The following is a 45,072-nucleotide window of genomic DNA, read 5'->3' on the forward strand; positions in this document are numbered from 1 at the left end:
AGCCTTAATAATATCGTCATTTAACATTATTTAGACTATTAAAAGCCTATGTTTTACTAATTTTGATGCTGATGAAGAAAATTTTTGTCCTTTTACTGATTCTTGTTCAATTGGTGTTTGTGAATATTGAAATATTGTATGCGCAAGAAAGCTCAGTTCGTGGACTAGTGATGGATAAGACGGGTATGTCAAAGATCCCAAATGTGTATATTCTGAATAAGAAAACGCGACAAGTTACGGAGGGGGATGCCTATGGTCTCTTTAGAATTACTGCATCAAAGGGCGATACTCTTATTTTTTCGAAATTGGGATTTACTGATTTAGTTCTTGTTTTACCTAATCTTTCTGATTTAGTTTTAAGGATGCAGCCAGTAATTAAGCTTGCAGAAATAAAAGTAGTGGGTGAGACAAAGAAGCAAGAATTGGATGAAATTAAGAAGCAATATCGTAAAAATGGCTCTTATTTCGCAGGTAAGCCACCCTTTTTAGCTTTTATCTTTCAACCTCTTACAGCCATTTATGAACTTGTAGGTAAAACGCCTGCCCAAGCTCGACGGTTTAATGCTTATTATATTACTGAGCTTCAACAATCTGAGGTTGATCGTAGGTTTAATGCCACCGCCATTCAAAATATTACAGGATTGGATAGTCTTGATCTTAAAAATTTTATGGTTATGTATCGTCCCGATTACAGTTCACTATCTACTTGGGATGAGTACGCATTCATTAATTATGTAAAAAGATCACTTCAAACATTTAATCAGGCTGGTAGGCCCAAGGGATTAAGAAGTTTGCCACCTTTGCCTAAAGCTAAAGATTTAACCGAGAGGAATTTGAAATACTAGTTGCTTTCGATTAATAGTTCCATGCGCTTTCTAACCTTAGCTTTTAAATCTTCAAGATCTTCAGCTTCTAAGCCCATAACTTGTACTGGTTCATCAAAAACACAAGTTGTAAGCCCTGCTTTAACATGAAGTGGATTAGCTCTAGGCAATAAATTTCGGGCATTTAAAATCACCATAGGGGCGATATCGGTTTGTGTTTCGATGGCTAATCTAAATGCACCATCGTAGAAATCGGCTAGATTCGATTCGGTTTTATTCATGGTTCCTTCAGGGAAGATTAAGATGGATTGCCCCCTAGCTAAGTCGGTTTTAAGTTCTTCAACACTTCGTGCGCGACTTTCCTTATCTTTGCGGTCGATTAAAACCACTACTCTTTTGTAAATCATGCCAAAAAGAGGAGTTTTAACCATTTCTATCTTTCCTAGGGGCTTTACAGATCCAGAGATGCTCAAAACCACTGCAATAGCATCTAAATAGGAGTTATGATTACTTACATAGATGTATGCTTTATCAGGATTATGGAGCTTATACCCCCGACTTCTAATTGGAAAAAAACAGAGAACAGAAAATATTCCAGCCCAAACTTTCAGAAAAATGAAGATGATATCTTGAGCTTGCTTATGTTTAAATAGTAGAGAAATAATCAAAATAAAGGGCATTACTATGAGCATAGCCAAAATAAATATGCTTAGGCTATAGCCTATAAAAAGGACTGCGATTATTTTTTTAAGCATTGTTAAGATGTTATATTTTAATTAAATATAAGGTTATTTCAATAGACACAAATATTCATCATTGTTTGATCATTGTTTGTCTGAATAAGCTTATTTTGAATTAGTTGGAGGGTGTATATGGAATACTGATTGGAATTAAATCAGTATTTTCTAGTTAATTTTGATGAGACAGTGTTAATCTTAGATATTTAAAAAATCACAAGCTTTTTCTGCAGCCAGTTTTTCTGCATTTTTCTTGTTATAATCTCTTCCAATCGCACAATTTTCGCCATCTACATTTACTTGTATGGTAAACAGTTTTGAATTTTCGCCTTCTTCGTTCGGAATAATTTCAAAAGTAATGTCTTTTCCATGGCGTTGGCACCATTCTATGAGTTTACTCTTGAAATTTGTTTCAGTTTGTTCAAGCGTATGAATATCAACGTGCGGTTTTATTATGCGGTTAAGAAGGAAATTTCTTGTGAAATTATAGTCCTTATCCATGTAAATAGCGCCAATCATAGCCTCAAAGGTATCACCCAATAAAGATCCTTGTTTATTATTATGACCTATTGCTCTGTTATCAAATTCGATATGTTCATCTAGGCCAAGGCGTTTAGCAAGTTGATTTAAATTTGCCCTACTCACTATTTTGGAGCGCATTTCGGTTAAAAAGCCTTCATCTTTATAGGGATACATCTTAAAAAGTAGCTCTGCAACTACTGCTCCTAAAATGGCATCTCCCAAGAATTCGAGTCGTTCATTACTATTTTTAGCCCCATTTTTTATTTCAACTGCAACAGAGCGATGCCTGAATGCCATTCGGTAAAGTCGCACATTCCCGGGAACAAAACCTAAAAGATTTCGTAAAGAACGGATGTACTTACGATTTGGCGAAAAATAGAGCTTATAGATTTTTGAAAATGGCATTAATGACCGTTAATCAATTGATAAGGACTAATAAACAAGTTTAAATAGATTAGCTTAAAATATTTAATGAATTCTGTTTAGGCTTTGTATTTTTTGAAAATAACAGAAGCATTGTGACCACCAAAACCAAAAGTATTACTTAAAGCAGCATTAACTGTACGTTTTTGAGCCTTGTTGAAGGTAAAATTCAATCGTGGATCAAAGCTTGGGTCATCGGTAAAGTGATTTATTGTTGGTGGAACAATATCATTTTTTACAGACAGAATTGATGCAATAGCCTCAATAGCTCCAGCAGCACCTAGTAAATGGCCTGTCATTGATTTTGTAGAGCTAATATTTAGCTTGAATGCATTTTCACCGAACATTGCAAGAATTGCTTTCACTTCACTAATATCTCCTAGTGGAGTAGAAGTTCCATGAACGTTGATGTAATCAATGTCAGCCGGACTCATACGAGCATCTCTCAAGGCATTGGTCATTACTAATTTAGCACCTAATCCTTCTGGATGTGGAGCAGTAATATGATTTGCATCTGCACTCATACCACCACCTACCAATTCGGCATAAATTTTAGCACCTCGAGCAAGCGCATGTTCTAAATTTTCTAGAACGATACCTCCAGCACCTTCACCTGCAACAAAACCATCACGATCTTTATCAAATGGGCGGGAAGCTGTTTTTGGATCATCATTTCTAGTTGAAAGTGCATGCATTGCATTGAATCCACCCATTCCTGCTTCATAAATAATAGCTTCTGAACCACCTGAAATGATAACATCAGCCATATCCAATCGGATATAATTAAAAGCATCAATCAGCGCATTGGTTGATGAGGCACAAGCAGAAACGGTAGAGAAATTCGGACCGCGCAAGCCATGTCTAATAGAAATGTGGCCTGGTGCGATATCCAGAATCATTTTAGGAATGAAAAAGGGATTGAATCGTGGAGATCCATCTCCGTTTGCGAAGTTGGTAACTTCATCGGTAAAGGTTTTTAAACCACCTATACCAGAACCCCAGATTACACCAATTCGATTAGTATCGAGATTTGGAAAATCTAAACCAGCATCTTTAATAGCCTCATCCGATGCAGCAATTGCATAGTGCACAAAAGGGTCTAATTTACGAGCCTCTTTTTTCTCCAAAAAATCTTCCGGATTGAAGTTTTTTACTTCACAAGCGAATTTTGTGCGAAATTTTTCGGGATCGTAATGAGTTATAGGACCGGCACCGCTTACGCCATTGATCAGGCCATCCCAGAATTCTGGGACAGTATTACCAATTGGAGTAAGCGCGCCTAATCCTGTAACAACAACTCTTTTTAGCTCCATCTATATGAGGATATCGTAAATTACTTTACGTTTTTTTCTAAATAAGCTATAGCTTGACCAACAGTGCCGATAGTTTCAGCTTGATCATCAGGGATAGCTACATTAAATTCCTTCTCAAACTCCATGATTAATTCCACGGTGTCTAGTGAATCGGCACCAAGATCATTGGTGAAAGATGCCTCTGGTGTAACTTCACTTTCGTCAACACCTAATTTTTCAACGATAATTGCTTTAACTCTTGAAGCGATATCAGACATGGTTTTATAATTTAATTGTTAAATAATTCAGTGCAAAGAAAAATAAATTCTATCAATTTTCAAACCTTTTTGTTTTTACCATTTTAAAATGCCCTATAAATTAAGGTTTAAGCTTATTACATTTGCTTTTTAACGCGCAAAAAACTTTGAATAAAACTACATTAAAATTTGAACTTGACCTAGACTTTAAATTGCTTGCTATAAGTACGCAGCTTAAAGACTATATTTTTTGTTTCAAAATCAATAAACAATTGAGTACCGACTTCTGCAAGATTAGTGATTTAGAGCTTCCCTTCAATGCAGGAAATGAAAATAATTATTTTAGTAGATATTTTTATTTGATGCCAGAAGCTGATACAGAGTTATATATCATTGCTAATAAGGGCTTTGAAGGTTTTTTGGTGCCTGAAATGAAAAAAGCAGATTTTTTTATTTTAATTAGAAATTATATCGATTTGGAAGATCTTAAGCAACTAATAAGCCAGTTAAATAAGATTCCAGAAATATTAGTTGCAATAGAAGTTGACCCTAAAAAATTGAAATCCAAAGAAAATCTCATATTTTAGCACTTTATTGTATCGTGTATTTAGTACACTTTGTTCAAAAAAATAATTCAATTAAATAAATAGCTGATGAAAACGGTTCATAACAGAACTAAAATTGTAGCCACATTAGGCCCTGCTTCTTCTTCTAAAGAAGTATTGTTAAACATGATAAAGGCAGGAGTTGATGTTTGTAGATTAAATTTTTCGCATGGAAGTCAAGAAGATCATCAAAAGGTGATTGATGTTATTCGTGAGATAAATGAGAAATATAAAACCAATGTTGGAATATTAGCCGACTTACAGGGACCTAAAATCCGTATTGGATTGGTGAAAGAAGGCGGTGTTAATCTTGCCAGTGGTCATAAGATTGAAATTACTACCAAAGAGCTGCTTGGCGATGAAAAGCAGATTTATATTACATATCAGAGTTTCCCAAGTGATGTACGTTCTGGAGAAATTATCCTTCTTGATGATGGAAAAATCCAAATGCGCGTTTTAAGCACTAACAATAAAGATACTGTTCAATGCGAAGTAGTTTATGGCGGTGTATTAACTTCTCGTAAGGGTGTAAATTTACCGAATACAAAGGTTTCTATACCTAGCTTAACTGAGGAAGATTTAGATAATCTGGAGTTTGCATTGAAAAATGACGTGGAGTGGATTGGTTTATCATTTGTTCGTTCTGCTGAAGATATTATTGAGCTTAAGAGAATTATTGCCAGAAGTGGAAATGCAGCCCGTGTAATTGCTAAAATTGAAAAGCCGGAAGCCATAGATAATATCGATGAGATTATTGAAGTAACTGATGGTGTAATGGTTGCTCGTGGCGATTTAGGTGTTGAGATGCCTATGGAGCAGGTGCCTTTATTGCAGAAAATGATAGCAAGAAAGTGTCGTGCAGCTTCAAAACCAGTTATTGTAGCAACTCAAATGCTTGAAAGTATGATTACCTCTCCGCGTCCAACGCGAGCAGAAGTAAATGATGTTGCTAACTCAGTTCTTGATGGTGCTGATGCGGTAATGCTTAGTGGTGAGACATCTGTTGGTGAATATCCACTAATTGTTATCGAAACCATGCAGAAAATTGTTAGAAATGTGGAGGAGAATGATTATCCGTACAGCACTGCAAAAGTTTTGAATAAAAATTCTCCAACTTATATGGGCGATGCTGTTTGCGGATCTGCTGTATTTCTTGCCGAAAGTACTAATGCAGTTGGTATTATTTCTATGACATCGTCGGGTTATACTGCTTTTGAAATATCTAGCTACCGACCTAAAGCAGCTACATTTATTTTCACAAGTAATGTTAAACTACTTAACACTTTGAGTTTATTGTGGGGTGTTAGGGGTTTCTTTTATGATCGTTTTGAAAGTACGGATAAAACTTTCCGCGATGTTAACCAAATTTTAAAGTCGGAGAATTTAGTAGAGCCTGGAAATGTAGTTATAAACACTGCCGCTATTCCGATTGAGAAAAAGGGTAAAACTAATATGATAAAGGTTTCTGTTATCGATTAAAATTCGCTTAATTCTAATCATTTTTTGAGCTACAACAAGCCATATACAAAAGCCAGATTTTTCTGGCTTTTTTTGTTTAAATTTAAGTGTACCAACAATTAGCTAAAAAGGCACTTTTGTCGAGTTTTCCACATAGTTAATTGCCTGCTAAACAGTCTTTTGCTCACCATTAGACTGTTACGGTGTATATACACTTTGAATCTGTGGAAAACTCTGATTGTATATAAATGCAATCATCTAATAAATTTGATGAAAAACCCCCTAACATTTTTGTTAGGGTTAACTAGTTCAATCACAATAACATTCATTTTTAATATGGCTAAAGCATCTACCAAAAAAGCTACGAATGGAACCGGAAAGGGTCTCGGATTCCAAAGATATTTCACCAAAGAGGGTGTAAATGTTTACGATCTTTTTAAATACGAAAAGCGTTCCTCGGTAATTCGTAATCCGGCAGGTGATGCAGTATTTGAAATGAACAATGTTGAAGTACCTGAGACTTGGAGTCAGGTGGCAACCGATATTTTAGCTCAGAAGTATTTCCGTAAAGCAGGAGTGCCTCAGCCTGATGGAACCACTTCATCAGAAAACAGCATCAAGCAAGTGGCACATCGTATGGCTCATTGCTGGCAATCTTGGGGTGAGCGTTACAATTATTTCGCGACAAAAAAAGATGCTTCTATTTTTTATGATGAATTAGTTTACACCATTGTAGGGCAGTTAGCTGCGCCAAATTCACCACAATGGTTCAATACAGGTTTACACAGCTCTTATGGCATCACAGGAAAGCCACAAGGACATTATTTTGTAAATCCTGATTCAGATCAATTAGAAAAGTCAACTTCGGCCTACGAGCGCCCCCAGCCTCATGCATGTTTCATCCTTTCTGTAAGTGATGATTTGGTGAATGATGGTGGTATCATGGATCTTTGGGTTAGAGAAGCAAGAATATTTAAATACGGTTCAGGAGTTGGGACTAACTTCTCATCTATTCGTGGTGAGAGCGAAAAGCTTTCTGGTGGTGGTTATTCATCTGGATTGATGTCTTTCCTCAAAATTGGTGATCGTGCTGCTGGAGCAATCAAATCGGGTGGAACAACTCGTCGTGCAGCCAAAATGGTGTGTTTAGATCTTGATCACCCTGAAATTGAAGGTTTTGTAAACTGGAAAGTTGAAGAAGAGAAAAAAGTGGCGGCTTTAATTGCTGCTGGTTACTCATCCGACTATGAAGGTGAAGCTTATCGTACAGTTTCTGGACAGAACTCAAATAACTCAGTTCGTGTACCAAACTCTTTCTTCAAAGCACTTGAAGAAGGTGGAAATTGGGATTTAATTGGCCGTACTAACGGAAAACCTGTTAAGTCTATTTCAGCTGAAAAATTATGGAATGATATTTCTTTTGCCGCTTGGGCTTGTGCAGATCCAGGAATGCAATATGATACAACAATTAACGAATGGCATACTTGTCCAGAAGGTGGTCGTATCAATGCATCTAATCCTTGTTCAGAATACATGTTCTTGGATAATACTGCATGTAACTTAGCTTCAATCAACTTAGCACATTTCTTTGATCCTCAGACATTAATTTTTGATGTGAAAGGTTTTGAGCATGCTTGTCGTATCTGGACTGTTGTTCTTGAAATTTCTGTGTTGATGGCGCAATTCCCTTCAAAAGAAGTTGCTCAATTATCATACGATTACCGTACACTAGGTTTAGGATATGCAAACTTAGGTTCTATGTTAATGGTTGCAGGTATTCCTTATGACAGTGATAAAGCTCGTGCAATTGGTGGCTCAATAACTGCTATCATGACGGGTACAGCTTATTCAACTTCGGCAGAAATGGCCAGAGAACTTGGAACATTCAAGAAATACGAAGAGAACAAAAAACACATGCTACGTGTGATGCGTAATCATCGCTATGCAGCTTACAATAACGATTCTTATGAAGGATTAGAAATTGCGCCTCCAGGAATTGATCCTAAGTTCTGCCCTGATTATTTATTATCTGCAGCATGTAATGCTTGGGATAAAGCAGTTGAACTAGGAGAGAAGCATGGATACCGTAACGCTCAAACTACTGTAATCGCTCCGACTGGAACTATTGGTTTGGTTATGGATTGCGATACAACTGGTATTGAGCCTGATTTTGCATTGGTTAAGTTTAAAAAGCTTTCAGGTGGTGGTTATTTCAAAATCATTAATCAAGGTGTACCTGCAGCTCTACGTAATCAAGGTTATAAGGAGCATGAAATTGAGGCAATAGTTAATTATGCTAAAGGTGCTGCAACATTAAATGGTGCTCCACATATCAATTTCGATAGTCTTGCTGCTAAAGGATTTACTCAAGATGAATTAGAAAAAATTGATAAGTCACTTCTTGCTGCCTTTGAAATCGGTTTCGTATTCAATCAGTGGAGCCTTGGTGAAGAGTGTTTAAATCGCTTAGGTTTTAAAGCTGAGCAATATTCTTCTCCTGATTTTAATTTATTACGTGCAATCGGATTTAACCGTCAGCAAATTGCTGAAGCTAATGAATACATCTGCGGAACAATGACTGTAGAAGGTGCTCCTTATTTAAAAGAAGAGCATTATGAGATTTTTGATTGTGCTAATAAATGCGGACAAAAAGGTGAGCGCTATATTCATGCTCACGGTCACATCAAAATGATGGCCGCTGCACAACCTTTCTTATCAGGTGCGATTTCAAAAACTGTTAATTTACCAAATGAAGCCACAGTTGAAGAAATTAAGGATTGTTATGAATTGTCATGGAAGCTTGCTCTAAAAGCAAATGCTCTTTATCGTGATGGTTGTAAATTATCTCAACCATTATCAACTAAATCATCTGATAGTAAGGAAGATAAATTAGATACTGTTGACGAAGTTTTAGGTGAAGCAGCAAATGTTAAACTAAGCGATCTTACTGCAGATCAAGTATTAGAAGCAGCTAGAGCTATTTTGGAACGTTCTACTGATACTAAGTTCAAGCGTCAATTGTCTTCTGTTGTTGAACGTAAAAACTTGCCTAGTAAGCGTGGTGGATTTACTCAAAAGGCGGCTGTGGGCGGACAAACAGTTTTCGTGCGCACAGGACAATATGAAGATGGTACTTTAGGTGAGATCTTTGTGGATATGCACAAAGAAGGTGCAACATTCCGTTCATTAATGAACTGTTTCTCTATTGCAGTGTCTGTGGGACTTCAATATGGTGTGCCACTAGAAGAGTTTGTTGATAAATTTACCTTCACTCGCTTCGAGCCATCTGGAATGGTTAATGGTCATGATAACATTAAGAGTGCAACATCAATTGTTGATTATATCTTCAGAATGTTAGGTTATGAGTACTTAAACCGCACTGATTTAGTACATGTTCTTACCGAACAGAAAGTTGTTTTAGGCAATCCTCAAATGGCAGATGAAGATGTGAATACCGATACAAGTAATTCATTTGCAGAAAACCCGGTAGCTGCATCTAAACCATCAGCAGGAGCTAAATTAAAGCCTGTATTAGATATTTCAGGTGGTGGACAATCGGATGCTCCAGCTTGTACTAATTGCGGTCACATAACCGTAAGATCTGGTACTTGCTATAAGTGTCTAAACTGCGGTACGCAAGGCGGATGTAGCTAATTAACACATACTCTAATTTAGTGAAACCCCTCCAGAAATGTTGGGGTTTTGCTTTTTCGGTTATTAAGCTCATTGTTTATTACCTCATTGTCAGCTAATTGTTTTTTTAATTCTTTATTGCTAACTTATGGGAGATTCAGTTTTTAAACTTTAACTTTATGATATGAAAACACTATTGGTAATTCTAAGCATATTTATGAGCAGCCCCCCTTCAATTTTTACCTTCAAGGTGCAAGATATTGATGGTAAGAATCTTGATCTAAGTAAATATAAAGGCAAAAAGATTCTCATCGTAAACACAGCTTCTAAATGTGGCTACACCAAACAATATGCAGAACTTCAAAAGCTTGCTGACACCTACAAAGGAAAACTGGTAGTAATTGGCTTTCCAGCAAACAATTTTGGCGGACAAGAGCCTGGAGAGAATTTGAACATTAAAGAGTTTTGTCAGAAGAACTTTGGCGTTACCTTCCCACTTGCTGAAAAGAGTAGCGTTAAGGGAGCTGATATTTCTCCCTTGTTTAAGCATTTAACAAGTGCAGAAAATCCTGATTTTACAGGCGATATTAAATGGAATTTTGAGAAATTTTTAATTGATGAGAACGGCCAATTAATACATAGATTCCGTTCTGCAGTTACTCCTATGTCGCAAGAAATAACTAAACATTTATAATTCTTTAATTTTATGAAAAAGCTCCTGTTAATATTTTTCCTTGCTTTTACTGTTTCGCATGTAAATAGCACTCCCTTGCGTCCAGTTAATGAAGATCAACTTACTACTTTAATTGATAGTTTTTCTGTAGCGCTTGTAAAAAAGGATAAAGTTTGGATGCAAGCTAACTTAAATGATGGCTGTAAAATGTATGATCCAACTGGAAGCACATTAAACAAGTCAAGCATTATTATGGCTTTTACACAGGGTATTTACTCAATTAGCAAGTCGGAAGCCTTAAATAGATCCATTAAAATTAATGGTACTCAAGCAGATGCTTCTGCAGATTTGAAAGTTGAAGGTTTTGGAAACATAAATGGTAATGAGATGGATATTACCGGAACCTATAGATTTAACCTGAAGTTTGTTCTTGTAGAAAGTAATTGGCAAATCTCTGAGATTACAATTAATCAATAATTAACATCTTTAAATGAATTAGAAACCTCCGTAAAGCGGAGGTTTTTTGTTTAAAAAGGCTGCCTTTTAATAATATTGTAATATTTAGTCTGCATGTTATGAAATTATTCCCATTCTGATTCAAAATATGAATGCTATTCTAATCACCCTCAATTAAAATTTAATGTTAATTTTAGAGCATTAAAATTTTGAATTATTATCACATGAATAAAAAAGTTAAACATATTGTTTTCTTATGGGCATTTTTATGCCCCCTAGCTCTTATTGCTCAAACTCCAAAATCATTTATTGAAGGCATTAATGAGCCAAATGCTTGGGTTGATTCGGTATTTAAAAAATTGAGTAAACGTGATCGAATAGCACAAATGTTTATGGTTAGAGCCCATACCGATAAGGGGAAAGCTTTTGAAGATTCGATTGCCAAAGTCATTAAAAAAGAACGTATAGGAGGTTTAGTTTTCTTTCAGGGTGGTCCGGTGAGGCAAGCTCTTTTAACCAATCGTTATCAATCAATTAGCAAGGTGCCTTTGATGCTTGCTATGGATGCTGAATGGGGATTGGGAATGCGTTTAGATAGCACCATATCATTCCCATATCAATTAACAATGGGCGCTATTCAAGACAACAAGCTTATTTATGAAATGGGAAGACAAGTAGCTTTAGATTTTAAGCGGATGGGTATGCATGTTAATTTTGCACCTGTTGCTGATATAAATAATAACCCGAAAAATCCGGTTATTGGAGTACGTTCTTTTGGAGATAATAAATTTAAGGTGGCAGAAAAGGTTACGGCCTATATGAAGGGATTGCAAGACAATCAAGTGATAGTAAGTGTAAAACATTTTCCTGGGCATGGAGATACAGATGTAGATTCGCATTATGATCTGCCACAATTACCCTTTAGCAAAGCACGCCTCGATTCATTGGAGATATATCCATTTAAAGAATTAATTAAAGAAGGCGCGTCTGGAATGATGGTTGCCCACATGAATATACCATCGCTAGATAATACTCCCAATCTGCCTTCAACACTTTCAAAGCCTATTGTTACCAACTTATTGAAAGAGGAATTAGGTTTTAAGGGATTAATTTTTTCTGATGCTATGGAAATGAAGGGTGTAGCTAAATTTTTTCCTAATGGAGAAGGGGATGTACTTGGAATTATTGCAGGAATGGATGTAATTGAGCTTTCTGGGAATTCAAAAAGAGCAGTAAAATTAGTAAGGAAGGCCATAAAGAAAAGGAATTTGACTTGGGACCAAGTAAATGCGAGTGTTAAAAAGATTCTTTACAGCAAGTATTGGGCAGGACTTCATACCAGTAAATATGTTCAAGTTAATAATCTAATTGCCTATTTAAATCGCCCAGAGGCAGCTTTACTTAACCAAAAGCTTGCCGATGCAGCAGTAACTGTATTAAACAGTGATGTTCAACTAAAAAACTTTGATAGGACTAAGAAAACTGCGATTTTGAGCATAGGGACAAATGAATTAAGTGCATTTCAAAATAGCTTCAGACCTGTTTTATCGAACTCGATGAATTATATTTTACCTAAAAATATTACTGATCAAGAAATTGATAATGTTCGTAATGAACTAAAGGCTTATGATCAAATCATTGTTGGAATCCACGATATGCGTAAGCGTCCGGCACCAGTTTTGGATTATAATAAAAGTCTTAAATCTTTTGTTGCTGAGCTTGCAGGTATGAATAGCCTCTTTGCTGTTTTTGCTAATCCTTATAGCCTTGCTGGATTGCCGGGCATTGAATCAGCTAAAACAATCCTGATAAATTATCAAAATACGAAGGAGGCTCAAAATGCAAGTTTCCGAGTAATAAATGGCGGTTTAAAAGCTAGTGGAAAGTTACCGGTAACAATAAACTCTAGCTTTATAAATGGAGATGGATTAATCAAATAATCTTAAAATTATATTCAATAAAAGGGTGGCAAAGCATAGGTTTTGCCCTCTTTTTTTGTCCAAATTTTTGAGGCAGTTAAGCTTTTATTTGCAAAATTCATTTTTTTTTGCTATATTATTGTTAATTAGCCTATTTCAAACCAATTCAAAATTCTAGAATGCCTCAACAAAAAGCATTAAAATTAGTCCGAGCATCTGCTGGTTCTGGTAAAACTTTTGCCCTGACAGCTCATTATCTTATTCTACTTTTTAGTGGGAAGGGTAAGTTTCGTGAAATCTTAGCCGTTACCTTCACCAATAAGGCGACAGCCGAAATGAAGGAGCGGATTTTAGGTGCATTAGAAGATTTGGCAAGCCATGGCTTTGAGAAGTCAAATTTTGCAGGAATTTTAAGAGAAAGCTTTCCAACCTTGAGTGATCAAGATATAAGAACTAAAGCAAGTCAAATCTATAGTTCAATTCTCCACGACTATAGCCGTTTTTCAGTAAGCACTATTGATGGTTTTGTACAGCAATTAATTAGAAGTTTTGCCTTTGAGCTAAACCTTGATAGTGGCTATAAACTGGAACTTAAAATTGATAAGGTAAAAACGGAGCTCGTTGAGGCCCTAAATTCACGCCTAGAACAAGACGCCGACTTACTACAATGGGTAAGTAATTTAGCTATTGAGCGTATTAATGATAATAAAGATTGGGATTATCGTAAATCCTTGAAAGACTTAGCTAGCGAGATTTTTAAAGAACGCTATTATCCCTTTCAAGAGGCTATGCAAGAGATGGGCGACAATCAGGCTAATGAGTTCAATGCATTAAGGTCGCACATAAATCAAGGCATAAAGAGTTTTAAGGAAGTAATTATCCAACAAACCATAAGAATTAAGGAAATATTTGATGCTGCAGGTATCGTCAAAGAGATGCTAAATCAGCAAAGTTCAAATCCTTTGTTCAAACTTGGCAAAATACTTGATGAAGACTTTTCTCCTATTAGTAACCTTGAAAAATACTTCAATGACTATGCTTCCTGGCCCCACAAATCGTTAAAAAACACAGCGATCATAGAATCATTGTACAATGAAATTAATCCTCTGTTAGGAACATTAATCTCAACCTATAAGGAAGGTTCACCCATTTATGAAACTTACACCGCCATCGCAAAAAACACTGATTATTTACGTTTAATGCAAGGCATGGCTGATTTATTAAAGAACTATCGTTCTGATAATAAAGCGCTTTTAATTTCTGATGCCCAACAATTGCTCAAAGGTATAACCGGATCTGATGTAGATAACCCATCCTTTATTTGGGAAAAGACCGGAAATAAATTCAAGCATTTTCTGTTTGATGAGTTTCAAGATACCAGCTCTTTTCAATGGATGAATTTTTTGCCATTGGTAAAAAATGCGATTTCAGAGGGGGCTTCTGGTGGTCATGCTTCCCATTTAGTTGTGGGAGATGTTAAGCAATCAATTTATCGTTGGCGTAACGGTGATTGGCGAATTCTTCATAGTGAGATCAAAAACAATCTTTTAGAAGAAAATGTGAATGAAGAGGAGCTCGCTTTTAATCGTAGGAGTTCTGAAAATGTAATTAAGTTCAACAATTTCCTCTACCAAAAACTTCCTAAGGTTTTGCAGACTCAGTTAAATGGTATTTTCGCTGAATCAGGCCATTCCCACCTTCAAGAATATTGGGATAACAATAATGCAAACTTAATTGAAACCGCTTACGAAGGTAGTAGCCAATTAATAACGGATAAAACCACCTCTGCAGGCAAGATAGAAGTTAAGTTTTTTTATAAAGATGAAGAGCCAAATGCGGATGATGACCTTGATCCTTTGGCTGAAAGTTATACTATAGATCGTCTCGTTTATCTTTTAGAGCAAGGTTTTTCTATGCGAGACATTGGTATTTTAGTCCGTAAAAACGATGAAGCCGAAAGAATTATCAAGTGTATTTTTGATAAGGATAACTATGCCAATCTAAGCCGTGCAGCGGGGCAGAATTTCCAAGTTATTTCAGGTGAGGCTTTAAAAATCAAGAATGATCCCGCCGTTAAATTATTGCTGAGCACCTTCAAGTTATTAATTGTACGTGAGGCAGAGAGTGGAGTTTTCAAGGCTGAATGTGCTCGATTATGGCATCAGATTCATTATCCAGATCAAGAACAACTAGGTATTGATAGTCAAGATTGGCTTAAATTTGCCTTAAAGCCAATGTCCGAATTGACACATGTTCTACCTGCCAAATTATGTGAAAACTATTTATCATACCGTCACTTACCAATTAGTGAATTAACAGAAAAGTTGATCAAAATTTATGGCTTAGGCGATTCACAATCACAGAGTTATATTCCATATATTCTTGCTTTTCGTGATCAAATGGCTGTATTTGCATCCTCAGGAGATCAAGGCATTGCAGCATTTATTGAATGGTGGGAAAATGAAGGTTCAGATAAAGCACTGCCATCCTCCGAAAATCAAGATGCAGTACAGGTAATGACTGTCCATAAATCAAAAGGACTCGAATTTGGAGCAGTTATTATTCCATTTATGAATTGGAAATTAAATACCTCCTCTACTGGAGCCAAACTTAAATTACTGTGGGTGGATGCCGAGGCAGCAGGCTTTCCTAATTTTAAATCTTTACCAGTTGATTTCACCAATAGTTTATCGTCTACAGTTTTTGCATCTGATTATTTCGAAGAAGTACTCCTTAATTATATGGATGAGCTAAACACACTTTATGTGGCTAGTACAAGAGCTAAAGATTATTTATGCATTATTTGCCCTAAAACGCCAAATCCTAAGGCTAAAAAACCAAAAACAGAACTAACAGAGAAGATAAGTCCTATTAATGATTTACAATTAGTCCTTGCTCAATTATTAAAAATTGGTGATAATGCTGGATTAGAATTCACATTTGAGGATAATCTTTACAGTTTTGGTGACATTCCTATTCAAAAAGTTCGAGATGATGATAGTAAAGCGCACAATTTTTTAATGCTTAACTCTTATCCGGTTAACGAACAGATAACGGAGCGTTTTAAGCGAAATAGCATGAACGAAGAAACCTGGTTTAATGCAAAACAAAGAATAGGTATTGCGCTTCATAAAATTCTTGAAAACCTCAGTGGGATAGATAATATAGATAAATTGATTGCTGAAAAGGTGCAGGAAGGACTCATTCGGGACTCTGAACGTGAAGAAATTAAAGCAGCTGTTGTAGCTATTTTGATGCAAGATGAAATTAAGCAATGGTTTGATACAGCACAGTCAATAATTAGTGAGAAGGATATGATTATTGAATCAGGGGTGGTAAAAAGGCCTGATAAATTATTTGTTTTTAACGATCATGCCATTTTACTTGACTTTAAATTTGGTGAAGAAAAAAAGAAATACATCACAGATATCAGTTTGTATCGTGATAATTTATTAAAAATGGGGGAGTTCAAGCAGGTTGATGCTTATTTATGGTACGCACAAGACAGTAAACTTCAAAAGGTATAGTTATGAATAGCAAGTCAACAGATAAATTTTTACAGCGCTTAGCCTCTGATCTTTTAGATCGATTTGGCAACGATTTGCAGCATGTAGCGATTGTTTTTAACAATAAAAGACCTCAATTATTTTTAAAAAAATATTTAGCAGAAATCAGTGGTAAACCCATTTGGAGTCCACATTTTTTAACCATACAGCAGTTTTTTGCTGAGTCAACGTCAAAAGTTTGTGCTTCTCAGCTCAAGCAATTTTTTGTGCTTTTATCGGAATACAATCAGCTATTGGCTAAAGAAGGCAAAGAGCAAGTTAGTGCAGATGTTTTTTATCCTCTGGCAGAGATAATTGTTTCTGATTTTTCTCAAATTGATTATTACATGGCCAATCCCGATAAGGTTTTTAGCCTGATTGGGAGTATAGCCGAGTTGGAGCAGCAGTTTCCAAATTTTGATAAGGAGCAGCTCGAGTTTATGGAGAGTTTTTGGGCTTCTTTTTCACAAGAAAGACAAAGTAAAATTCAGGAAAAATTTATTGAAATGTGGCATCGAATGCCTCATCTTTACATAAATTTTCATAAGAAACTGGCAGAGCAAAATCTTGTTACCAGTGCCAGGATGTACCGAAATTTAGCTGAGGGAATAGACTCTGAATCTAACTTCCTTAAGAAATTCAAACATGTAGTTTTCGCTGGATTTAATGCACTCTCAAAAGCAGAGGAAATACTATTTAAGAGCTGGCAAGATCAGGGATTATGTTCTTTCTATTTTGATGCTGATGAGCATTATTTCTCAGACTCTATACAAGAGGCGGGGCATTTTATCCGTAGGAATATCAATACCATTGGATTGCAGAATCAGTTTAAAATTGAGGAAAACCGCATTAATCAGCCTGAAAAGGAATTTACAATTGTCCAGGCAATGGGCCAAGTGGCACAGGGAAAAATTTTAAAACAAGTTCTCGCTGCTGATGAAAGTAAGGATAATGCGGGCTCAAAAGCCATTATTCTTGCCGATGAAGGTTTGTTATTACCGGTACTTCAAACTCTTGATGATGAAAATTTAAACATCACCATGGGTTATCCTTTTGAGCAATCGGCAGTTTTTGGAATATGCGACCTTTGGCTTAAGATTCAAGATGAAATTGCTAGTAGTGGCAAGAATATCATAAGCTACCCTCATGTTTTAAGCTTTATTCTTAATCCTTTAATTGGAGTTTCTGTCGAGAATCGCAGCAGAATTCACAAGGAAATTATTAGTGATAAAAAAGCATGGTTTAATCTTGAGGAGTTAAAAAAGCTAGATAAAACAGCTGAAATGGTCTTTAGTCGCTATGAAAACCCTGCCCAGTCTATTCGGAACCTTGGAAGTTTTCTTCTATTTATTTCTAAAGAAATCGTTGAATTACGAAAATTAGAAAGTCTACTTATCGCCGAAGCGGTTAAAAATTTAAATATTCTGTCGGATAGCTTTGAAGACTTGGTGAATAACCCAACAGGACCAGAGCTGAAGGCTTCATTTGTGTTTAAATTAATAAGGCGTGCACTTTCGGGACTTTCAGTTCCTTTTGACGGCGAGCCTTTGGTTGGTTTACAAGTGATGGGGCTTTTGGAAAGTAGATGTCTCGATTTTGATGAACTTGTTGTTCTAGGCATGAATGAGGGTGTTTTACCTAAGGTGAGCATCACCCCTTCATTTATTCCAGATAATGTGAGGCGCGCTTTTGGTTTACCAGTACTTGAAAATCAAAACTCTATTTTTGCCTATTTCTTTTACCGTTTGCTACATTGTGGTAAAAAAATTACCTTGATTTACAATGGCGTTGCCGGTGATACCGCTCCAAGTGAAGCCAGTAGATTTATTAAACAATTGGAGTTTGAAACTTCCTGTAAATTTAATTATGTATTGCAGCAAAATCAGCCGATAGAAAATGCCCTCAAACAGGAAATAATCGTAGAGAAGGATGGATTAGTTCTTGAAAAACTAAGAAAATATCTCCAAAGAAACCCCGACGCAAAGTATGAGAATAAAATATCTGCCTCTGGCTTTAATGATTATTTACTATGTCCCCTAAAGTTTTTCTATGCTAAAGTGGCCAAATTGAAAAAGCCTGAAGAGCTTCCAGATCATATTGGCGCCAATACAGTGGGTAACATGCTTCACTCCGTTATGGATCATTTTTATCAAGATTCAATAGGTATGGAAGTAAGTGCTGAGTATATTGAGCTGCGAAAGAGGCTTTTGCCGAAGATGTGCCAAGATTCTATGTCTGAGGAATTAAATCTTAATCCTAATCTAGACAAATTGGAGCTAAGTGCCTTACAACAAATTATTTTGAAGGTAATTGAGCAATATGCACTTAAAATTTTAGAGCATGATGCCTCGATTGCACCCTTCGTAATTAAGGAGCTTGAACATAAAGATAAATATGCGCCTTTGTTTAGCTTTGAACTTGATGGAAAAGAGGAACAGGTGAGGTTAATGGGTATTATTGATCGAGTTGATACAATAAATGGTAAAACCAGAATTGTTGACTATAAAACGGGTAAGGATAGTTTAGCTTTTAAAGATTTTGAGGGCTTATTTTCGGATGATGATAAAAGTCAAAATAAGGCTTTACTGCAAACGCTATTCTATACCCTTGTTTATGAAAAATGTAATAATGTTCAAGGTGTTGAACCACATTTGTACACGGTTAAAGATTTTTCTAAAGGGACTATTTTTAATAAAAAATCTAAGTCCGAACACATTGAGTTGATTGATGAGAATTTAATAGAATTTAAGTCGAAGTTAGAACTTAAAATGAAGGAGAAATTTACTGAGCTTTTTAATCCGGAGGTACCTTTCCGCCAGACAGATAATTTGAATGCATGTACATACTGCGATTTTAAGGGAATTTGTCAGCGCTAGTATTTTGAATGACTTGATAGATAGGTTTTTGCATTAGTACAAGCAAATTTACCTTGTAAGTTTCACATTGCATTTTGGCTAAGGCTAATTTAAGTTTGATAAGGGTAAAATTTATCACAAAATTGGCTCAGTGGCTTAGATTATGGTATAATTTTCAAAATTAAACCTATATTTGCTTTCCAAAAATTGAATTTACACATGAGAGAAATACAGTTCAGAGAGGCACTTCGTGAAGCATTAAATGAAGAAATGCGTAAAAACGAGAAGGTCTTTTTAATGGGTGAAGAGGTTGCTGAGTACAATGGAGCCTACAAAGTAAGTCAGGGTATGCTTGACGAATTTGGTGAAAAAAGAGTTATTGATACTCCAATTGCCGAATTAGGATTTGCTGGAATAGGTGTTGGTGCAGCAATGAACGGATTAAATCCGATTATTGAGTTCATGACCTTTAACTTCTCTCTTGTTGCGATAGATCAGGTAATTAATGCAGCTGCAAAGGTGAATAGCATGAGTGGCGGTCAATTTACTTGTCCGATAGTTTTTAGAGGCCCTACAGGTAATGCAGGCCAATTAGGCGCACAACATTCACAGAATTTTGAGAATTGGTATGCGAACTGTCCTGGTTTAAAAGTAGTAGTTCCATCTACACCTTATGAGGCAAAAGGTTTATTAAAGCAATCTATTATTGATCCAGATCCAGTTATTTTCATGGAGTCTGAGGTAATGTATGGCGATAAAGGAGAAGTTCCTGAAGAAGAATATTACATTCCATTAGGCAAAGCAAATATTGTAAAAGAAGGTACAGATGTAACGATTGTAACATTCGGTAAAATGCTTACAAGAGTAGTAATGCCTGCTGTTGAACAATTAAGTAAAGATGGAATTAATGCTGAAGTAATTGATCTTCGTACTGTTCGTCCGATTGATTATGAAACAGTAATAAAATCAGTTAAAAAGACTAATCGTATGGTTTTTGTTGAAGAAGCATGGCCACTAGGATCAATTGCAACTGAAGTGGCTTTCAAAGTACAGAAAGATGCCTTTGATTTCTTAGATGCTCCAGTATTACGTGTTGCATGTGCGGATGTTCCTCTACCTTACGCTCCAACTTTGATTGCGGAAGCACTTCCAAATGCAGATAAAGTAGTTAAAGCTGTAAAGAGTGTCTTATACAAGGAGGCATAAGAGAATATAAATCTTATTAAAGCACCCTAAATTATTTTAGGGTGCTTTTTTATGAATAATTAAAGCGTAATCTGTCTTTTAATGCTTTCCTCAAGCGAGATCAAGGTTTCTGTCCGCTGAATACCCTTTACCCCTTGAATGTCTTCATTTAGTACTTGCCTTAAATGATTAGTATCTCTACAAATGATTTTGGCAAACATGCTATATGAACCTGTGGTATAGTGAAGTTCAACTACTTCCTTTATTTTTTTAAGACTTTCTACTGCATCTTTATACTGAGAACCTTTTTCCAGATAAATTCCCAAGAAAGCACAAATGTCATATCCAATACGTTGAGGATCAATAATTAAGTGAGAACCCTTAATAATGCCCATATCCTGCATTTTTTTCATCCTGACATGTATAGTTCCTCCAGATACAATCAGTTTTTTAGCAATTTCTGTGTATGGAATAGTAGCATCTTCCATGAGTATAGATAAAATCTGTGTATCTAGATTGTCAAGTTCGAAATTTTGGTTGCGATTTTCCATTTTAAATTAATGAATTATTAATAATTGTGCAATATAATTATTGTTTACGTAAAAATTAAAATAGTTTGTTTAAATATTTGCAATAAATAGCCTATTCGTTTACATTTGATTAAGCAATTATCAAAAAAGATTGTTTACACACTGTAGGGTGGTGAAATTGGCAGACACACCTCCTCGTCTCGGTGGCGAAGATTTGGGAAATATCTTAACAGAGAAAAAACTGCTTCGTGAAGGTTCGAATCCTTCCCCTACAGCAAACCTTATTCAATAGGTTTATAATTGGTTAGTTTAGATAAGCTCCTGCCCATCAGGAGCTTATTTATTTTGGTGGGATTTGGAATTTAACTAAATCAGTTTATACTCACTTTTGATTGATTCAGTTGTTCTAGGATTTAGTAGTAATTCTTTAATTTGATTATTATAATTTATTATAATAATCAAATACCTTCGCCAAATCTATATTATTTTTAAAATCAATTTTCTCTTTCTTTAAAAAAGCATCGATTTCTGAACTTTTATCCTGAAAAAGAATTAAAAAATCTTTTTTGCTAGGCTTAAAACGACTCATTTTCCCATCTTTTAAAAGATAGTAGGATACGTTATTCTCATATCTCTTCTCAGTAGTGGCTGAGTTATATGGTTTGATTTCAAAAATTGTTTTGTAGTTTTTATATAAGAGCTTTATTTTCCCATCAGCTAATAAACCATAAAAACTTTTGCTGGTAAATTTATCTATATCAGGCAAGCCACTAATATATGTTGTGCCAGATAGTTCAAACTCTTTCACTGGGACTACAAAACTTAGCAAAGAACTGTCTTTAGGGTTTTTGAAGTATAACTCATCATTTAAAGAATTATATTTCAAGGGAATGTTTTCATATTTTTTTCCGTTTGTTAACGTAACTTTTCCTTCAATAAAAGCAGTATTAAAAAATGGGGATCCAACAATGTTTGACTCATTTTTTTCCATGATAGTTTTTCCATCTATATCTTGAAGATATACCTGAGCACTCGCGCTGAAACTAATTAGCAATGTTAGTAAGAAAATAATACTTAATTTTTTCATGCTTTAATTTTTAAAAATGATTCTGATTGTTGAACAAATAAATCTACTAGTTATTTTTTAAAAAATAATTCATTTGCTGAGAGATATCCAAATATCTAGACACCCAGTTTATAAATTTATTTTTAACGTAATAAGCACCAATTTATTATTCTTAATCAGTTAATATAAAAAATCTCCTTTATTATATCAAAATGTATTAATCAAATTATCAATTTCTAAATTTTCGATTTAATTTTTTATTCAAATTATCAAAATAATAACAAAATCATTAAAATATTAAAATACTTATAAAAATAAAAATCATTGATTAAAATATTTGTAATAAATAAGTCTTTTACTTACATTTGTATTAAGCAATCAGAAAATAATATTGCTTACACACTGTAGGGTGGTGAAATTTGGCAGACACACCTCCTCGTCTCGGTGGCGAAGATTTGGGAAATACCGTAATAGGGAAATAACTGCTTCGTGAAGGTTCGAATCCTTCCCCTACAGCAAACCACATTCAATAGGTTTATAATTGGTTTGTTTTAAATAAGCTCCTGCCAATCAGGAGCTTATTTATTTTATGGATTTTCTGTTTTTGATGAACTATTTTAGTTCATATTTTTCGGAATATCTTTTGTACAATTGCTTGTGTAGGTTATCTAAATTTATGGTACGCCCCAAAATAAATGCCGCCTCAACTTTATTCCCTAACATATCAAGTGCATCACCATCTGAAATGAATAGTGTCGCATCTTTCCCTTTTTCTAAACTTCCACTTGTTTTATCTATCCCTAAAATTTTAGCTGGGTTTAGACTAATCATAGACAAGGCTTGCTCTTTTGTTAAACCATAAGCAACTGCCGTTCCTGCTTCGAATGGTAAATTACGCTGGCGCCAGTAGCCAGTACCAGTTAGGGCGTATAAAACTCCTCCATCTTGAAGTAGTTTCGGTAGTTTATAAGGCAAATAAACATCATCTTCGGTTCTATCTGGAAGAGTTTGTGTTTCTATTATAACAACAGGTACTTGCTGATTGCGAAGAAAATCTGTAACTAAATAGGATTCTGTACCACCAACAATTACAGGACTCATACCGAATTTTTTCGCTAATTGTACCGCCATGATGATGTCCTTTGAACCATTTACATGCACAAATAACTTTTTGCTCCCATTAAAGAGTCCTTTCATTGCATCAAAGCGTGAATTAAATTCAGCCGGTTTAGCCAATTCTGAATATGCTCTTGCTTCGATAAAATAGTTCTCTATGTCGCTAATTTGCTTTTGCTGTGCCTCCTTCGGATCTGTTGCTGGAGATGTAGCGCCTTGTCCGAAACCACCGCGCCCTCTAAGTACAGGCCAATTCATGTGGATACCGATGTCTTTTTTATAAGCGGCGTCTTCCCAGTTCCAGCCATCAAGAACAACAACAGATGATTGTCCTGAGACTAATCCTCCTGCTGGTGTTGGTTCAGCCATCAAAATTCCGTTCGAACGTAATGTGGGAATAACTTTTGAATCGGTATTGTAGGCAATGATGGAACGGATATGTGGATTTATTAGCCCCACATCTTCTTGATCATCTGTACCTTTTGCACCCATCTCAACTTCAATTAATCCTAGGCTTGTATTTGTTGCAATAAAACCCGGATAAACATGCTTACCCTTTGCATTGATTATGGTGGTTTTACTCGAATTAAAATTCATCCCATCTGCTTTTCCAACTCCAGTAATTTTTCCATTTTCAAAGCTGATATATCCATTCTCAATCACTTGTCCCGCTCCCGTATGAATACTTGCTCCAACAATCGCCACTGCCGTTGCTTGTGGCTTTGAGGGCATAATTGTTGCTTGTCCGAATGCGAATCCTGCACAAAGCATTAAACCCGCAAATCCTATATATTTTTTCATGTTGATCTCCATTTTCTTAATTATTGATTTTGTGCTGAAAGGTCGAGGTTTTCTAATGTTTCACACTCATAAAGGCTCTGACGCTGCATTACAGGGCGTACAGTTGTAGCTCCACCGCTCTTAGCATCTATCATTTTTTGAATAATTCTGCCTTGCTCTGCCTTTAATGCCTTTAGCTTTTGTGCATCTTGATCGATGTCCCAATAGGAAATACCATCTACAAAAGTTTTTTCTGCCCTTGCGTAAATAGAGAGTGGATTATCAGACCAAAGCACTAAATCAGCATCTTTACCAACTTTTACACTACCTACACGATTGTCTATGTGGAGCATTTTCGCCGGATTTAATGTAACTAATTTTAAGGCATCTTCTTCATTCATTGCACCATAAGTAATGGCCTTTGCCGCTTCCTGATTTAATCTTCTAGCCATTTCTGCATCATCCGAATTAAAGCCAGTTAATACACCTACTTGATGCATCAGCTTGCCATTATATGGAATAGCCTCTGCAACTTCATTTTTATAAGCCCACCAATCACTAAATGTAGAAGCTGCAATTCCACGTTTCTGCATTCCATCAGCTACTTTATAACCCTCTAAAATATGTGTGAAGGTGTTGATTTTGAAGCCCATTGAGTCTGCAACATGCATAAGCATATTAATTTCAGATTGAACATATGAGTGACAAGTTATAAAGCGTTTATTGTCAAGAATTTCCACTAATGCATCCAATTCTAGGTCTGGTCTTACATTATTGCCTTTAACAGCTCTTGCTGCTTTGTACTCTTTAGCTCGCGTAAAGGCATCAATAAATACCTGCTCAACGCCCATTCTTGATTGTGGGAAACGTAAATTTCCTCCTGGGATTTGGAAATTACTCTGTTTCACATTCTCGCCCAAAGCAAATTTGATGAAGCCATCGCTACCTTCAAACTTAAGCTCTTCAGGACTCTTACCCCATCTCAATTTTATTAATTGCGATTGTCCACCAATTGCATTTGCAGAACCATGGAGAATTTGTGAAGTAGTAACTCCTCCAGCCAACTGACGGTAAATATTTATATCTTCTGAGGTGATGATATCGCCAATGCGAACTTCAGAGCTTACTGATTGTGCTCCCTCATTTATTCCGCCGCTACCGGCAATATGTGAGTGCTCATCTATAATTCCTGGAGTTATATGCTTACCAGTGGCATCAATCACTTTTGCACTACCTGCAGATAGATTTTTCCCGATTGATTTTATCTTTCCACCCTCAATTAAAACATCTGTATTGCTTAGTTTCCCCTCTTTTTCATTGGTCCAAACTGTAGCATTTTTGAATAAAACAAGCTCTGCTTTTGGCGCTTCTGTATAACCAAAGGCCATTAATGGATAAACTATAGGTCCGGTGCTAATTATAGGCTTCGGACTTTCTTTTTTTGCTTGCTCTTTGTATGCTTCTTTGAATGAAGCGCTCCATTTTTTACTAGTTCCATCTGCTAAAATCGCATCTCCTTGAAAGCTCAGGGGTGAAGTTGAGCTGATGTAAGCGTTTAAACGGATTGTACCCTCATGATTTTTCTTCAAGTTGAAATTCATACTTAAAAGATCGCCCGTACGATTGATATTGCCTTTAACCTTAATGCTATCAGCGCCTTTACGTTCAACATTTAGATCGTATGAACTTGTAGTTCCGCCAATTTTTATCTCTAAGGGATTTCCATCTAAATTGACGGTGTATGTGCCTCTTAGGTCGGAAATATCCATTTTAGCAATGTTAAAGCGACTTCCCTGTACCCAATTCTCATAAATAATATTGTCTTTCTTAAAGATATTATCAGATGTGATGATGAAGTTTGCAAGTTTACCCTTGCTTAAAGTACCTAATTGCTCAGACACTCCTAATATTTCTGCTGGAATAACTGTTAGAGATTTTAAAGCCTGACTTTCAGATAAACCATGGTCAATCGCTGTACGTAGGTTAGCCCAGAAATCTTTTGCTGACGACTCCAAACCGAAACTGGTGATTGCAAATTTGATTCCTGCTTTTTCAAGTGCTGATGGGTTAGTCGGCGCTAATTCCCAATCTTTTAGCTGTGTAAAGCTGATATTTCTTGCGTCCGCAGGATCCTCAATGTCAAATGCCTTTGGAAATGTTAATGGAATAATAAAGCTCCCACCTGTTGCTTTTGCTTCTTTTAGGCGTTGGTATTCTTTACCATCCGATTTAAACACAAATTGTTTTCCAAATTCATCACCAATCTTATCTGCTCTGAGCACGCTTAAAACATCATTTACCTCAAAAATTTGTGTTAAACTCTGAGTTTTATTGAACTCGTCTAATGAAATATTATACTCATCTTTTTGATTTTTGTACCAAGTCGCATCCAGATAGGTTTGGCGTAATAATGAGATTGAACCCATAAGAGAAGATGGATAACTATTACTAGAACTACCTTTATTAAATGAATAATGTGCCGCAGCCTGATCTTTTAAAATAACAGTGCTTTCATCGGTATTATTCAATGTAGAAACTACCGAAGAACCACGAGCAATGCCATCACGATTAATGGATTGAACTGCACCAAAACCAGCTTTTTTATAATCTTCAGCCTTTTTCGCATCAATTGCAAAAATTGATTTTACTGCAATTTCTGGTCTGATTGCCTCATTCCATGCATATGCACCAGGTTTAGTTGATGTAAATACTTGTGTACGACCAAATCCAGCTGATTGCCTCGAAGCAGAATTTATTCCGTAGCTAGTAAAGGCGTCAATAAAGGAAGGGTAAATGTATTTTCCCTTTAAATCAACCTGAATGTAACCTTTCGGAATGCTTAAACCTTGGCCTACAGCCTCAATTTTTTGATTTTTAACTAATAAAATGCCATTGCTGATGGTTTGATCTGCATTAACCACAATTGTTGCATTTATAAAAGCATACAAACCTGGCCGCTTATCATAAGAGCCATTTACAGGATAAGTTTCCTGAGCCGCAGCATCGCATACTTGTGCGAGCATGAAAAATAAAAGAAGAAAATATCTCATTATAGTTTTGGTTTTTGAAACTCGAATGTAACTGATATTCAGTTAGTCAATACTCTTAAAATATAACATTCCTGTTACATTTGGTTAACACTTAATCTATTTTATCGTATCTATAAAAAATTGAAGCCTATTTATCCGTTTCAACTCTTAACTTTGAAAGCTAACGTGAATTAGTATCAATTGCATTTTGATGAAAAATAGAATCGACCTCCAGTTTTTTTATCTGCTAGCATTGTTGATATTGTCTGCTTGTACCAAAGACGATAATCAACCGATGCCGCAAAGTACAGTCTCAAGATTGTATGTTTCAAATGCAGATACTGATGCTGCAGTGGTGAATACAATGATTTTTGATCCCGCAGATCAAACTGTTTTACCTAATCCTTATAAATTTGACTCTAAACTACCCGATGGAAATGGGATTCTTTTTAATCCATACTCGGGCACAGTTATGCAGGTAAGTAGAAGAAATAAGAACATAAGAACATTTAGGGTTAATACAGATGGAAGTTTGGCAAATGGAAACTCTTTTGTAGATGAAGGACTCCTTAGTGCTAGGGAAATGGCTTATGATCGTTCACGTGATGTATTGTACGTTTCTAGTAATATTGATAGTGCCATTTATGTTTATACCAAGGCTAGCACCTTAACAGGAACTATAAATGCATTTAAAAAGTTAAAACTTAATGGCCAACCCTGGGGTATTCACTTAGATAACAACCGACTTTTTGTTGCTGTTGATCTTGATAGAAAAGAGGTTCAACTTTTTGAAAATGTATCCGAACTTGCAGTAGGGAATATTAGTCCGACCAAAAAAATTACCATAAATGGCGCCATACGCCTACATGGAATCTCTTATTCTGCAGACCGTGATATTTTACTTTTAACAGATATTGGCGAAGCTAGCGCAAGCGGTTTTGATACTGATGGCGCCATTCATATCATTAAAAATGCAACAACAGAGTTTACAGCGAACGGCAAATTAGTCACACCGGCTGCTACAATCAAAGGTCTTAACACTAATTTGGGAAATCCAGTAGATATTGCTTGGGATGATAGAACTACAAAAGACCTAATTTATGTAGCCGAAAAGGCTGGGCGTAAAATTCTAACTTTTAAATTTGCTGATAGTGGAAATGCTAAACCATTCGCATCTTACTCATTATCAAGTAGTCCCGAAGCAATTTACTTGGATGCTCGATAGCGAAATTTAGCATTGTTTTTTATGATACTTTTTTCTTTACTTTGATTTAAAATATAAAATTATGTATTCAACTTTATTTGGACTTCATTCAGGATTACGATATATCGTACTATTATTATTAGCGGTAGCCTTATTTTTAGCGCTTGTTGGCTTATTTGGTAAAAAACCTTATTCAGAAATGAATCGCAAGGTTAACTTATTTGCCATGATTTCTACCCATACTCAGTTCCTTGTGGGTTTGATATTGTATTTTTTCAGTCCAATGGTTAACTACTCCAACATGGCTGAAGCGATGAGCAATGCTACTACCCGTTACTGGACTGTTGAGCACTCTGTAATGATGTTATTTTCAATTGTTTTAATTACAATTGGTCACTCACGCTCTAAAAAGGCTAAAGATGCGGTAAACAAACATAGAGCAATCGCTTTATACTATGGTTTAGCAGTTTTGGTTATTTTGGTAGCAATTTATCAAAGCGGCCGTCCTATCTTAGGAAATTAGTAAAAAGCTTTTAAAATTTGCAATCTCAATTTTCTTTATATTTTTGTAAACGATGAAAATGAAACAAAATACAACTAATTGGTGGCGCCCATTAAATTTGGCGCAGCTGACAGGTATTTTGTAATGAGAGCACAATTAGGTACAATCTAAACAATATACAACCCGGCGCCAAAATCGTCGGGTTTTTTTTATGGTCGGTATTCTCAAAAATGCTTGTCCAATTAAAAATAATATGATGATGAACTATAAATTATACACTTCTCACAAGAAATTGCTCGCAGATACTACTACTCCCGTTAGTATTTACTTGCGCTTAAGAGATGTTTTTCCAAACAGTGTTTTGCTGGAAAGTTCTGATTACCATAGCCGGGAAAATAGTCTCAGTTATGTGTGCTGTGATCCTATTGCAGGAATTGTGCTCAATGGTAGCCAATTGGATACTTACTTCCCTGATGGGCGAAAGGAGCACTATCCTTTGAGCGATCTAAATCTCAAACAGCATGTTTCTGACTTTAGAAAGCAGTTTGAGTCAACCTCAGATGATGATTTTAAGTTTATCTCTAACGGTCTATTTGGATATTTTGCCTATGAAACGGTGGAGCATTTTGAAGATATCAAATTCCATGCTGCACCTGCCGAAGGAAGAGATATTCCACTTATGCAATACCATGTGTATCGTTATATCATTGTAATTGACCATTTTAAAAATGAATTATACCTTTTGGAGCATCGCACAGAGGAAAATGCCCCTGATGGACTTAATAAGATTCAGTATCTCATTCAAAATAAAAATTTTCCTGAGTATAAATTCAGTTTAAATGGGGAAGAAAAGTCTAATTTTACCGACGAGCAGTTTATTGAGCTGGTTGAAAACATGAAAAAACATGTTTATAGGGGCGATGTATTTCAAATTGTTCCTTCACGTGCTTTCTCAACCCCATTTTTGGGAGATGAATTTAATGTTTACCGTGCTTTACGCTCTATAAATCCATCCCCTTATTTATTCTACTTCGATTATGGCGATTTTAAACTTTTTGGTTCTTCGCCAGAAGCGCAACTAACCATTAAGAATAATGAAGCTACTATTTATCCAATTGCTGGAACCTTCAAAAGGACTGGTAATGACCTATTAGATAAGGAGTTAGCAGAAAATTTGAAAAAAGATGAGAAGGAAAATGCAGAGCATGTGATGTTGGTAGATCTTGCTAGAAATGATTTGAGTCGCCATTGTGATCAAGTTGAAGTGCGCTCATTTAAAGAAATCCAATATTATTCGCATTTAATACACATGGTTTCTAAGGTAACTGGACAGCTACAAGCTTCGGTTGATCCACTAGATGTGGTTGGTGATACTTATCCTGCTGGTACCCTAAGTGGAGCGCCAAAATACATGGCCATGCAGTTAATTGATAAGTATGAGAAGCAAAAACGTGGTTTTTATAGTGGAGCTATAGGTTATATGGGTTTTGATGGTAATTTCAATCATGCCATTATGATCCGCTCTTTTATGAGTCAGAATAACGTACTTCATTATCAAGCTGGTGCAGGTATCGTAACAGATTCTGATCCGCAAAGCGAGTTGAATGAGGTGAATAATAAAATTATGGCATTAAGAAAAGCTCTTGAAATGGCTGGGGATCTTTAAAAACCTATAATTAATCATTAAATCTTATAAATAGAATAATAGATGAACATATTAGTAATCGATAATTACGACTCATTTACTTTTAATTTGGTGCACCTGCTGAATGAAACTGGGCATGAAGCAACAGTTTGGAGAAATGATAAATTTGAATTGAGCGATGTGAATGCCTTCGATAAGATTTTATTATCTCCCGGCCCTGGTATTCCATCCGAATCGGGATTATTGCTTGACGTGATCCGCAACTATTCAGAAACAAAAAGCATTCTCGGCATATGTTTAGGAATGCAAGCTATAGCTGAAGTTTTTGGTGGCGAATTATATAATCTGGCTCGCCCGGTGCATGGCAGGGCGACAGAAATTACTGTCCTAGATGACCAGGAAAGGCTTTTCTTGAATTGCCCAAGTCAATTTAATGTAGGACGTTACCATTCATGGGCAGTTAAAAATGATAAAGTACCTGAAACAATTAAGGTAACTGCTACTGATTCGGGGGGTGTAATTATGGCCTTGAGACATCAAAACTTAGATGTGAGGGGTGTTCAGTTTCATCCTGAATCTGTCCTTACTGAACATGGTAAAGCAATGATTTCTAACTGGTTAAGCTAATTTTCAAAGAAAAAAGATATGAATTCTTCACCAAGTGCTCAAGGAAATATCCTTGATAAAATAGTAATCAAAAAGAGAGAAGAAATTGTTATTTCTAAGCTAAAAACATCCATTTCCGATCTTGAGCAGGCTCCATTTTTCGCTAGGCCTTGTTTTTCGTTGCGTGATTCCATTTTAAATCCGGAACTTACTGGAATTATCGCCGAGTTTAAACGTCAATCGCCCTCAAAAGGAATTATTAATGATCAGCTAAGTGTTGAAGAAGTAACCCAGGGTTATGCTGCGGCAGGCGCATCGGCACTTTCTGTTTTAACAGATGAGCACTTTTTTGGAGGTCACAATCGTGATTTGATTGCCGCACGTATGGTGAATCAGATTCCTATTTTAAGAAAAGATTTTATGCTTGATGAGTTTCAAATTCTTGAAGCTAAATCTCTAGGTGCAGACATCATACTTCTTATCGCATCAATTTTAAGTCCCGAAGAAATTCAAAATCTAGCAAAATTAGCTAAATCGTTAGGAATGAGCGTATTACTGGAAGTCCATAATTTAGACGAGCTAACTCGTAGCCTTTGTGATGACCTTGATGCGGTAGGTGTAAACAATCGTAATTTGGGCACGTTTAGTGTTTCCATTCAACATTCATACGATTTAGTGGAACATATCCCATCTAATTTTCTGAAAATCTCTGAAAGTGGGATTAGTGATCCTAAGAAAATTTCGGGACTTAAAACTGTTGGTTTCAATGGGTTTTTGATTGGCGAGAATTTCATGAAAGAAGATAATCCCGCTCAAGCCATGCAGGATTTTGTGTCTCAAATTTAATTTTGGCATAATTTTAAACATTTAATCTAATGAGAAAAGTTCAAAATGACCGTTTCAAAAATTATCTTTGTAATTGTTAATCTAAATAGATGCCTAGACTAAAATTTTATGATACCACAGTAAAGCCGGAGCGAGCGGTTCTTGTTGGGATAATTAAACCCGGTGAGACAGAAGAGCAGACTCGTGAGTATCTTGATGAATTAAAGTTTTTAGTCGAAACAGCTGGAGGAGATACTCAAAAAGTCTTTACACAGCGTATGCAACGCCCTGATCGGGCAACTTTTGTTGGAACGGGTAAGTTAGAAGAGATTGACGCCTATGTAAAATCAGAAGAGATTGACATGGTTATTTTTGATGATGAACTTTCTCCTTCCCAATTAAGAAATATAGAAAATGAACTTCGCGTAAAAATTCTTGACCGAAGTAATCTAATCTTAGATATTTTTGCGCGAAGAGCTCAAACTTCACAGGCTAAAACGCAGGTAGAACTTGCTCAGCTACAATATCTTTTACCTAGATTAACTCGATTATGGACTCACCTTGAGCGTCAAAAGGGGGGTATTGGCATGCGTGGTCCCGGTGAAAGTCAGATTGAAACCGACCGTCGTTTAATTCTTAATAAAATTTCTTTGCTCAAAGAGCGATTAAAAGAAATAGATAAACAAAATGAAACGCAGCGGAAAAATAGGAGTCAGCTGGTACGCGTATCTTTAGTTGGCTATACCAATGTTGGGAAATCGACTATCATGAATATGATTTCTAAATCTGAGGTTTTCGCAGAAAATAAGCTTTTTGCGACATTAGATACCACCGTGAGAAAGGTTGTGATAGAAAACTTACCTTTTTTATTGTCAGACACCGTTGGTTTTATTAGGAAATTACCTCACCATCTGATTGAATGTTTTAAATCTACCTTAGATGAAGTGCGTGAAGCCGATGTTTTAATTCATGTGGTAGATATTTCTCATCCTAATTTTGAAGATCAGATAAATACAGTTAATGAAACCCTGAAAGAAATGGGAGCCATTGATAAAGAGATTATCACTGTTTTTAATAAGATTGATGCTTATCAGCCAGCAGAATATGACCCTCAAGACGAGCTTCCACCAATGACTTTAGCTGATTTTAAAAATAGTTGGATGAGTAAGGATAGAAATCCTGCAATTTTCATTTCGGCTCTTAACAAAGAGAATTTGGAAGAGTTTAGGTCTACATTGTATGAAAAAGTGAAAGCTATTCATACAAAACGCTATCCTTACGATAAGTTGCTATACTAAGAATATTAAATTTGTAAATTAGACCCTCTATCCACCATTTTATGGAATCAAAACGTCAACAAAAGTTTGCAGGAGTTATTCAAAAGGACCTTGCTGAAATATTTCAGCGAGAAGGGATGAATTTTCTCCCTAACATAATGGTGACCATTACTAAGGTAAGGGTATCACCAGATCTTGCAATAGCTCGTGTTTACCTTAGTTTTTTTAATAGTTCCGATAATGCGCTTGCTATAAATACTATCAAATCTCATGCAAATGAAATCAGGTATAAATTAGGTAATCGTATAAAAGACCAGGTTAGAATTGTACCACATCTTGAGTTTTTCCTAGACGATACAAGCGCCTATGTAGAGCATATGGATAAAATCTTTGATCAAATTAGCAAGGAACCACGTCAAGCAGAAGATTCAGAAAGCGAGGATTAATGGCAAAGCGGATTATCAGAGAGCCTGTAAATTTTTATACCCATTTATTTCCTGCAATTTTTGCTGTTCCAGGAACTTTCTTATTGCTTAGTCGTTCAGATATTCAAGTTGAATACACTGCTGCATGGGTTTATGGCATTTGTACCTTCGTTTTATTTGGGATAAGTTCAACTTATCATAGCTATCCAAATACGGAAAAGGAAATCCGCTTTTGGCAGAAATTTGATCATTGTTGTATTTATTTGATGATTGCGGGATCCTATACACCTACTGCGCTATTGGTTTTTGATGGTTGGATTCGCTGGACCTTGTTTGGGATGATTTGGACTATCGCTTTGGCAGGTTGTTTATTGAAAATCTTTAATCGTTTAAAGCATACCGGACTTTCACTTGCTATTTATATTTCTATGGGTGCATTGATTGTACCCCTTATGGAAGAAATGGCCGAAAAGTTGCCTCTGGCAGCCATCGCTTGGATGATATTAGGAGGTGTTTTTTATATTGTTGGGACCTTCTTTTACTACAAAGATAAACCTATGGGTAAAACCTTTCATAGTCATGAAATTTGGCACCTATTTGTTGTGGCTGGTGCATTATCGCATTATGTTTACAATTATCTATACCTTTTTGTCTAGAAGCAATCTATCTCTTTTGTGTAAAATCGGTATCCAAAAAGTCTTTCTACTATTTTTTTTGTAAATTAGAGTATGATCCTAAATCTAATAGTTTCCATAGTCTTACAATTTTCTTCACTTTTTGTGGATGATCAACCTGTTTTTAAAGGAGGTCAAAGGTCTTTAACGACTTTCATTTATAGTCGCTTGATTTATCCAGAATACTCAAAGGATAATTGCCTTCAAGGAACTATCCAGGTTAGCTTTAAGCTGAATCAGCAAGGAAAAATTTTTCATTCGGAGGTTGTTAGGGGATACGGATTAGACCTTGATGCGGAGGCCTTACGCGTAGTACGTTTAACTACCGGAAGGTGGATTATGCCAGCCAATCATGATTCAACTGTTTCAATGATTTTACCAGTGAACTTTTCCCTTAAAAACTATAAATGTGAAGAACGCACAAAAGATGAAATAAATGCCGCAATCAATGCCTATCAAGCACGTGAAGGACTCAGTAAGGTAGTTTTTAATTATTATGATCAAAAATTCAAGGGAATTGCTAATCCTGCTGAAGAAGCTCGAATTGAAGCTATAAAAATGCAATTAGGGTTTGATGATAAGTTTATTCAAAGTTTACTAAGGCAGGCTCAACAAAAGCTTAAGCAAGAAGATAGGCAAGGTGCATGTGAGGATTTTATAACTATCAGACGCTTAGGTAGTGATAAATCAGCTAAATTTATTGAACAATATTGTAATTAATCATTGCCCTTATTTTGCAATCCTATTATAATGACCTTTCCGAATCATAAATTTTAAACATTCATGATTTTTCAATTATCGGAAGATACTATTTGGTTTCCTGATACTGAGCTGGCTGATGAAGATGGTCTACTCGCTGTGGGTGGAGATCTTTCGCCTGAGAGGCTTATTCTAGCCTATAAAAACGGCATTTTTCCTTGGTTTTCTGATGATACTCCAATTTTATGGTATGCCCCTCATGAACGCTTTGTACTATTTCCCGAAAAGTTGAAGATTTCAAAAAGTATGAGAAAGCTTTTAGAGTTGGGTAAATTTGAGATAACTTTTGATGCGGCTTTTCCAGAGGTTATTAGGGCTTGTGCAAGCATTTCACGGGAAGATCAATTAGGAACTTGGATAACAAATGATATGCAAAATGCATATATTGAGCTATTTGAATTAGGTTTTGCCCATTCGGTTGAAGTTTGGGAGAATAAGCAATTGGTTGGTGGCTTGTACGGTATCGAGATAAATTCTGTTTTTTGTGGAGAAAGTATGTTTTCTAAGGTTAGTAATGCTTCTAAAGCTGCGTTAATTAGTTTATGTCAAAATAGAAATTATAAATTAATTGACTGCCAGGTACATTCTGGTCATTTGGAGAGTCTAGGGGCTGAGTTTATTAACATGAATCAATTTCGTGACTATCTTATTAAAAATGACAAGAACACCAACAATAATATACTAAATTAAACTCATATTTCCAAATTTACGATGCAATTACCCTATTATATCGACTTATTAGGCACTTTGGTTTTTGCTACATCTGGGGCATTAGCGGCTTCCGATAAAAATGTTTACAAGGATATTTTCGGGGTTACTTTTACGGGTTTTGTTACTGCTGTTGGAGGAGGAACACTTCGAGATATGATTCTCGGAATCCGGCCAGTTTGGGTTGCAGATGGTAATTATCTTTTGGCGATAACCATTGGAGTTTTGCTTGCCATAGTCTTTAAATATTATATCCTTAAATATAGACGTACCTTTTTCTTTTTTGATACTCTCGGAATTGCACTTTACACTGTTGTAGGAGTACAAAAATCGCTCGAATTTGGTGTTTCTCCTTCGGCAGCAATCATTATGGGAATGTTTTCTGCGGTTATGGGAGGAGTAATTAGGGATACATTAATTAATGAAATACCACTAATTTTTAGAAAAGAAATTTATGCCACCGCTTGTTTATCGGGGGCTGCAGTATTTGTACTTTTGAAATTGTTTGATGTAGATGATAATATCAATTCCTTAGTAAGTGTTCTTATAATTATATTAATTCGGACTATAGCCGTTAAATATAAGCTGGCACTTCCAAAGGTTAATTCTAAGTAATTAGCTTAAAATATCTTCGATGTCTTTAGCACTCAAAGATTTAACGAAGCTTTCTTCCGTAGTAATTAATGATTCGGCTACTTTACGCTTTCTGTTTTGCAGGGCCAAAATCTTTTCCTCCACCGAGTCTTTGGTAATAAACTTGTAAATGAAAACATTCTTTGTTTGTCCAATTCGGTGAGTCCGGTCAATAGCCTGTTGCTCAACGGCAGGGTTCCACCATGGGTCTAGGATAAATACATAATCCGCCTCGGTAAGGTTTAACCCAACCCCGCCCGCTTTAATAGAAATTAGGAAGAGTTTAATTTCAGAATTTGTTTGAAACTCTTTTACAACATCACCACGTTGTGTGGTTGATCCATCTAGATAGGCATAAGGTGTATTTTCGGCGTCAAAGTATTTTCTATAAATATCGAGATGCTTAACAAATTGCGAGAAAACAAGCACTTTATGGCCTCTTGAAAGTACATTCTCAAGAGTATGAATTACATTTTCAAATTTCCCTGAATCACCTTCATAATCCTCATTAATCATTAGCGGATGATTGGCAATTTGCCTCAATTTTGTTAATCCCTGTAAAACCTGAATCTGAGATTTTTTGAATGCACCATCTTCCAGATTTAAGAGCAATTCATTCCGATATTCAGATTTGATTTCTTCATAATATTCTTTTTGCTCCTCACTCATTTGGCAATAGAATAAATTTTCGGTCTTAGGTGGTAATTCTGTGGCTACCTGAGTTTTTGTTCTTCTTAAAACAAATGGTTTTATTAAGGCCTGAAGCTTGTTTGCCTTCTCTTCATCTTTTTTCTTTTCAATTGGGATTACAAACTCAGAATAAAACAATGACTGGCTACCTAATAAACCTGGATTGATGAATGACATCTGTGTCCAAAGGTCATTTACCGTATTTTCAACTGGAGTACCGCTCAGAATTAATTTGTACTGCGATTTAAGTGTTTTTACAGCTTTAAATGATTTTGATGCAGGATTTTTGATGTTCTGACTTTCATCAAGAATGATGTATTCGTAAAAAAATGTCTTTAAAAGCTCAATATCAACCCTACTTATGCCATAAGTTGTGATTATTACATCATAATTGCTGAATTTTTCAATCTCCTTATTTCGAAAAGTACCGGTATGTGCATGAATTTTAAGTTTAGGTGCAAATTTTTTGGCTTCGTTTAACCAATTGTAAACTAGGGAGGTAGGCATAATCAGAAGTGATGTAGTATGCAATCCAGATTCATGATTTTCCTCTTTGATTTTTTGAAGTAAGGCCAAGGTTTGCACGGTTTTCCCCAATCCCATGTCATCGGCTAAACATCCCCCAAAATTATATTTCCTAAGAAAATGAAACCAATTATATCCTGCTTTTTGATAGGGTCTAAGAATTCCTGAAAATTCTTTCGGAATTTCCATGTCTTCAATTTCTTCAAAGTCAGCTAGCCTTTGAAGCTTTCTGTCCATCGTAACAGTTGCAAGTTCGCTGTTACTGAAATCATTCACTATCCCAATATGGTGCTTCTTAAGCTTCAGCTCTTTATTGCCTTCTGAGAATTGAAGTAGGTTGCTGTATTGGGCAAACCATTGCTCCGGAATAATAGCAATTTCTCCTGAAGGAAGTTTAAACTCACGTATCTTATTAAGAATGTGATTTTTTAAATCAATAAATGGAATTTGATAAGGGCCGAAATAAACTACGGCATGGATATCAAACCAATCATTATTCTCTCTGATTTCAAGATCTATTTTACTGCGACCAATCACATATTGTTTACTACCCTCAGTTTGTTCAAAAGAAAATCCTAGCGATTCTAGCTCATCATGATGTTCATTCAACCAATTAATTACGCTAAATGGCGAATCTTCCGAATCAAGCTCCTGTTGGCTTGGTTTATATACATGCGAAAAAATAGTGCCTTCTGAACTCAAGCCAAGCCCACGTAAAGTGTTTATTTTATCTTTTTCCCAGCTTAAAGAGCGCTTTATTCTATGAAATATATAATCGTTGCCCTGTTTTTCCATTCTGACGGTAACCTTCCTGTCGCTTCCAGAAGGGAAAATATAATTACCATATTTAAAATATAATTGAAGCTGGCTTCCTTCACTATCTGAATGGAGCAATTTTAATACGGGTATTGCTTCAAATTTTTCGGTGCGTATTTCAAAACCTTCGGCATAAACCGCATGTTTTTCAATAAGTGGAGCAACAAATTTCTCGAAATAAGTTTTTTCTGATGATTGCGGAATGGAAATAAAACGCTTATTTAAAAAGGGTTGTAGTTTTTTCCCTTCTACATCTTCTTCGAAATAGTATAGAACATCCTCTAATAATAACCAGGCAGGCTGGTTACAAATAATTTGAGCTTCCTTGAACATGAATTCGATGCGCTGTCCCTGAAATTTGATGGTTGGAAAATAGCGTGTTTCTGTAATATTTCGTCTGAAATGAAATAAAACCGATGAAGGTTCAGATGCTATGCTAAGCTTTCTTTCTACTGGCCAACCTTCTTTACTCATTAGATAAAGGTCTTTATCTCCGATAAGTCTTAAAGCTTCAATAATTTTCTTTTCAATCTTTGGTCTTATAACTTCATATGTTTTATCATCAAAAATGGTTCTGAAATACTCTACCGGACGAATTGCTTTTTTATAAAATCGTTTAATTATATGGCCTTGTTCAATTTCTTCAAGTAGCTTAATCAACTTAAAATCCTCTTCATCTAAAATAGATGAAAACTCCTGGGCGGTGGTACAAAATAGTCGCTGGTAGGTGAGCGAGAAACCTTCATCTGAGTTTAATTGTACAACATGAGGTTCGATTAGAAAACCTAAATAATCATGTTTGCAGATAGAATATACAATTTTACAAGGCTTTTCGCTATTAACTCTTAACATAGGTATTTAGAAAAATTATTGGTAAGCTCACCAATAAAAAACTCTAAAAATAGCGAGAATTTTCCTGTTTAAAGACGAATTTCAAAAAATAGTATATTTTGATTGAAAGGGCAATAATCTTAACAAATTAACAATAAAAACAGTCTTCGTGGAGTCTTTTTATTGAATTTGAAATGAAGGCAGGCTATTTATAAAAATTCCTAAATTTCAATGGAACCTTCAAATACGAAAGTTGCGGGACCTTCAAGAAATACATTATTGAATAGGTTTCCGTCATAATTAAATCGTACAGAAAGATTGCCGCCTGGAACTTTTATTGAATTTTTGATTGTACCAGTTAATCCCTTTTTTTTAGCCATTGCCATGCTTACAGCTGTAACTCCTGTACCGCAAGCAAATGTTTCATTTTCAACTCCTCTTTCATAGGTTCTTACGAAGTAATGATCACCAAAATCTTCCACAAAATTTACATTAATCCCATTTTTTGAATAAGTTTCGTTGTATCGGATTTTTTTACCGTCCTTATACACGTCTTTTGAAGCAAGATCTTCTACTTGAATTACATAATGAGGAGAGCCTGTATTGAGCACAAATGCATCTCCGTCGCTATTAATCTCTTCAACGTCAATCATCTGCAGACTTACCCAATTGCCATTTTCTGAAATTGTGGCATAATGCGGACCATCAACTGCCAAAAAGTTAGTTTCTGTTTGAATCAGATTTAAATGCTTGGCAAACGCAACAATACATCTTCCACCATTACCACACATGCTTCCCTCTCTACCATCTGCATTGAAATAGCGCATTTCAAAATCAAAATCATTTTTTAGCTCTAAAATCATTAATCCATCAGCACCTATCCCAAAATGGCGGTCGCATAAGTTTCTTATAGTTTCAGTATTATTTATTGATGAAAACACCTGATTTCTATTATCTATTAGGATAAAATCATTGCCAGCGCCTTCGTATTTTAAAAAATTCAATTTCATATCATGGAAATAAATCTTGCTTAAACTCAATTTTTCATATTAGCCTAAACATTTTTTAAATTTCGGTATTAAATTTCAATTAGTTTTAATTCAGATTGATATTGATGGGTATTTATAAAATACATTTAACATTTTTTAACACAAAAAGGATATTGAAATTATTGGTATTGCGTTTATTGGTATTAATTTTGAAATAGCTTATAAAATCATTTACAAAAGAAAAATTGAATATATGAACAAGATTGGTGTAACTTTTTTAACAGCCTGCCTTGGTGGGGCAGTTGCTATCGGGTCGTATAAATTGATTGAGACTAAATTTCAGGATGGAGGCTCTTTTGAGGATAAGCAAAAGGTTTATTTTACTAATAATCCCTCGCCGTCAATCAATTCCTCTACAGGAGAACTCGATTTTACTCAGGCTGCCGCTACAGTAACGCCTGCCGTGGTGCACATTAAAACTACCTATAGTAATTCTTCTCAGGGCTATTCTGGCCGTGATCAAATGCAGGATCTTTTTGAAGATTTTTTTGGAGGAAGAAGACGTCCTCAAGGACCTGCACAAGGTTCGGGTTCTGGTGTAATTATATCTGATGATGGATATATTGTAACCAATAATCACGTTGTTGATGATGCAGATAAAATAGATGTGATTCTTCCTGATAAACGTTCTTTTGAAGCTAAAATCATTGGTAGGGATGCGAATACTGATCTTGCATTAATAAAAATTGAAGGATCTGGCTTCCCAATAGTAAAATTAGGCAATTCTGATAATGTTCGTGTTGGTGAGTGGGTATTGGCAGTTGGATATCCTTTTGCTCTAAATACTACCGTTACTGCTGGAATTGTTAGTGCAAAGGGTAGGCAAATTGGTATTTTGGATCAAGGCAATAACAGAGGCTTTAATGGAGAACCACAGGCAAGAACTGCAATTGAATCATTTATTCAAACTGATGCGGCAATTAATCGCGGAAATAGTGGTGGGGCTTTGGTAAATACGAAAGGTGAGTTAATAGGTGTAAATGCAGCAATTGCTTCTCAAAGTGGAAGTTATGAAGGATATGGCTTTGCAATTCCAATTAATTTAGCTAAAAAAGTATTGAATGATTTCAAGGAATTTGGATCCGTTCGTAGAGGTTATATCGGAATTAATTTCACAGGTTTAGATGCCGAGCAGTCTAAGAGATTAGGTGTTTCTGAAATCAACGGACTCTATGTAAATGAAGTTATTCCAGGAGGTGGTGCTGATAAAGGAGGATTAAAAGAGGGAGATATTATCACCAAAGTGGATGGTGTTCAGATACTTTCTCCATCTGATTTACAAGAACGCATCGGTCGACTTGGCCCTGGTGATAAAGTTCAATTAACCTATCTAAGAGATGGTAAGCCTTTAGTCACTACTGTGACTTTAAAAGGTGAGGAATCTGTTAAAATAGCTGATAATAGTTCAAATGGAGCTGCTGTTAAAAATCTCGGAGCTAACTTTGCACCAATAAGTGATGTTCTTAAAAAGAAATATAAAATTAATGCAGGTGTTGTTGTAAGTAGTGTTAAACCTGGTGGATTCTTCGACCAATTAGACGTTGCGCAAGGAACTGTTATAACTTCTATAAATGGTCGTCAAATTGCTAAAGTTGAAGATATTGAAACTGCAATTTCTTCAGGTAGAAACAATATGGCTACTATCAATGCAATAAGTCCCGAAGGCATGCAAATCAGATATCAATTCCAAGTTAAATAAACCAAAATTCGGATTTATAAATGCCTCTCTAATAACCAAGAGAGGCATTTTTTGTTTTAAAGTCCTTTAAAATCTGGAGTTGAATTGAATAATAGACTATAAAACTTGCGAATTTTATAAGTTTGATATCCTCTATCTAAATTAGAATGTTTCTAAATTGATAAATTCTTGATAAGCAATCTATTTAACTGCACGATTTTTCTCATATAATGATAAATTTGCTTCCTGAATAATAAAATAATAAAAGGTAATGAGCAATTTCACAAAAACGTTCTCATCTTCTTTAGGAAAAAAACTCGTAATGGCCCTTACGGGCATTTTCCTATGTACATTTCTTGTGGTACATTTAGTAGGAAATTTACAGTTGTTTAAGGATGATGATGGGCAGGCATTTAACGCCTACGCCTATTTCATGACGAATTTCGGTCCGATAAAGATCGTTTCCTATTTGTTGTATGCTTCAATAATTATTCATGCTGTTTATGCTTTATTGCTAACTGCGGGGAATAAAAAAGCAAGACCAGTGGCATACGCCGTGCAAGCAGGTGATAAGAATAGTCCGTGGACATCCAGAAATATGGGTATTCTTGGAACTATTTTACTAGTTTTCATCGTGGTTCACATGGGTGATTTCTGGTGGAAATATCATAATGCGGAACTTCCTTATGCCCAATATGAAATTAGTCTTGATGATCCATCAATTATTAATGTTTCTGAAGTAGCCTATAGCGATAAACTATTAGTTCATTCAGAAGTTGTGGATGTTCAGGCTAGGAAACGAATTGTGGTATCAAAAGATTTATACAAAGTGGTAGAAAAAGCTTTCCAAACTTGGTGGTACGTACTTTTGTATGTAGTTGCTATGGCTGCTTTATCCTTTCACTTGATACATGGTTTCAAAAGCGCATTTCAAACCATTGGTTGGGATAACAGTAAATTAGTCCCAATTATTCGCTTTTTAGGTGTTTGGGTTTTTGGAGTGTTGATTCCATTGGCTTTTGCCGCAATGCCTATTTACTTTTTCTTTAAATAAGATTACACAATACCCGGTAATTCGGGTTTTAAATAAATTTCTGAGATGAAATTAGATGCTAAAATTCCACAAGGCCCTTTAGCCGAGAAATGGTCCAAACACAAATTTAACCTTAAGCTGGTTAACCCTGCAAATAAGCGTAAATACACGGTTATTGTAGTGGGTACAGGTTTGGCTGGAGCTTCTGCAGCAGCTTCTCTGGCAGAATTAGGTTATAATGTAAAAGCTTTCTGCTTTCAAGATAGCCCCAGACGAGCACATTCCATTGCTGCTCAGGGTGGTATAAATGGTGCTAAGAACTATCAAAATGATGGTGATAGTGTTTACCGTTTATTTTATGATACAATTAAGGGTGGAGATTACCGCGCACGTGAGGCTAACGTTTACCGCTTAGCTGAAGTTTCGGTAAATATTATCGACCAATGTGTTGCTCAGGGTGTTCCATTTGCTCGTGAATATGGTGGTTTATTGGATAACCGCTCATTTGGTGGTTCGCAAGTATCCCGTACCTTTTATGCACGTGGACAAACAGGACAGCAATTACTTTTAGGTGCTTATTCTGCCTTAAATCGCCAAATTAACCTTGGTAAAGTTACCATGTACACGCGTCATGAAATGATGGATGTGGTTACTGTTGATGGTGAAGCAAAGGGTATTGTAACCCGCGATTTAATTAGCGGTGCGATTGAAACTCATGCAGCACATGCCGTACTTTTATGTACCGGTGGTTATGGTAACGTGTTTTACCTTTCTACCAATGCAATGGGATGTAATGTTACTGCAGCTTGGAAGGCGCATAAGCGTGGTGCTTATTTCGCTAATCCATGTTTCACTCAGATACATCCTACTTGTATCCCAGTAACAGGCGATCATCAATCAAAACTGACATTGATGTCAGAATCATTGAGAAATGACGGACGTGTATGGGCTCCTAAAACCAAAGAATTAGCAGAAAAACTGCGTAAGGGTGAAATAAAAGTGACTGATCTTAAGGAAGACGATCGCGATTATTTCTTGGAAAGAAAATATCCAGCATTCGGTAACCTTGTGCCTCGTGATGTGGCTTCACGTAATGCAAAAGAAATCGTTGATGAAGGTCGTGGTGTAGGTACTTCTGGTATCGCTGTTTACCTTGATTTTGCAGAGTCAATCGCCCGCCTAGGTGAAGACGCCGTACGTGCCAAATATGGTAACCTCTTTGATATGTACCAACAAATCACAGACGAAAATCCATACAAACAACCTATGCGTATTTACCCAGCAGTACATTACACGATGGGTGGTTTATGGGTTGATTATAACTTGCAAACTACGGTAAAAGGACTTTATGCTCTTGGTGAAGCTAATTTCTCTGATCACGGAGCTAATCGTTTAGGAGCTTCTGCATTGATGCAGGGACTAGCAGATGGTTATTTTGTAATTCCTTATACAGTTGGAGATTATCTAGCTACTGTTGCCCCAAAGCCTGTAGATACAAGTCACCCAGCATTTGAAGAGACTAAAAAAGTGGTTGTTGAGAGAATCAACAAACTTTTAAGTTTGAAAGGTAATAAAACAGTAAGTGAATACCACCGCGAATTAGGCCATATCATGTGGGAATATTGCGGAATGGCAAGAACTGAAGAAGGCTTAAAAAAGGCAAAGGGATTAATTCAGGAGCTGAAAGCAGACTTTTGGAAGAATGCAATTGTTACAGGTGTGAATGAAGAATTCAATCAGAATCTTGAAAATGCGGGCCGTGTTGCTGATTTCCTTGAACTTGGTGAACTGATGATTGATGACGCACTAGATAGAAATGAATCTTGTGGTGGTCACTTCCGTTTAGAAAGCCAAACTCCTGAAGGTGAGGCATTACGTGATGATGAAAACTATGCTTATACCGCTGCTTGGGAATTCAAGGGTGAAAATCAACCAGAAGGCCTTCACAAAGAAGAATTAGTTTTTGAAAATGTTAAATTAACACAAAGAAGTTATAAATAAGATATGAGATGTGAGATTATAGATGTGAGATTATAGATATGAGATGTGAGATTATAGATTTATTTCTCATATCCAAGTCTCAAATCTCAAGTCTCATATCTCAAGTCTCAAATCTCACATCTAATATCTCAATAAAAATGAGCAATAATATGAATTTGACATTAAAGGTTTGGCGTCAAAAAAACGCTGAAGCAAAAGGTGAATTAGTTTCATATCAGGCTGACCATGTTTCTCCGGATATGTCATTTCTGGAAATGCTTGATGTTGTAAACGAAGGGCTTATTAA

At 35.8% G+C, this 45,072-nt stretch carries 34 protein-coding genes, 2 tRNA genes and 1 pseudogene; 27 read left to right on the plus strand and 10 right to left on the minus strand.

Annotated features, from left to right (window positions below; translation table 11 throughout):
- The first annotated feature begins 71 nt into the window (after positions 1–71).
- Positions 72–845, plus strand: a complete 774-nt coding sequence (locus tag ACIQ0D_RS00230; protein ID WP_395801945.1) for a hypothetical protein — start codon at positions 72–74, stop codon at positions 843–845.
- Here ACIQ0D_RS00230 and ACIQ0D_RS00235 read toward each other — a convergent pair.
- The 4 genes from ACIQ0D_RS00235 to ACIQ0D_RS00250 all read right to left on the minus strand — a co-directional run bounded on the left by ACIQ0D_RS00235 (position 842) and on the right by ACIQ0D_RS00250 (position 4,076).
- A complete protein-coding gene (locus ACIQ0D_RS00235) occupies positions 842–1,579 on the minus strand; it encodes a lysophospholipid acyltransferase family protein (protein ID WP_395801947.1) in 738 nt (245 codons plus the stop codon). The genes ACIQ0D_RS00230 and ACIQ0D_RS00235 overlap by 4 nt on opposite strands.
- Before the next feature lie 180 nt (positions 1,580–1,759).
- Entirely contained in the window at positions 1,760–2,488 is a 729-nt protein-coding gene (gene rnc, locus ACIQ0D_RS00240; protein ID WP_395801949.1) for a ribonuclease III, read from the minus strand.
- Between the two features lie 77 nt (positions 2,489–2,565).
- Positions 2,566–3,819 (minus strand): beta-ketoacyl-ACP synthase II, encoded by a 1,254-nt coding sequence (gene fabF, locus ACIQ0D_RS00245; RefSeq protein ID WP_395801951.1) that lies wholly within the window; start codon positions 3,817–3,819, stop codon positions 2,566–2,568.
- A 20-nt stretch (positions 3,820–3,839) separates the two neighbouring features.
- On the minus strand, positions 3,840–4,076 hold the full coding sequence (locus ACIQ0D_RS00250; protein WP_008508386.1) for an acyl carrier protein: 237 nt from the start codon (positions 4,074–4,076) through the stop codon (positions 3,840–3,842).
- 146 nt (positions 4,077–4,222) lie between these two features.
- Between ACIQ0D_RS00250 and ACIQ0D_RS00255 the strand changes: the two genes are divergently transcribed.
- The 9 genes from ACIQ0D_RS00255 (at position 4,223) to ACIQ0D_RS00295 (ending at position 20,405) form a co-directional block, all read left to right on the plus strand.
- Complete coding sequence (locus ACIQ0D_RS00255) at positions 4,223–4,642, plus strand: IPExxxVDY family protein (protein ID WP_395801955.1); 420 nt, start codon at positions 4,223–4,225, stop codon at positions 4,640–4,642.
- A gap of 66 nt (positions 4,643–4,708) precedes the next feature.
- Entirely contained in the window at positions 4,709–6,139 is a 1,431-nt protein-coding gene (pyk, locus tag ACIQ0D_RS00260) for a pyruvate kinase (RefSeq protein WP_395801957.1), read from the plus strand.
- A gap of 315 nt (positions 6,140–6,454) precedes the next feature.
- On the plus strand, positions 6,455–9,772 hold the full coding sequence (locus ACIQ0D_RS00265) for a vitamin B12-dependent ribonucleotide reductase (RefSeq protein WP_395801959.1): 3,318 nt from the start codon (positions 6,455–6,457) through the stop codon (positions 9,770–9,772).
- Between the two features lie 163 nt (positions 9,773–9,935).
- Positions 9,936–10,445 carry a glutathione peroxidase gene (locus ACIQ0D_RS00270; RefSeq protein ID WP_395801961.1) on the plus strand — a complete coding sequence of 170 codons (510 nt, stop codon included), beginning with the start codon at positions 9,936–9,938 and terminating at the stop codon, positions 10,443–10,445.
- Positions 10,446–10,457: 12 nt separating this feature from the next.
- Positions 10,458–10,901 (plus strand): nuclear transport factor 2 family protein, encoded by a 444-nt coding sequence (locus ACIQ0D_RS00275; RefSeq protein WP_395801963.1) that lies wholly within the window; start codon positions 10,458–10,460, stop codon positions 10,899–10,901.
- A 203-nt stretch (positions 10,902–11,104) separates the two neighbouring features.
- A complete protein-coding gene (locus ACIQ0D_RS00280; RefSeq protein WP_395801965.1) occupies positions 11,105–12,820 on the plus strand; it encodes a glycoside hydrolase family 3 N-terminal domain-containing protein in 1,716 nt (571 codons plus the stop codon).
- A gap of 158 nt (positions 12,821–12,978) precedes the next feature.
- On the plus strand, positions 12,979–16,326 hold the full coding sequence (locus ACIQ0D_RS00285) for a UvrD-helicase domain-containing protein (protein ID WP_395801967.1): 3,348 nt from the start codon (positions 12,979–12,981) through the stop codon (positions 16,324–16,326).
- Positions 16,327–16,328: 2 nt separating this feature from the next.
- Positions 16,329–19,220 (plus strand): PD-(D/E)XK nuclease family protein, encoded by a 2,892-nt coding sequence (locus tag ACIQ0D_RS00290; RefSeq protein WP_395801969.1) that lies wholly within the window; start codon positions 16,329–16,331, stop codon positions 19,218–19,220.
- 198 nt (positions 19,221–19,418) lie between these two features.
- Entirely contained in the window at positions 19,419–20,405 is a 987-nt protein-coding gene (locus ACIQ0D_RS00295; protein ID WP_395801970.1) for a pyruvate dehydrogenase complex E1 component subunit beta, read from the plus strand.
- A 59-nt stretch (positions 20,406–20,464) separates the two neighbouring features.
- Here ACIQ0D_RS00295 and ACIQ0D_RS00300 read toward each other — a convergent pair whose 3' ends face one another.
- Positions 20,465–20,935: an Lrp/AsnC ligand binding domain-containing protein gene (locus tag ACIQ0D_RS00300; RefSeq protein WP_395801972.1), complete on the minus strand. Its 471-nt coding sequence runs from the start codon at positions 20,933–20,935 to the stop codon at positions 20,465–20,467.
- Between the two features lie 142 nt (positions 20,936–21,077).
- Here ACIQ0D_RS00300 and ACIQ0D_RS00305 point away from each other — a divergent pair.
- Positions 21,078–21,189, plus strand: a tRNA-OTHER gene (locus ACIQ0D_RS00305).
- A gap of 164 nt (positions 21,190–21,353) precedes the next feature.
- Here the strand turns inward: ACIQ0D_RS00305 and ACIQ0D_RS00310 are convergent.
- Complete coding sequence (locus ACIQ0D_RS00310; RefSeq protein ID WP_395801974.1) at positions 21,354–22,001, minus strand: hypothetical protein; 648 nt, start codon at positions 21,999–22,001, stop codon at positions 21,354–21,356.
- Between the two features lie 382 nt (positions 22,002–22,383).
- Here ACIQ0D_RS00310 and ACIQ0D_RS00315 point away from each other — a divergent pair.
- Positions 22,384–22,496 (plus strand) — tRNA-OTHER (locus ACIQ0D_RS00315).
- 96 nt (positions 22,497–22,592) lie between these two features.
- On the opposite strand, the gene ACIQ0D_RS00320 is transcribed toward ACIQ0D_RS00315, so the two are convergent.
- Together ACIQ0D_RS00320 and ACIQ0D_RS00325 are read right to left on the minus strand one after the other, a co-directional pair.
- On the minus strand, positions 22,593–23,897 hold the full coding sequence (locus tag ACIQ0D_RS00320; RefSeq protein WP_395801976.1) for an amidohydrolase family protein: 1,305 nt from the start codon (positions 23,895–23,897) through the stop codon (positions 22,593–22,595).
- Positions 23,898–23,917: 20 nt separating this feature from the next.
- Positions 23,918–26,926, minus strand: coding sequence for an amidohydrolase family protein (locus tag ACIQ0D_RS00325; RefSeq protein ID WP_395801978.1), 3,009 nt, complete (start codon positions 26,924–26,926; stop codon positions 23,918–23,920).
- A 190-nt stretch (positions 26,927–27,116) separates the two neighbouring features.
- On the opposite strand from ACIQ0D_RS00325, the gene ACIQ0D_RS00330 reads away from it, so the two are divergent.
- The 11 genes from ACIQ0D_RS00330 (at position 27,117) to ACIQ0D_RS00380 (ending at position 36,145) form a co-directional block, all read left to right on the plus strand.
- Positions 27,117–28,130, plus strand: a complete 1,014-nt coding sequence (locus ACIQ0D_RS00330; protein WP_395801980.1) for a YncE family protein — start codon at positions 27,117–27,119, stop codon at positions 28,128–28,130.
- A gap of 61 nt (positions 28,131–28,191) precedes the next feature.
- Positions 28,192–28,632, plus strand: coding sequence for a cytochrome B (locus tag ACIQ0D_RS00335; RefSeq protein ID WP_395801982.1), 441 nt, complete (start codon positions 28,192–28,194; stop codon positions 28,630–28,632).
- Between the two features lie 235 nt (positions 28,633–28,867).
- Positions 28,868–30,277: an anthranilate synthase component I family protein gene (locus ACIQ0D_RS00340; protein WP_395801984.1), complete on the plus strand. Its 1,410-nt coding sequence runs from the start codon at positions 28,868–28,870 to the stop codon at positions 30,275–30,277.
- A gap of 42 nt (positions 30,278–30,319) precedes the next feature.
- Positions 30,320–30,883, plus strand: a complete 564-nt coding sequence (locus tag ACIQ0D_RS00345) for an anthranilate synthase component II (protein ID WP_395801986.1) — start codon at positions 30,320–30,322, stop codon at positions 30,881–30,883.
- Positions 30,884–30,901: 18 nt separating this feature from the next.
- The gene (gene trpC, locus ACIQ0D_RS00350) at positions 30,902–31,708 is read left to right on the plus strand and encodes an indole-3-glycerol phosphate synthase TrpC (protein ID WP_395801988.1); all 807 of its coding nucleotides are present in this window, start codon (positions 30,902–30,904) and stop codon (positions 31,706–31,708) included.
- An 89-nt stretch (positions 31,709–31,797) separates the two neighbouring features.
- Positions 31,798–32,985, plus strand: coding sequence for a GTPase HflX (gene hflX / locus ACIQ0D_RS00355; protein WP_395801990.1), 1,188 nt, complete (start codon positions 31,798–31,800; stop codon positions 32,983–32,985).
- 41 nt (positions 32,986–33,026) lie between these two features.
- Positions 33,027–33,410 carry a 30S ribosome-binding factor RbfA gene (gene rbfA, locus ACIQ0D_RS00360; RefSeq protein WP_395801991.1) on the plus strand — a complete coding sequence of 128 codons (384 nt, stop codon included), beginning with the start codon at positions 33,027–33,029 and terminating at the stop codon, positions 33,408–33,410.
- A complete protein-coding gene (locus ACIQ0D_RS00365; protein ID WP_395801993.1) occupies positions 33,410–34,045 on the plus strand; it encodes a hemolysin III family protein in 636 nt (211 codons plus the stop codon). The genes rbfA and ACIQ0D_RS00365 overlap by 1 nt, the downstream gene beginning before the upstream one ends.
- Before the next feature lie 72 nt (positions 34,046–34,117).
- Positions 34,118–34,783 (plus strand): TonB family protein, encoded by a 666-nt coding sequence (locus ACIQ0D_RS00370; protein WP_395801995.1) that lies wholly within the window; start codon positions 34,118–34,120, stop codon positions 34,781–34,783.
- 63 nt (positions 34,784–34,846) lie between these two features.
- Complete coding sequence (gene aat, locus ACIQ0D_RS00375) at positions 34,847–35,512, plus strand: leucyl/phenylalanyl-tRNA--protein transferase (RefSeq protein ID WP_395801997.1); 666 nt, start codon at positions 34,847–34,849, stop codon at positions 35,510–35,512.
- 21 nt (positions 35,513–35,533) lie between these two features.
- Positions 35,534–36,145 carry a trimeric intracellular cation channel family protein gene (locus tag ACIQ0D_RS00380; RefSeq protein ID WP_395801999.1) on the plus strand — a complete coding sequence of 204 codons (612 nt, stop codon included), beginning with the start codon at positions 35,534–35,536 and terminating at the stop codon, positions 36,143–36,145.
- Here the strand turns inward: ACIQ0D_RS00380 and ACIQ0D_RS00385 are convergent, their stop codons facing one another.
- Together ACIQ0D_RS00385 and dapF are read right to left on the minus strand one after the other, a co-directional pair.
- Positions 36,146–39,046: a DEAD/DEAH box helicase gene (locus ACIQ0D_RS00385; protein WP_395802001.1), complete on the minus strand. Its 2,901-nt coding sequence runs from the start codon at positions 39,044–39,046 to the stop codon at positions 36,146–36,148. It lies immediately after the preceding gene.
- 200 nt (positions 39,047–39,246) lie between these two features.
- Positions 39,247–40,035, minus strand: coding sequence for a diaminopimelate epimerase (dapF, locus tag ACIQ0D_RS00390; protein WP_395802003.1), 789 nt, complete (start codon positions 40,033–40,035; stop codon positions 39,247–39,249).
- Between the two features lie 232 nt (positions 40,036–40,267).
- Here dapF and ACIQ0D_RS00395 point away from each other — a divergent pair, with 232 nt between their 5' ends.
- The 4 genes and pseudogenes from ACIQ0D_RS00395 to ACIQ0D_RS00410 all read left to right on the plus strand — a co-directional run.
- Positions 40,268–41,773, plus strand: coding sequence for a Do family serine endopeptidase (locus tag ACIQ0D_RS00395; RefSeq protein ID WP_395802004.1), 1,506 nt, complete (start codon positions 40,268–40,270; stop codon positions 41,771–41,773).
- 250 nt (positions 41,774–42,023) lie between these two features.
- A complete protein-coding gene (locus ACIQ0D_RS00400; RefSeq protein WP_395802006.1) occupies positions 42,024–42,806 on the plus strand; it encodes a succinate dehydrogenase cytochrome b subunit in 783 nt (260 codons plus the stop codon).
- A gap of 45 nt (positions 42,807–42,851) precedes the next feature.
- Entirely contained in the window at positions 42,852–44,786 is a 1,935-nt protein-coding gene (locus ACIQ0D_RS00405; protein ID WP_395802008.1) for a fumarate reductase/succinate dehydrogenase flavoprotein subunit, read from the plus strand.
- A 137-nt stretch (positions 44,787–44,923) separates the two neighbouring features.
- Positions 44,924–45,072 (plus strand): annotated as a pseudogene (locus tag ACIQ0D_RS00410) (succinate dehydrogenase/fumarate reductase iron-sulfur subunit); the annotation flags it as partial.

The organism is Daejeonella sp. (assembly GCF_044342615.1).
GTDB lineage: Bacteria > Bacteroidota > Bacteroidia > Sphingobacteriales > Sphingobacteriaceae > Daejeonella.

Coding starts and splice junctions, on each gene's coding strand:
- aat (WP_395801997.1), top strand. CDS start 34,847: ATGATTTTTCAATTATCGGAAGATACTATTTGGTTTCCTGATACTGAG.
- ACIQ0D_RS00275 (WP_395801963.1), top strand. CDS start 10,458: ATGAAAAAGCTCCTGTTAATATTTTTCCTTGCTTTTACTGTTTCGCAT.
- ACIQ0D_RS00325 (WP_395801978.1), bottom strand. CDS start 26,926: ATGAGATATTTTCTTCTTTTATTTTTCATGCTCGCACAAGTATGCGAT.
- ACIQ0D_RS00370 (WP_395801995.1), top strand. CDS start 34,118: ATGATCCTAAATCTAATAGTTTCCATAGTCTTACAATTTTCTTCACTT.
- ACIQ0D_RS00320 (WP_395801976.1), bottom strand. CDS start 23,897: ATGAAAAAATATATAGGATTTGCGGGTTTAATGCTTTGTGCAGGATTC.
- trpC (WP_395801988.1), top strand. CDS start 30,902: ATGAATTCTTCACCAAGTGCTCAAGGAAATATCCTTGATAAAATAGTA.
- ACIQ0D_RS00330 (WP_395801980.1), top strand. CDS start 27,117: ATGAAAAATAGAATCGACCTCCAGTTTTTTTATCTGCTAGCATTGTTG.
- ACIQ0D_RS00345 (WP_395801986.1), top strand. CDS start 30,320: ATGAACATATTAGTAATCGATAATTACGACTCATTTACTTTTAATTTG.
- hflX (WP_395801990.1), top strand. CDS start 31,798: ATGCCTAGACTAAAATTTTATGATACCACAGTAAAGCCGGAGCGAGCG.
- ACIQ0D_RS00400 (WP_395802006.1), top strand. CDS start 42,024: ATGAGCAATTTCACAAAAACGTTCTCATCTTCTTTAGGAAAAAAACTC.
- ACIQ0D_RS00340 (WP_395801984.1), top strand. CDS start 28,868: ATGATGAACTATAAATTATACACTTCTCACAAGAAATTGCTCGCAGAT.
- ACIQ0D_RS00310 (WP_395801974.1), bottom strand. CDS start 22,001: ATGAAAAAATTAAGTATTATTTTCTTACTAACATTGCTAATTAGTTTC.
- ACIQ0D_RS00235 (WP_395801947.1), bottom strand. CDS start 1,579: ATGCTTAAAAAAATAATCGCAGTCCTTTTTATAGGCTATAGCCTAAGC.
- rbfA (WP_395801991.1), top strand. CDS start 33,027: ATGGAATCAAAACGTCAACAAAAGTTTGCAGGAGTTATTCAAAAGGAC.
- ACIQ0D_RS00285 (WP_395801967.1), top strand. CDS start 12,979: ATGCCTCAACAAAAAGCATTAAAATTAGTCCGAGCATCTGCTGGTTCT.
- ACIQ0D_RS00395 (WP_395802004.1), top strand. CDS start 40,268: ATGAACAAGATTGGTGTAACTTTTTTAACAGCCTGCCTTGGTGGGGCA.
- ACIQ0D_RS00300 (WP_395801972.1), bottom strand. CDS start 20,935: ATGGAAAATCGCAACCAAAATTTCGAACTTGACAATCTAGATACACAG.
- fabF (WP_395801951.1), bottom strand. CDS start 3,819: ATGGAGCTAAAAAGAGTTGTTGTTACAGGATTAGGCGCGCTTACTCCA.
- ACIQ0D_RS00290 (WP_395801969.1), top strand. CDS start 16,329: ATGAATAGCAAGTCAACAGATAAATTTTTACAGCGCTTAGCCTCTGAT.
- ACIQ0D_RS00385 (WP_395802001.1), bottom strand. CDS start 39,046: ATGTTAAGAGTTAATAGCGAAAAGCCTTGTAAAATTGTATATTCTATC.
- ACIQ0D_RS00335 (WP_395801982.1), top strand. CDS start 28,192: ATGTATTCAACTTTATTTGGACTTCATTCAGGATTACGATATATCGTA.
- pyk (WP_395801957.1), top strand. CDS start 4,709: ATGAAAACGGTTCATAACAGAACTAAAATTGTAGCCACATTAGGCCCT.
- ACIQ0D_RS00280 (WP_395801965.1), top strand. CDS start 11,105: ATGAATAAAAAAGTTAAACATATTGTTTTCTTATGGGCATTTTTATGC.
- ACIQ0D_RS00405 (WP_395802008.1), top strand. CDS start 42,852: ATGAAATTAGATGCTAAAATTCCACAAGGCCCTTTAGCCGAGAAATGG.
- dapF (WP_395802003.1), bottom strand. CDS start 40,035: ATGAAATTGAATTTTTTAAAATACGAAGGCGCTGGCAATGATTTTATC.
- ACIQ0D_RS00295 (WP_395801970.1), top strand. CDS start 19,419: ATGAGAGAAATACAGTTCAGAGAGGCACTTCGTGAAGCATTAAATGAA.
- ACIQ0D_RS00230 (WP_395801945.1), top strand. CDS start 72: ATGAAGAAAATTTTTGTCCTTTTACTGATTCTTGTTCAATTGGTGTTT.
- ACIQ0D_RS00265 (WP_395801959.1), top strand. CDS start 6,455: ATGGCTAAAGCATCTACCAAAAAAGCTACGAATGGAACCGGAAAGGGT.
- rnc (WP_395801949.1), bottom strand. CDS start 2,488: ATGCCATTTTCAAAAATCTATAAGCTCTATTTTTCGCCAAATCGTAAG.
- ACIQ0D_RS00380 (WP_395801999.1), top strand. CDS start 35,534: ATGCAATTACCCTATTATATCGACTTATTAGGCACTTTGGTTTTTGCT.
- ACIQ0D_RS00365 (WP_395801993.1), top strand. CDS start 33,410: ATGGCAAAGCGGATTATCAGAGAGCCTGTAAATTTTTATACCCATTTA.
- ACIQ0D_RS00250 (WP_008508386.1), bottom strand. CDS start 4,076: ATGTCTGATATCGCTTCAAGAGTTAAAGCAATTATCGTTGAAAAATTA.
- ACIQ0D_RS00270 (WP_395801961.1), top strand. CDS start 9,936: ATGAAAACACTATTGGTAATTCTAAGCATATTTATGAGCAGCCCCCCT.